The 57,547-nt window shown below is 49.3% G+C and carries 59 protein-coding genes, 1 tRNA gene and 2 other RNA genes (1 of these 62 cut by a window edge); 25 read left to right on the top strand and 37 right to left on the bottom strand.

Going from position 1 to position 57,547, the window contains the following annotated elements; all coding sequences use genetic code 11:
• Positions 1-421: the 3' portion of a zf-HC2 domain-containing protein gene (locus tag AB1756_03220; protein ID MEW5806346.1), read on the top strand. It extends 143 nt beyond the left edge of the window; the window shows 421 of its 564 coding nt (coding positions 144-564); its start codon lies off the left edge, out of view; its stop codon occupies positions 419-421.
• 63 nt (positions 422-484) lie between these two features.
• Positions 485-1,105, top strand: a complete 621-nt coding sequence (locus AB1756_03215) for a DUF5668 domain-containing protein (GenBank protein ID MEW5806345.1) — start codon at positions 485-487, stop codon at positions 1,103-1,105.
• Here the strand turns inward: AB1756_03215 and AB1756_03210 are convergent.
• Complete coding sequence (locus AB1756_03210; protein ID MEW5806344.1) at positions 1,083-1,388, bottom strand: DciA family protein; 306 nt, start codon at positions 1,386-1,388, stop codon at positions 1,083-1,085. The genes AB1756_03215 and AB1756_03210 overlap by 23 nt on opposite strands.
• Positions 1,389-1,768: 380 nt before the next feature.
• On the opposite strand from AB1756_03210, the gene AB1756_03205 reads away from it, so the two are divergent.
• Positions 1,769-1,987, top strand: coding sequence for a hypothetical protein (locus AB1756_03205; protein ID MEW5806343.1), 219 nt, complete (start codon positions 1,769-1,771; stop codon positions 1,985-1,987).
• Here AB1756_03205 and ruvX read toward each other — a convergent pair.
• The 3 genes from ruvX to AB1756_03190 form a co-directional block, all read right to left on the bottom strand.
• Positions 1,972-2,400, bottom strand: coding sequence for a Holliday junction resolvase RuvX (gene ruvX / locus AB1756_03200; GenBank protein MEW5806342.1), 429 nt, complete (start codon positions 2,398-2,400; stop codon positions 1,972-1,974). The two genes, AB1756_03205 and ruvX, sit on opposite strands and share 16 nt — an antisense overlap.
• A gap of 94 nt (positions 2,401-2,494) precedes the next feature.
• Positions 2,495-3,547, bottom strand: coding sequence for a multiheme c-type cytochrome (locus AB1756_03195; protein MEW5806341.1), 1,053 nt, complete (start codon positions 3,545-3,547; stop codon positions 2,495-2,497).
• A gap of 159 nt (positions 3,548-3,706) precedes the next feature.
• Positions 3,707-3,988, bottom strand: coding sequence for a hypothetical protein (locus AB1756_03190; GenBank protein MEW5806340.1), 282 nt, complete (start codon positions 3,986-3,988; stop codon positions 3,707-3,709).
• A gap of 103 nt (positions 3,989-4,091) precedes the next feature.
• Between AB1756_03190 and AB1756_03185 the strand changes: the two genes are divergently transcribed.
• Positions 4,092-4,712, top strand: coding sequence for a Maf family protein (locus tag AB1756_03185; GenBank protein ID MEW5806339.1), 621 nt, complete (start codon positions 4,092-4,094; stop codon positions 4,710-4,712).
• A gap of 43 nt (positions 4,713-4,755) precedes the next feature.
• On the opposite strand, the gene gcvPB is transcribed toward AB1756_03185, so the two are convergent.
• The 25 genes from gcvPB to rnpB form a co-directional block, all read right to left on the bottom strand.
• Positions 4,756-6,228, bottom strand: coding sequence for an aminomethyl-transferring glycine dehydrogenase subunit GcvPB (gene gcvPB / locus AB1756_03180; protein ID MEW5806338.1), 1,473 nt, complete (start codon positions 6,226-6,228; stop codon positions 4,756-4,758).
• Positions 6,229-6,316: 88 nt separating this feature from the next.
• Positions 6,317-7,663, bottom strand: a complete 1,347-nt coding sequence (gcvPA, locus tag AB1756_03175; protein ID MEW5806337.1) for an aminomethyl-transferring glycine dehydrogenase subunit GcvPA — start codon at positions 7,661-7,663, stop codon at positions 6,317-6,319.
• Entirely contained in the window at positions 7,660-8,055 is a 396-nt protein-coding gene (gene gcvH / locus AB1756_03170) for a glycine cleavage system protein GcvH (GenBank protein MEW5806336.1), read from the bottom strand. The genes gcvPA and gcvH overlap by 4 nt, the downstream gene beginning before the upstream one ends.
• Before the next feature lie 115 nt (positions 8,056-8,170).
• On the bottom strand, positions 8,171-9,259 hold the full coding sequence (gene gcvT, locus AB1756_03165) for a glycine cleavage system aminomethyltransferase GcvT (GenBank protein MEW5806335.1): 1,089 nt from the start codon (positions 9,257-9,259) through the stop codon (positions 8,171-8,173).
• A 110-nt stretch (positions 9,260-9,369) separates the two neighbouring features.
• On the bottom strand, positions 9,370-9,924 hold the full coding sequence (locus tag AB1756_03160; protein MEW5806334.1) for an HDIG domain-containing metalloprotein: 555 nt from the start codon (positions 9,922-9,924) through the stop codon (positions 9,370-9,372).
• A 46-nt stretch (positions 9,925-9,970) separates the two neighbouring features.
• A complete protein-coding gene (gene cobA / locus AB1756_03155; protein ID MEW5806333.1) occupies positions 9,971-11,518 on the bottom strand; it encodes a uroporphyrinogen-III C-methyltransferase in 1,548 nt (515 codons plus the stop codon).
• Between the two features lie 21 nt (positions 11,519-11,539).
• Entirely contained in the window at positions 11,540-12,472 is a 933-nt protein-coding gene (gene hemC, locus AB1756_03150; GenBank protein ID MEW5806332.1) for a hydroxymethylbilane synthase, read from the bottom strand.
• 12 nt (positions 12,473-12,484) lie between these two features.
• Entirely contained in the window at positions 12,485-13,795 is a 1,311-nt protein-coding gene (hemA, locus tag AB1756_03145; protein ID MEW5806331.1) for a glutamyl-tRNA reductase, read from the bottom strand.
• A 2-nt stretch (positions 13,796-13,797) separates the two neighbouring features.
• Positions 13,798-14,586, bottom strand: coding sequence for a cytochrome c biogenesis protein CcsA (ccsA, locus tag AB1756_03140; GenBank protein ID MEW5806330.1), 789 nt, complete (start codon positions 14,584-14,586; stop codon positions 13,798-13,800).
• Between the two features lie 186 nt (positions 14,587-14,772).
• Positions 14,773-15,216 carry a four helix bundle protein gene (locus AB1756_03135; protein MEW5806329.1) on the bottom strand — a complete coding sequence of 148 codons (444 nt, stop codon included), beginning with the start codon at positions 15,214-15,216 and terminating at the stop codon, positions 14,773-14,775.
• Positions 15,185-15,778, bottom strand: coding sequence for a hypothetical protein (locus tag AB1756_03130; protein MEW5806328.1), 594 nt, complete (start codon positions 15,776-15,778; stop codon positions 15,185-15,187). The genes AB1756_03135 and AB1756_03130 overlap by 32 nt, the downstream gene beginning before the upstream one ends.
• A gap of 70 nt (positions 15,779-15,848) precedes the next feature.
• Complete coding sequence (locus tag AB1756_03125; GenBank protein MEW5806327.1) at positions 15,849-16,160, bottom strand: helix-hairpin-helix domain-containing protein; 312 nt, start codon at positions 16,158-16,160, stop codon at positions 15,849-15,851.
• Between the two features lie 437 nt (positions 16,161-16,597).
• Positions 16,598-17,413 (bottom strand): selenium-dependent molybdenum cofactor biosynthesis protein YqeB, encoded by an 816-nt coding sequence (yqeB, locus tag AB1756_03120; GenBank protein ID MEW5806326.1) that lies wholly within the window; start codon positions 17,411-17,413, stop codon positions 16,598-16,600.
• 4 nt (positions 17,414-17,417) lie between these two features.
• Positions 17,418-18,263 (bottom strand): XdhC family protein, encoded by an 846-nt coding sequence (locus AB1756_03115; protein MEW5806325.1) that lies wholly within the window; start codon positions 18,261-18,263, stop codon positions 17,418-17,420.
• A gap of 42 nt (positions 18,264-18,305) precedes the next feature.
• The gene (locus AB1756_03110) at positions 18,306-19,085 is read right to left on the bottom strand and encodes a glycosyltransferase family 2 protein (protein MEW5806324.1); all 780 of its coding nucleotides are present in this window, start codon (positions 19,083-19,085) and stop codon (positions 18,306-18,308) included.
• Positions 19,078-20,262: a glycosyltransferase family 4 protein gene (locus AB1756_03105; GenBank protein MEW5806323.1), complete on the bottom strand. Its 1,185-nt coding sequence runs from the start codon at positions 20,260-20,262 to the stop codon at positions 19,078-19,080. Before AB1756_03105 ends, AB1756_03110 begins: the two co-directional genes overlap by 8 nt.
• A gap of 2 nt (positions 20,263-20,264) precedes the next feature.
• On the bottom strand, positions 20,265-21,332 hold the full coding sequence (gene ispG / locus AB1756_03100) for a flavodoxin-dependent (E)-4-hydroxy-3-methylbut-2-enyl-diphosphate synthase (protein ID MEW5806322.1): 1,068 nt from the start codon (positions 21,330-21,332) through the stop codon (positions 20,265-20,267).
• Positions 21,333-21,421: 89 nt separating this feature from the next.
• Positions 21,422-22,741 carry an RIP metalloprotease RseP gene (rseP, locus tag AB1756_03095; protein ID MEW5806321.1) on the bottom strand — a complete coding sequence of 440 codons (1,320 nt, stop codon included), beginning with the start codon at positions 22,739-22,741 and terminating at the stop codon, positions 21,422-21,424.
• A 102-nt stretch (positions 22,742-22,843) separates the two neighbouring features.
• Positions 22,844-24,061 (bottom strand): 1-deoxy-D-xylulose-5-phosphate reductoisomerase, encoded by a 1,218-nt coding sequence (locus tag AB1756_03090; protein ID MEW5806320.1) that lies wholly within the window; start codon positions 24,059-24,061, stop codon positions 22,844-22,846.
• Positions 24,062-24,077: 16 nt separating this feature from the next.
• Positions 24,078-24,875 carry a phosphatidate cytidylyltransferase gene (locus AB1756_03085; protein ID MEW5806319.1) on the bottom strand — a complete coding sequence of 266 codons (798 nt, stop codon included), beginning with the start codon at positions 24,873-24,875 and terminating at the stop codon, positions 24,078-24,080.
• A gap of 81 nt (positions 24,876-24,956) precedes the next feature.
• The gene (locus AB1756_03080) at positions 24,957-25,772 is read right to left on the bottom strand and encodes an isoprenyl transferase (GenBank protein MEW5806318.1); all 816 of its coding nucleotides are present in this window, start codon (positions 25,770-25,772) and stop codon (positions 24,957-24,959) included.
• Between the two features lie 192 nt (positions 25,773-25,964).
• Positions 25,965-26,957: a UDP-glucose 4-epimerase GalE gene (galE, locus tag AB1756_03075; GenBank protein ID MEW5806317.1), complete on the bottom strand. Its 993-nt coding sequence runs from the start codon at positions 26,955-26,957 to the stop codon at positions 25,965-25,967.
• Between the two features lie 105 nt (positions 26,958-27,062).
• Positions 27,063-27,800, bottom strand: a complete 738-nt coding sequence (gene truA, locus AB1756_03070) for a tRNA pseudouridine(38-40) synthase TruA (GenBank protein MEW5806316.1) — start codon at positions 27,798-27,800, stop codon at positions 27,063-27,065.
• Between the two features lie 87 nt (positions 27,801-27,887).
• Entirely contained in the window at positions 27,888-28,808 is a 921-nt protein-coding gene (locus tag AB1756_03065; protein ID MEW5806315.1) for an LD-carboxypeptidase, read from the bottom strand.
• 108 nt (positions 28,809-28,916) lie between these two features.
• An RNA gene (rnpB, locus tag AB1756_03060) (RNase P RNA component class A) lies at positions 28,917-29,317 on the bottom strand.
• 132 nt (positions 29,318-29,449) lie between these two features.
• Between rnpB and dnaB the strand changes: the two genes are divergently transcribed.
• The 4 genes from dnaB to AB1756_03040 all read left to right on the top strand — a co-directional run bounded on the left by dnaB (position 29,450) and on the right by AB1756_03040 (position 34,122).
• Positions 29,450-30,793 (top strand): replicative DNA helicase, encoded by a 1,344-nt coding sequence (gene dnaB / locus AB1756_03055; GenBank protein MEW5806314.1) that lies wholly within the window; start codon positions 29,450-29,452, stop codon positions 30,791-30,793.
• A gap of 31 nt (positions 30,794-30,824) precedes the next feature.
• Entirely contained in the window at positions 30,825-32,015 is a 1,191-nt protein-coding gene (gene alr, locus AB1756_03050; GenBank protein ID MEW5806313.1) for an alanine racemase, read from the top strand.
• Positions 32,016-32,095: 80 nt separating this feature from the next.
• On the top strand, positions 32,096-33,136 hold the full coding sequence (locus AB1756_03045) for a PIN domain-containing protein (protein ID MEW5806312.1): 1,041 nt from the start codon (positions 32,096-32,098) through the stop codon (positions 33,134-33,136).
• Complete coding sequence (locus AB1756_03040; GenBank protein ID MEW5806311.1) at positions 33,136-34,122, top strand: tetratricopeptide repeat protein; 987 nt, start codon at positions 33,136-33,138, stop codon at positions 34,120-34,122. Before AB1756_03045 ends, AB1756_03040 begins: the two co-directional genes overlap by 1 nt.
• Before the next feature lie 50 nt (positions 34,123-34,172).
• Here the strand turns inward: AB1756_03040 and AB1756_03035 are convergent, their stop codons facing one another.
• The 8 genes from AB1756_03035 to AB1756_03000 form a co-directional block, all read right to left on the bottom strand.
• Positions 34,173-35,324 (bottom strand): hypothetical protein, encoded by a 1,152-nt coding sequence (locus tag AB1756_03035; protein MEW5806310.1) that lies wholly within the window; start codon positions 35,322-35,324, stop codon positions 34,173-34,175.
• Between the two features lie 50 nt (positions 35,325-35,374).
• Positions 35,375-36,526 carry a glutamine-hydrolyzing carbamoyl-phosphate synthase small subunit gene (carA, locus tag AB1756_03030; protein MEW5806309.1) on the bottom strand — a complete coding sequence of 384 codons (1,152 nt, stop codon included), beginning with the start codon at positions 36,524-36,526 and terminating at the stop codon, positions 35,375-35,377.
• Between the two features lie 79 nt (positions 36,527-36,605).
• Positions 36,606-37,388, bottom strand: a complete 783-nt coding sequence (locus AB1756_03025; GenBank protein ID MEW5806308.1) for an MBL fold metallo-hydrolase — start codon at positions 37,386-37,388, stop codon at positions 36,606-36,608.
• Positions 37,389-37,648: 260 nt separating this feature from the next.
• Positions 37,649-39,004 (bottom strand): serine hydroxymethyltransferase, encoded by a 1,356-nt coding sequence (gene glyA, locus AB1756_03020; GenBank protein MEW5806307.1) that lies wholly within the window; start codon positions 39,002-39,004, stop codon positions 37,649-37,651.
• A gap of 9 nt (positions 39,005-39,013) precedes the next feature.
• Complete coding sequence (gene serC, locus AB1756_03015; GenBank protein ID MEW5806306.1) at positions 39,014-40,102, bottom strand: 3-phosphoserine/phosphohydroxythreonine transaminase; 1,089 nt, start codon at positions 40,100-40,102, stop codon at positions 39,014-39,016.
• Between the two features lie 82 nt (positions 40,103-40,184).
• Positions 40,185-41,063 carry a hydroxyacid dehydrogenase gene (locus AB1756_03010; protein MEW5806305.1) on the bottom strand — a complete coding sequence of 293 codons (879 nt, stop codon included), beginning with the start codon at positions 41,061-41,063 and terminating at the stop codon, positions 40,185-40,187.
• 35 nt (positions 41,064-41,098) lie between these two features.
• Positions 41,099-42,349, bottom strand: a complete 1,251-nt coding sequence (locus AB1756_03005; protein ID MEW5806304.1) for a DUF1015 family protein — start codon at positions 42,347-42,349, stop codon at positions 41,099-41,101.
• A gap of 133 nt (positions 42,350-42,482) precedes the next feature.
• Positions 42,483-42,779 (bottom strand): GYD domain-containing protein, encoded by a 297-nt coding sequence (locus AB1756_03000; GenBank protein ID MEW5806303.1) that lies wholly within the window; start codon positions 42,777-42,779, stop codon positions 42,483-42,485.
• Positions 42,780-43,092: 313 nt separating this feature from the next.
• Here AB1756_03000 and AB1756_02995 point away from each other — a divergent pair.
• From AB1756_02995 to AB1756_02915, 17 genes are all read left to right on the top strand, one after another.
• Positions 43,093-43,167 (top strand) — tRNA-Val (locus AB1756_02995).
• 57 nt (positions 43,168-43,224) lie between these two features.
• Positions 43,225-45,198 (top strand): threonine--tRNA ligase, encoded by a 1,974-nt coding sequence (thrS, locus tag AB1756_02990; protein MEW5806302.1) that lies wholly within the window; start codon positions 43,225-43,227, stop codon positions 45,196-45,198.
• A gap of 38 nt (positions 45,199-45,236) precedes the next feature.
• Entirely contained in the window at positions 45,237-45,752 is a 516-nt protein-coding gene (infC, locus tag AB1756_02985; GenBank protein ID MEW5806301.1) for a translation initiation factor IF-3, read from the top strand.
• 41 nt (positions 45,753-45,793) lie between these two features.
• The gene (gene rpmI / locus AB1756_02980; protein MEW5806300.1) at positions 45,794-45,991 is read left to right on the top strand and encodes a 50S ribosomal protein L35; all 198 of its coding nucleotides are present in this window, start codon (positions 45,794-45,796) and stop codon (positions 45,989-45,991) included.
• A 12-nt stretch (positions 45,992-46,003) separates the two neighbouring features.
• On the top strand, positions 46,004-46,363 hold the full coding sequence (gene rplT, locus AB1756_02975; protein MEW5806299.1) for a 50S ribosomal protein L20: 360 nt from the start codon (positions 46,004-46,006) through the stop codon (positions 46,361-46,363).
• A gap of 50 nt (positions 46,364-46,413) precedes the next feature.
• Positions 46,414-47,430, top strand: coding sequence for a phenylalanine--tRNA ligase subunit alpha (gene pheS / locus AB1756_02970; GenBank protein MEW5806298.1), 1,017 nt, complete (start codon positions 46,414-46,416; stop codon positions 47,428-47,430).
• Between the two features lie 65 nt (positions 47,431-47,495).
• Positions 47,496-49,565 carry a phenylalanine--tRNA ligase subunit beta gene (gene pheT, locus AB1756_02965; protein MEW5806297.1) on the top strand — a complete coding sequence of 690 codons (2,070 nt, stop codon included), beginning with the start codon at positions 47,496-47,498 and terminating at the stop codon, positions 49,563-49,565.
• An 83-nt stretch (positions 49,566-49,648) separates the two neighbouring features.
• Complete coding sequence (locus tag AB1756_02960) at positions 49,649-49,924, top strand: hypothetical protein (GenBank protein ID MEW5806296.1); 276 nt, start codon at positions 49,649-49,651, stop codon at positions 49,922-49,924.
• Positions 49,925-49,932: 8 nt separating this feature from the next.
• Positions 49,933-50,241 carry a cell division protein ZapA gene (locus AB1756_02955; GenBank protein ID MEW5806295.1) on the top strand — a complete coding sequence of 103 codons (309 nt, stop codon included), beginning with the start codon at positions 49,933-49,935 and terminating at the stop codon, positions 50,239-50,241.
• 71 nt (positions 50,242-50,312) lie between these two features.
• Positions 50,313-50,491: non-coding RNA, 6S RNA (gene ssrS / locus AB1756_02950), on the top strand.
• 66 nt (positions 50,492-50,557) lie between these two features.
• Complete coding sequence (gene rny / locus AB1756_02945; protein MEW5806294.1) at positions 50,558-52,126, top strand: ribonuclease Y; 1,569 nt, start codon at positions 50,558-50,560, stop codon at positions 52,124-52,126.
• 50 nt (positions 52,127-52,176) lie between these two features.
• Positions 52,177-53,004: a TIGR00282 family metallophosphoesterase gene (locus AB1756_02940; GenBank protein MEW5806293.1), complete on the top strand. Its 828-nt coding sequence runs from the start codon at positions 52,177-52,179 to the stop codon at positions 53,002-53,004.
• Entirely contained in the window at positions 52,991-54,394 is a 1,404-nt protein-coding gene (xseA, locus tag AB1756_02935; protein ID MEW5806292.1) for an exodeoxyribonuclease VII large subunit, read from the top strand. Before AB1756_02940 ends, xseA begins: the two co-directional genes overlap by 14 nt.
• On the top strand, positions 54,369-54,644 hold the full coding sequence (xseB, locus tag AB1756_02930; protein ID MEW5806291.1) for an exodeoxyribonuclease VII small subunit: 276 nt from the start codon (positions 54,369-54,371) through the stop codon (positions 54,642-54,644). The genes xseA and xseB overlap by 26 nt, the downstream gene beginning before the upstream one ends.
• A gap of 35 nt (positions 54,645-54,679) precedes the next feature.
• Positions 54,680-55,582 (top strand): polyprenyl synthetase family protein, encoded by a 903-nt coding sequence (locus tag AB1756_02925; protein ID MEW5806290.1) that lies wholly within the window; start codon positions 54,680-54,682, stop codon positions 55,580-55,582.
• A 1-nt stretch (position 55,583) separates the two neighbouring features.
• Entirely contained in the window at positions 55,584-56,411 is an 828-nt protein-coding gene (locus AB1756_02920) for a TlyA family RNA methyltransferase (protein MEW5806289.1), read from the top strand.
• Entirely contained in the window at positions 56,377-57,240 is an 864-nt protein-coding gene (locus tag AB1756_02915) for an NAD(+)/NADH kinase (protein MEW5806288.1), read from the top strand. The genes AB1756_02920 and AB1756_02915 overlap by 35 nt, the downstream gene beginning before the upstream one ends.
• Positions 57,241-57,547 lie beyond the last annotated feature (307 nt).

The raw sequence follows: 57,547 nt of genomic DNA, 5'->3' as shown, positions 1-57,547 counted from the left end.
GAGCTGCGGGCAGTTTCCCGTGATAGAGCCTCCGGAACTTCTAAAAGGGAAGATTCTTGAGAGGACCAGCCGTGCTCGATCGGGCTGGAATTTCCTGCAGACTTTCTTCCCTGCACGTGAACTTCAGCGCCTATCTCCCGTCTACTTTTTCGCAACAGCCATCATGATCTTCCTCATCGTCGGTGTTATTCTCAACGCCTACGGTATTGTCAAGAGGATCAACCGGTACACGCATCAGGCGTACAGCACCGGGGTCCGGATATACTATCATGCGGAGGAGTTGAAGGAAGATATCTCCAATCTCAAGGAAGATTTTCCGAACAGTATCGATAAGGGATTTGTCATGGGAGTCGATTGGATAAAGGATAAGATGGATACAGAGGAAAAAGAAGAAAAAAAGGGGAAAAAAGGAAAAGGCTGAGATCGATCGAAACGAGCCGCTGCACAATGTGTGAGAGAAGGCTCATCCATAGGAGGTTTTTTCATGAAATGTTTTTACCATTATGATAAGGATTCCACGGCAACATGCTACATCTGTTCGCATCCGCTCTGCGAAGCCTGTCTCATCGAATTCGACGAACGTTCCTACTGCAAGGAGTGCGTCAGGAAGACAATCGATCAGTTCCTGCAGAAAGGAGCAGGAGAACGGCAGCCAACCACAAAACCTCAGCAACCGGGAAAATCTCCTGCCATCGCGACTCTGCTCTCTCTGATTCCCGGACTTGGATTTATCTATCTGGGTCTTTACATGAAGGGGATGGCCATCTTCGCCGCATGGGTGGGGTTCCTCGTGCTCTTCGAAAACGGCAACGATATTGGACCGCTGATCGGAATAGCTTTCTGGGCTTTCCAGCTCGTCTATACGAATCAGGAAGCGAAGAGGCTCAACAGATCAATGATGGGCGAGCAGGGAAAAAGGGCGGAGAAAGAAGAGATCCAGGGATCTCTCGCGTGGGGAATAATCATCGTGATCATCGGCTTCCTGTTTCTGATCCACAACTTCGGATTCAACCTCTCATGGCTGGTTAAATTCTGGCCTTTGCTCGTCATAGGGATTGGTATCCAGATGATCTGGAGTTTTGTCAGCGTGGGGAGGCAAGGATGAACCTGATCTGCTTGAATTTTTCTTCGCCCAAAGCCTCATTCAACCTGGATGTGAGCTCCTTCTCCATCCCTTTGAGAGCCTTCCTCCACCTCTCATCCTCTACCTTGATGACAAGGAGATCCTTTTCAATGCTCCAGATGGATGTCCTGGAATAGATGATGGCGCCACATGAATTCCTCCATGCCTTTGACAGGAGGAGATTCTCTGCTGCAGATCGATCGTGAATGAGCTTCTCGATCGATCGCGAGATTTCTGACATCTTTTTGAAGTCCCTATCTTCCATGGCCACATTTTAAGAAGCAGCTTGATTCAGGTCAAGAATAAAAAAATGCCGGCTTGTTGATTATTTTGATAGTGGCAAGGGCAAGGAAGGGAGGGTTTTTAAGGGAGGAATTTTGGGGAGCCGGCAATTATCTTCATAATCAAAAGCCTGGGGAAGCTTTCCGCCTATGCGATATTGCCAGAAACATGCCACAGATTCTCTGCCGGCCAATAAGTCTATCTCCTTGAAAATCAATCAGAAAGAAAACCTGATCGCATCTATCTTTTCAAAGATATTTCCATCCTGTAATGAGATAACCATTTCTGTAATTATCCATTTGAATAGCATGGAGCTTGTACGATAATTATAAAAATAACTGACATTCGCTTACGAGGTGAAGGATGGCGAAATGCAAATTCAGGAGCAGCTACGGCGGCAGCGAAAGATGCTGGTTTGAAGAGTACCTGAACGGCTTCTGCGAATTTCACAACAGGTGCTTCATGAATGAAGAGATAGATGAGAACGGAGTCATTAAGGATCGGGTCACAGACCAGAATCGGCGCAGAGAGATCAATTTCCATGGAGCCGAGATCCCCAACAGGATCTACTTGAGTGACTGATTCTTCAGACTGTCCAGATAGTTCTGAAGGATGATAACGGAAGCCACTTTATCGACGATCATCTTCCTCTTCTTCCTCCCGAGGTCGGCCTGCAGGAGAACTCTTTCCGCCTGAACGGTCGATAAACGCTCATCCCAGAGAACGACCTCCATCCCGGTTTCTTCGCTAATCTGCGCTCCAATTATCTCAACTTCCTTTGCGCTCTTACCGACACCCCCGTTCAGATCCACCGGATAGCCAAGCAGGATCTTCTCAACAGAGTTCTCCTTGCTGATTGTCTTGATCTTCTCAAGCCATTGAAGGTTTCTATCTCTCCTTACTGTAGGAAGTCCCTGAGCAATGGACTTCATCTCATCGCTGATCGCCATTCCGATATTTTTACTGCCCATGTCCAGGCACAGGATCCTGCTCATTCAAAAACCTTTCAATCGTGATGGTCAAGACATTTATGAGAGGATTGCTCCAGGGGATCTTCCCGCGCATTGGCCGAGAAAATGCCGGTGCGGATCAATGCTTTATTCTGGGCATATATTCGTAATAATTAAAGTTAGGGCTCCACTCTTTGCTATGACATGAAACACATGTCGAGATGACCACTCTTCCATATCCGGTCCTTACCTGCTCGGGATGAAGAGATCCCGCCCCATGGCATGCCTCGCACTGCACGTTAAGGAGCTTAGCGCTTTCTGTTTCATTCTTGAAGCCGTTGATCCTGGCAAAGCCTGTCACGTGACAGCGCTGGCACTCCTGATCCGTTCCCTTCCCTTTCTCCGCGATATCCACAAATGCTCTGGCGTGCTTTGAATTTTCCCAGACTTCGAATTGCGGGCCATGGCATGGCTTGCATCCTTCCGACGTGACAAAATTTGGAACGGGTGCCTGGGTCGATGTCTGATCGGCTTTTGGCCTTTGCTGCTTGTTGATCTCAGCAACCTTCTTCAGGGCTTCATTGACAATCTCGAGGAGTTTGGGATCATCCGGATACTTTTTGTTGAGATAATGTATATGCTTCATGACTTCGGCGATTTTCTCATCTCCGTTCATGTACAACCTTAGCTCGGCCATTCTCTTCCCCTGGTTCCCCGCGTAAATGATCTCTGTCGTCCCTTCAGTCTCCTTTCCCGTTGTGAGGATTCCCCCGTAGCCGGCAAGGATCAGGTTGATCCCTGGTACCTCTCTCGCCAGAAGATGCGCCTCGTCTTTGCTCATTGCAGCCAGTACGATCGTGATATCCGCTTTTCTCACCATCTCAGGGATATACTTTTTCGCGGCATCGATGGGACTGATGGTCGAGATGTTCTTCCCTTCCGGGCCGGACTTCTGGAATGTCGGATTGAATTTTGTTAGCCCGATAATTCCGATCTTATACGATTTTCCCGAAGGAGATTTGACGGACTTGATGACGTAAGGAATGGTGATGGATCTTTCCGTTCCCTGGATAACCATATTTGCCGTGACCAGAGGAAATTTAATCTTCTCCATCCTCTTCTTGAACTCATCGTATCCAAGAAAGAGTTCCCTCTCCCCCACATTCACGGCGGAATATTCAAGAATATTCATTCCATTTAGCAGAGCTTCTGTCTTCACGTCTCCTGCAGGAGTAGGATTATCGGAATAATTTCCTGTATCGAGCCAGAGTATCGGCGTCTTCGGGTATAACTTCCTGTACTCTGTAACGTATCCAGCCCTCCGGGCCAGACCCCCAGCGGGATTGCTGTGTCAACCACACTCTTCAATGTATCCAATCGCCTCACCGGTGAAAAAGATAGTGATGTCCGCCTCCCTGCCGGCTGGCACCAGTGGCTCTTCCCCCGCTGGCTTTGCTACTTCATCTTTCGTCTGAATATGGATTGCCTTCCCCTCGCGCAGAGGATTCCTCGGAGGCGGTATCTCCTGTGCATTGCTCAGAATGAAAGATGAAAGAAAGAAAGAAGCAGCGATGACCAGTGATAATATCAGGCCACAATATATAAAAGCTTTGTTTCTCATCTTTTCTACCATCTAACAAAACCCTTAATTTTTATAAATTATACTTTGATCATCGAATGCACGCAACATCAAGAACCCCTTTTAAAAATGGAGAAATAATTGTATCCTTCTCACGATGATGCAGGGAAAGAAGAGGAACGCTGCACGCCGGATTATCCTGGCGTCTTCGTCACGGAGAAGATCGAAGATTCTCAAAGAACTGGGCATCCGCTTCTCGATCAGGAAGAGCCGCATATGTGAGATCCCAAGGAGGGGGGAGACAGCCGCTTCTTTTGTTATACGGGCAGCCAGAGAGAAGGCGCTGAAGGTGGGCTTACTTGAGCCTCTTGCAGATACGATCATCGTCGGATGCGATACCGTGATTTTACTCGACAGGCGGATCCTCGGGAAGCCAGCAGACAGTGAGGACGCAGCAAGAATGCTGGCCATGCTTAGCGGGAAATGGCATCAAGTCCTCTCCGGCCTCTGCCTCTACGATACGGAGACGCAACGGATCATCACCGGTATGAGCCGGTCAAAGGTCAAATTTAAAGAGATGAGTGATGAAGATATCTCGTGGTACGTAGCGACAGGGGAACCGATGGACAAAGCAGGCAGTTACGGCATCCAGGAGCTCGGGATGCTCTTCATCGAAAAAGTGAGTGGAAGCTATACGAACATCGTTGGCCTTCCGGTCGAGCTCCTCATGGAGCTATTGAAAAAGATGGGAATCAACCCTTTATCACTCGTCATGTGAGTCTTTCGCGAAAGTTCAGGTTGCTTTTTTCCGAAAATGCTGGTCACTTCTCAGTTGTCCATCTGAGTCTTGGATTCCTGGCGGCGCGGACCTCGTCAAGCCGTCTGACGGGAGTTGAGTATGGCGCGTTCTTCAGAAGCTCCGGATCCCTTTGAGCCTCCTCCGAGATGGACCTCATCGCATTGATGAAGCCATCCAGCTCTTCTTTACTCTCGCTTTCGGTTGGTTCGATCATAATGGCGCCCTTCACGATGAGGGGGAAGTAGATTGTGGGCGGATGAAATCCATAATCGAGAAGCCTCTTGGCTATGTCTAGAGTTCTGACTCCGCTTCCCTCGAGATGCTTATCGGAGAAGATGATCTCGTGGAGGGTTGGTGTCTTATACGGAAGATGATATAGATCCTCAAGCCCCTTCCTGACATAGTTGGCGTTCAGCACTGCTGCACGAGCGATCTCCTTCAGCCCTTCCGCTCCGAGCGACAGAATATAGCTGTAAGCCCTTATGAGGATTGAGAAATTGCCATAAAAGGTGTGTACCTTTCCGATCGAATCCGACCTGTCGCAGTCAAACGAATACTTGCCTGCTTTGAAATTCACAACAGGGATTGGCAGCATCGGCTCGAGTTCCTCCTTCACTCCAACGGGTCCCGATCCTGGTCCGCCTCCTCCGTGGGGAGTTGAGAATGTCTTATGAAGGTTGAGATGCAGGACATCTACACCCGAGTCGCCGGGCCTGCTCAACCCTACGAGTGCATTCAGGTTTGCACCATCGCAGTAGAGCAAAGCTCCTTCCTTATGGAGGATCTCAGCCACTTTCTCGATGTTCCTTTCAAAGATTCCAAGAGTGTTGGGATTCGTCAGCATTAGAGCGGCGACATCCTTGCTGACCTTCTGCTCCAGAGACTTGAGATCGATGCATCCATCATCATTCGATTTAACCTCCTCGACTCTGTATCCGCAGATGTGAGCGCTGGATGGATTTGTCCCGTGAGCCGAATCCGGGATGAGGACCACCTTTCTCGGATCCTTCCTCTTCGTCAGATAGGCCCGTATCATCATCATCCCCGTAAGCTCCCCATGTGCCCCCGCAGCTGGTTGAAGAGTGAATCTATACATTCCCGTTATTTCGGAGAGTAACCTCTCGAGCTCATAGATTACCTTCAGGCATCCCTGAACGGTTTTTTCTGGCTGATAAGGATGGACTGTGACGAATCCATCCAGTCTTGCCAGCTTTTCGTTAACCTTAGGATTGTACTTCATCGTGCAGGAACCGAGAGGGTAGAACCCGGTGTCCACACCATAGTTCCACTGCGAAAGCCTTGTATAATGCCTTACGATCTCCGCTTCGCTAAGTTCGGGAAAATCCTTGATATCTTCCCTCAGATATTCCTTTTCGACGTCGGGTTCGATCCACTTCACGTCTACCTTGAGCGGAGAATAGCCGATCTTCCCCTCCCTGCTGATCTCGAATAACAGCTTCTCTCTTTCCCTTAGTTTTTTGCTCCTGTCTTCCATCCAATATGATCCTATCATCGCGCATTATTCGCTGAACTTTTACGCGACTTTCACATTATCAGTCCTTTCCTCATAGACCATTATTGTTTTATATGATCCTCTCGAGGATTTCTCTAAAGCGCTCGATCTCAATCTTCGAATTCATCTCCGTGAAACATAATAGAAGGCAGTTCTCCATTTCAGGGAAGAAAGGCTTCATAGGAAGTCCGGCTATGAATCCATGTTCCAGCATCCGATCGGAGATCACACCCGCTTCGACAGGAAGTTCAAGAACGAATTCGTTAAAAACCGGCGCGGAAAACGGGATATAGCAGCCCGGCACTTCAGAGAGCATCTGCTTCGCCAAAGCTGTCTTGAGCATGTTGAGACGCGCGATCTCCATGAGCCCCTTCCTGCCAAGGAGGGCCATATGGATGGCTGCAGATAGGGCGCATAACCCTTCGTTCGTGCAGATGTTCGAAGTAGCCTTTTCCCGTCTGATGTGCTGTTCCCTCGTCGACAGGGTGAGGACGAAGCCTCTCTTTCCATCGGCATCCACCGTTTCTCCGACCAGTCTCCCCGGCATCTGCCTCACGAATTTCTCTTTAGCCGCCATGAAACCAAGGTAGGGACCCCCGAACGACATTGGGTTGCCGAACGACTGAGCTTCTCCTACGGCTATATCGGCACCAAGCTCACCCGGGCTCCTCAGAATCCCAAAGGAAAAAGCTTCCGGCGTTGAAACTATAAGGAGGATCTCCTTGTCGGACGCTATCTTCGCAACCCTGTCGATCTTCTCTATGCATCCAAAGAAGTTGGGATTCTGTATGGCAATGGCAAAGGTTTCTCTGTCAATATTCTTTTCCAGCTCGTCCAAGTCTATCCTTCCATCCATGCCGTGTGATACGGTCTGGAGATCCAGATCGAGATTATTGATGTACGTCCTCACGACACGAAGATATTCCGGATGGATGAGACTAGACACGAGGATCTTCTTTCGGTTAGCGACCCTCGAAGCCATCAGTATCCCCTCGGCAAGGGCCGTCCCTCCATCATAGAGTGAGGCGTTGGCGACATCCATGCCGGTCAGCATGCAGGCCATCGTCTGGTACTCGAAGATGGCCTGGAGAGTTCCCTGGCTCACCTCGGGCTGATAGGGCGTGTAGGAGGTATAGAATTCAGATCGGGAGATCAGGTGATCAACGGCGGCGGGAATGTAATGATTGTAGGAACCGGCGCCAAGAAACGATACAAGCTGCTTGACCGTCTTATTTTCAGAGGCAAGAAACTCCATGTATTGCACAAGCTCCAGCTCGGAAAGCGGCTCTGGAAGCTGCAGCTTCCCCTTGACCAGTAGTCTCTCCGGAATGGACTTAAAGAGATCATCAATGGAGCCGGTGCCGATCCTCCTGAGCATCTCACCACGATCCTGCTCATTGCACGGAAGGTATCTCATTTCTTCGCTTCCTCTTCAACAAACTTCTCATAGCTTGTAAGATCCATGAGAGATGAAATCTCACCGGGATCAGCGAGACTGATCTTTGCGATCCAACCTTCACCGTAAGGGTCCCTATTCAGAAGATCAGGCGCGCTCTGAAGTGCTTCGTTCACCAATAGAACCTCACCTGTGACAGGAGAATAAATATCGGCTACAGCCTTAACCGATTCGATGGAGCCTATCTCTTTTCCCTTCTCGACCATCCTTCCGACTTCGGGGAGTTCTACATATACTATATCCCCGAGCTGTTTCTGGGCATAATCGGTGATCCCCACGATCCCCATTCCACCCTTCACAGATACCCACTCATGCTCTTCTGTAAACCTATAACTCTCATGCTTCATCGCCATTTCCCCTTTTAATGTCTTCCCTTTCCCTTCTTCATGATCTTTTTCGCTCTTCTTTCTTATGACTCTTTACTTTTTCTTATTTTCTTGCTTTCTCTTGCTCCTTATTCTCTCATCTTTATTTCTTCCGCTTGTAGAAAGGGGTCGGGACGACTATGGCTTTCGTTCGTTTCCCTCTGATGTCGATCTCAAACTCCATTCCCACAGCAGTCATCTCCAGGGGAAGATATATGAGGCCAATGCTTTTCTGCAGATAAGGGGCGAATGTCCCACTCGTAACCATTCCGACTTTCCTATCGCCGGCATATGCTTGGTAGCCATGCCTCGCAATTCCCTTTCCAGTAACCTCAAAACCAACAAGCTTCCTCTTGATCCCCTCGTTCATCTGCTTTTGAAGAGCCTCACGACCGATGAAATTCCCCTTCTCCATCTTCAGAATAAACATGAGGTCTGCTTCCAGGACCGTAGTAGTGTCATCGATGTCGTTCCCGTAAAGGGCCATCTTCGCCTCGAGCCTGAGCGTATCACGCGCTGCAAGTCCTGCCGCCTTCAGCCCTTTCGGTGTTCCCGCCTCATAGAGCATATTCCAGATGTCAGGAGCCGATTCCGGTGAGGAGTATATCTCAAAGCCGTCTTCTCCGGTGTACCCTGTCCTAGAGATGATGGCATCCCACTTTCCAACCTTCCCCATCGCAAACCTATAATAGCCGATGCTGGTGAGGTCTGCGTTTACAAAGGAAGAAAGGATCTCCTGTGCGAGAGGACCCTGAATGGCGATTTGCGAGTATTCAGTGCTCCGGTTTACGGCTTCGACGCTACCGTTTAGATGATTCCTGATCCACTCGTAGTCCTTGTTAGTGTTGGCGGCGTTCACGCAGAGCATAAATTCATCATCGGAGATCCTGTAAACAAGGATGTCGTCGACGAATGTCCCCTGAGGATAGACTAAGGCCGAGTATTGAACCTTCCCGACCGTGAGCTTGGAAGCATCGTTGCAGGTGATCTTCTGAACGAAGGCGAGGGCATCTCTTCCCCTGATCTGAATCTCCCCCATGTGGCTCACGTCGAAGAGCCCTGCTTTTCCCCGCACGGCGTTGTGCTCTTCGATGACACCGGAATACTGCACAGGCATTTCCCATCCCACGAACTCGATCATCCTCGCGCCAAGCTTTTTGTGGATCTCGTTTAAGGGGGTCTTCCTGATCATGGTCTCAAAAAGAATAAAAGTTGAGTGAAGCTATTATTGATTTAATGAATGCATAAACTAACACAGGGATTTAAGACATGTCAAGATTTTGCAGGATAGGAAGAAAGCTATTAGAGGCCGAGGATGTCGGAGATTCCGCGCATTGCGTCGACGCTGAGCTCGATGAAACGCTCCAGCGGTTGACCGATCCGTTCGCACTCCAGGATCGATTCGCGGCTGACATTCTTGGCGAAGGCTTTTTCCTTCATTCTCTTCCGGACGGAGTTAGGATTGAGGCTGCCAAGCCTCCTATCTGGGAGAACTAGCGTTGTTGCCACGATGAGGCCCGTAATTGACTCGGAGGCCGTCAACGCGATCCCCATCTTTGTTTCTCTCGTCCTCCCGATCGCTTCTGCGTTGTGCTCCTGGATGGCAACGATTATATCTTCAGGAATTTCCTTTTTGAGAAGGATCTCCGATGTGACCAGCGTGTGGTTGGGCGCATTATCCTTGGTTTCCTCAAAATCAAGGTCATGAAGCAGACCGCAGAGTCCCCATTTTTCCTTGTCCTCTCCGAGGACTTCGGCAAGTTTGACCATGATGGCCTCTGTTGCCAGGCTGTGCTTGATGAGAACGTCGCTCCTGATCTTCTCTTTCAGCAGACTCAACGCTTCCTCTCTAATCATTGCAATCCCTCCTTCATTACCCTCTTCTTCTGTAAGTCGCTTAAACTCATCTTCCCTTCTCCCTGGGTTGTTTCTGGAAGTATCTTACAATAGAATCTGTCAGGGATGGGATCGTGTATTTTTTCGCCATCGTGTCGATCTTCATCCCAAGCGAGCGGATCGTCTCCGAAGTTATTGGCCCTATGGAGGCAATGCTGACATGCTTCATATGTTTTTTGATGAAATCTTTGCCGACAATGCGCGTGAAGTTGGACACGGTCGATGAACTCGTAAATGTGACCATGTCAATCTCATTCTTCTCAAACTTTCTCTTCAAACAGTCAAATCCCTCCTGCGGGACGACATTCTTGTAAACGACCACGATATCAACTCTTGCGCCGCACTCTTCGAGCTTTTCTTTTAGAAGCCCTCTGGCGACCTCGGCTCTCGGGATGAGGATTTTCTTCCCTTGCGGGCTGAACCTCCCGATGCTCTCGAGGATTCCCTCGGCTCTGTACTCCGAAGGAACGGCATCAGCCATGATGCCTCTCCCGCGGAGCGCTTCCGCGGTTGCAGGTCCAATGGCAATAACCTTCGCATTCCCCAGAAACCTCGAATCCTTCCCCTTCTCCTGCATCCTGTTGAAGAAGAACTCCACTCCATTGATGCTTGTGAAGATGATGATATCGTAGGATAGGAGATCATCGATTGCTCTATCGACTTCCATCCATGAAGAGGGAGGCACGATATCAATGGTCGGAAATTCGATTACATTGGCTCCCATCTTCCTCAGGTACTTCGAGAACTCGCTTGCCTGCATTCCCGATCTAGTCACTACGATTGTCTTTCCGAATAGAGGTTTATTCTCGAACCATTTCAGTCGGTTTCTCAGTTTTACAACGCTACCTACGACGAGAATGACGGGTGCCTTCAACCCTTTTCTCCTTGCCTCTGCAGCGATTCTGGCAAGCGTCGAAACGGCTGTCTTCTGGAAAGGCTTAGTCCCCCACATGATCATGGCGGCAGGTGTCCTCGGGCTTCTTCCAGCATTTATCATCTGCTTTATATTCTCTTCAAGCTTCTTGAACCCCATGAAGATGACAAGCGTATCCGCTCCCATCGCCAACTTGTCCCAGTCCATTGTGCTCTCTGCTTTCTCCTCATCCTCATGCCCCGTGATGAAGGAAACCGACGAAGCGTACTGCCGATGGGTAAGGGGTATTCCCGCATAGGTTGCGGCAGCAATCCCGGATGTCACGCCTGGTATCACTTCAAAATCTACCCGGTCCCTTTTCAACTCCTCTGCTTCCTCTCCTCCCCTGCCGAAGATGAAGGGGTCACCTCCTTTCAGCCTAACTACGACCTTCCCCTCTTTGGCCTTTCCGACAATCAGCTTGCCGATCTCTTTCTGAGGAAGCGTGTGGCTGCCACCCTTTTTCCCAACATAGAGCAGCTCGGCATCTGGCTTTGCGTGTTTCAGAAGCTCCGCCGGTGCAAGAAAATCATATATGATGCAATCGGCGGTGGATATCTCCTCCATTGCTTTCACCGTGATAAGATCAGGGTCTCCCGGCCCCGCTCCTGCCAGAAAAACCTTTCCTTTCTTTCTACTCATTCTAAAACCTTCCAACCAATTTCAGATTCTTTTCCCGAGTATCTCCTCTGCGCCCCTCGCGATGAGTAATTCTGCAAGCTTCTTCCCAAGATTTGCAGCATCTGCTTCCTCTTCGACTTCTCCTTCGATATGATCTTTCAACATCCTGGACCCGTCAGGCGATGTGATCACACTTTTGAGAGTCATTCTTCCGGAATGGACCTTTGCAAAGGCAGCGATGGGGGCAATGCATCCGCCTCCAAGCCTCTTCAAGAAGTTTCTCTCCGCAATGACGGAGAGGAACGTCTCGTGATGATTAATGGCAGAAACGACGTCGACTGACTCGCTGTCATTATCCCTGACCTCAACGCCTATGGCTCCCTGACCCACTGCCGGCAGGAAACCGTTATCCAGGAGGAGCGAGTACCTTACATCTTTAATTTTGAGCCTCTCCATGCCTGCATAGCTGAGAATGATGGCATCATAGTCGCCGCTTTTCAATTTCCTGAGCCTCGTGTCCACATTTCCGCGCAGCAACCTGCACTCTATGTCCGGTCGCCTCGCCATTATCTGAGCTTTCCTTCTCACGCTCCCCGTCCCTATCACGGAACCCGCGGGGAGATCATCCAGATTTGATCCATTCCTCGTAATGAGAGCGTCGGACACGCTTCCCCGTTCAAGAACTGCAGCCAGTCTCAACCCGTCGATCTCTTCGGTGGGCAGATCTTTCATGCTGTGAACTGCAAGATCCACCTCTTCTGATAAGAGGGCTTCCTGTATCTCCTTGACAAAGGCACCTGTGCTTCCTATCCGATCAAGCGGTGCTTCGCGATAGACATCTCCTCTTGTTTTGATGACCTTCACCTCCATCTTGATCTCTTTAAACTTCTCTGCGAGCCTTTCCATGACAAGATTAGCCTGATAGAGAGCCAGGGGGCTTCCGCGTGTACCTATCCTGTAAGTTCTCTCCCTCATAATAGTAAAAAGTTATTTTCCATGTCGTGCTTCACCGTTCTGCCTGCTCTTATCGCCTTCCTCATTAGCAAGTCCGAAGATCTTCTCGTACCGATCGATCAGGTCCACGGCATTCTCGCTATTCGCTGATATCTTGAGATTGCTGAGCGGCGCATGCAGGATCTTATTGATGATGGAGAAGACAAGATGCTCTAGCCTTTGTATCTGCTCCGGCGATGATGCTCCGAGCTTCCCTGAGAACCTCTCAAGTTCTTCCCTCCCTATCTTGTATAATTTGTTCTTGAGCTGAGCAATGGTCGGCGTAACAGCAAGGACGGAAAGCCATTTCTCAAAGGCCTTCGTTTCCTCGGCAAGGATCTTCTCCGCGATTTCAGCTTGGTTTTTCCTCTCCTCGATGTTCCCATTGACGACCTCTTGAAGGTTGTCGATGTCGTATAGGTAGATGTTGTCGACCTCGTTCACCCCGGGGTCAACGTCTCGCGGAACGGCGATGTCGATGATAAAGAGCGGCCTTCCCCTCCGAAGTTTAATGATCCTGTAAGCGTCTTCTTTCTTGATGATGTAATGTGGTGCCGCCGTGGAGCTGATCACGATATCTACTTTCTCCATGTATGTTAGGAATTCATCATAGTTGATGGCGATTCCATTGAACATCTCTGCTAGCTCCACCGCTCTCTGGAATGTTCTGTTTGAGACAAAGACCGCTGTGATGCCGTTTCTTACCAGATGCGTTGCCGCAAGCTCGCTCATCTCGCCGGCGCCGAGGATCATAATGGACTTCCCTGTGAGATCGCCAAAGATCTTCTTTGCAAGCTCGACGGCCGCGTAACCGACCGAGACGGCACTTTTTGCTATCCCCGTCTCGCTCCTCACTCTCTTTGCTATGGAGAAAGCTTTCTGAAACAACTTGTCCAGGATGATCCCGGTAGCGTTCAATTCCTTTGCCAGGCTGTAAGCTGATTTTACCTGCCCAAGGATCTGCGGTTCTCCAACGATCATGGAATCAAGGCTCGAGGTGACCTTAAAGATGTGGTTGATCGCCTCTTTTCCAACGTAACGGTAGCTGTACTTCTTGAAATCCTCCGGGGAGAGGCCATGATAGTCGCAGAGGAATTTCTGGATGGAGTAGATTCCCCGATCATGGTCAGAGTTCGCGATGACCTCAACCCTGTTGCAGGTGGACAGGATGATGCACTCCTCCACCCCATCCATTGCCTTTAGGGCTGTTATGGATTCTCTAATCTGACTTTCGGTGAAGGCCAGCCTTTCTCTTACAGCAAGCGGGGCGCTCTTATGATTTTCGCCAACTACGACAATCGCCATTCTTATGGATTGACTCCAAACATGATGATAAGGCCTGCCATGAAACCAAGGATGGTGAGATAAGCCGATCTCTTTCCTCTCCATCCTTTCACCAATCTGGCGTAAAGCGCAACGGCCACGATGATCCAGGCCACGAGCGAGAAAGTTTCCTTGGTCTGCCAGACCCAGAAGGCGTTCCTTACATTAGCGCTCCACACAGCTCCTGAAATGATCGCCAAAGTCAAAAGCGCGAATCCCCAGAGAAGCGATTGAAAGCCGATTCTGTCGCAGGACTCGATCGAAGGCATGAATTTAAAAAGATGGCTCCGTTTCCTCTTCTTGAGGATATGATCCTGAAGGAGGTAGAAGAGGCTTCCCGCAAATGCGAGGAACAGTGCCGCCACTCCCAGAGTCGCAACGGTCACATGGAAAAGGAACCAGATAGGTTGCTGGGCGGAAGGGATAGGGATGACATCCTTCACCAGCATGTTGCATGTGAAGAGGAGAACCAGGCTCATGGGGATAAGAACGGTACCAAGGACATCGATCTTATATCGGATGTAACTGATCAGATAAACTAAGATGATAGCCCATGAGAGGAAACAGAGAAATTCATGCAAGTTGGAAAGCGGGAATCTCCCCATGGAAACACCTCTCTGATGGATGGCGGCAAAATGGAAGGCAAAGCCAAATGCTGCTAAGATGGGTGTCAGTATTTTCAGCCATTTTTTGGTTGAGAAAGCACCTGTGAAGGATGTCACAGCCGCCAGAAAATAGAATCCGATATAAAATCTCAGGAAAATAATATCCAAATCTATTCCTTTTAAAGAATCTGAATTATAGCATTGCAGTCCCAAAAATCACATAAACCATGCCCTGCTGAGAAGATGATCGTTGCTTGCAGGAGAAGGGGAGGCGGGTTTTATAAGATAGGGTTTGAGAAGAGATTGATGGTAGGCTTGAAAAGAAGGTTGATTGGTAGAGGCCTTTAGCGATGGTTATGAAAGAATTGCCCCATCCTCCCCTTTTTTTATTATTTTATCCTCCGATCTTTCCATGATCCCTTCGATTATGTTCGAAGCCGCCTCATGCTTCTGGATGAGACTGCTGTACTGTTTCTGCTCGATGAGATTGAGCCGTCTCGCGAGATAGATGTAATAGCGGAGGTATATCATCAGGGTATGCAAACGCTTCAATGTGAGAAAATCATCACAATCCTTTTTCCTTCCGGCCCATTCAGATGCCGAAGCTCCACAGAGGACAGCAGTCTCTCTGAGCTGCCTGGAGAGGCAGTCCCTCTCCTCATGCGGGAGAGACTTCGCTGCTTCGAAAACTTTCAAAGTTAATTCATCGACGAGCTTCCAGGTCTTGATCCTGCTAGTATTGCCATCACCCCTTTTCAGGTTGCAATCACATTCGCCACCTATTCTCTTCGTAAACATATTCCCATACCCTTATCCTGACCGTGGGGCCGAATAGAACGACAGCCATCATCCTATCCTTCTCATCGCTGATATAGACTGTTCCACTGCTGGAGTCGCCCGTCGGCGAAAAAGAAGCGATGTCAGACTTCCCCAGCTTGATCGGATCGTCCGGATTCTCGATGAAACCGGTTTCGGGAGGTATCTTTCTGATAGGCTTCCCCTTCAGGATGCTGAAATCGACATTCCCATATCTGCTCTTGATCTGATAGGGGCCATTGATAAGAATATCTTTGCCGGAGTTGATATCGGCCGTCCGTATACCATTGTTGTTCCCATCCTCATAAATTCTATAGAGGTATAGATCCTGTTCCTTCTTGAATTGAACGCCAATGCTTTTCCCTTTCGAGACTGCATGCCACCGGGCTTCCCGGAATACGGCAGCGATTTCCCTAATTGCCCCTCTCACCTTCGCTTTGCCGACCATGCCAGCAACGTGCGGAACGGATACTGATGCGATCATCCCACCGATCGCCAGCACACAGACGATCTCTGTCAGGCTGTTTCCGTTCTCCCTTTTCATATTCTCCTCAAGGAAAGCCACGATGAGGGGGCAGTATAGCCCCCCTCTCTCACTGAGTTTGTGCCTGGATTTATTCCTTTGATTCTTTTCCGACAGTTATGAGGTCCTTCAGCTTCTGAAAGTTCTTTTCCCCGATCCCCTTGACTTTCATGAGATCCTCGACGCGCTTGAATGGCCCGTTCTCAGAGCGGAAATCTACGATTCGTTTAGCAAGGGCCTGACCGATTCCGGGAAGCTTGATGAGCTCTTCGACCGATGCGGTATTTATGTTGATGAGATCTTTCCCTTTCTTCTCGGGAGTGTCAGCCGCCAGTAGAAAAGACGAAACGATCATGACGACCGATATTAGATAGATCGCTCTTCTTAATAAGATGTTCTTCATTCTAATCCTCCATCGTATTCTGCCTTTCAGAATTTTGGGCGGCTCACGCCGCCCTTGCTCTTAAATTAAAGGAAGCCGGAAATTTAAAAACTCCTTCATCGCTGCTCATTCTTAGAATCTATCAGATGGGCTTCACCTCCTTTCCTCATTCAGGAAGAGGGCGGGGGGTAAAATACCCTCTTCCCCGATTGTCAGGAAGGTTTGACTGCTGGCATTCCATCACGCTTCCTGCAATCCGTCGATGAAGCCAACCTTTGCTGCAACTTCGATACCACAGGCTGGAATTATGAATGGATGTTTTTCAAGCTTGCGCGAAACGGGGAATTTCAGAGGAAATTATGAGAAATTTCTTTTCAAGCACTATCCAAAAAGCATGTAGACAAAAGAAGGACGCGGATGTTTGTCGCATTAGGCTTCAGATGGGATTAGAGGATGTATTAATATGTATCAGATCTCGGCAATCCGATGATAGACAGTAAGGCTTCGAGGACGCCACCACCGATGCTTCTCGCCTTGTCGGAGATGGTGAAGCAGTAATCATAGACCCCTCGCGGATCGACGTCTCCTATCTTCATCCCAGCTTTCACTACAATTCCATTCCGGAGCAATCCCCTGATGATCCCGGAAGCCTTTGCCACAAGGGGAGTTCCAGAACATCTTCCGACCTCGTCTCCTTCCACGACATAATCTCCAATGCTGAAGGTTGATTCAAAGGGACCGTCGGCCGATGCTCTCAGGACCCTCTGATGGGTCATCCCTTCAACGACTGCTGGCGTTTTATCATCCGGAAGAGCAGAACCCTTATAGTAGACTTTTCCGAGATAGTGTCCGCGTTTCGTCTCGACGACAGCGTGACAATCAACTCCGGCCGTGAATCCTGGCCCCAGAGCGATGACAACAGAAGCATCACTTATGGACGTTCCGGTATTCATCTTCGCCATGATTGCATCCACCAGGGCGACAGGGCAAAATTCTTTTGTAATCCTGGCTTCTGGATCGACGATCACGGCAATCTTTCCATCTTTAATCACGTTGTATGCTTCTTGTGCGCTGGAGATCCTTATGGCCTTGGCTCCTTCCACAGTTGCCTTCCCATCGTAGATAGCTTCGGAAAAAGAGACCTTCCTTCTTATTGCGAGAGGATGTTCTATCTCTGTCATGATTATACCAAAACCTGCCAGGAAGAGCCGGTGCGCCACGCCAGAAGCAAGATCCCCGGCTCCGCGGATGACCACGATCTTTTTATTGCGCATATTTTCAGTCTTTCAATCTCTTTGCTGCTTTCCTTTTGACGCTGATGATCTCGGCCAGAATGCTGACAGCGATCTCCTCTGGAGTCTCGGAACCGATATCGAGCCCCACCGGACATCTGACTCTCTTCAGGAGTTTTGCATCGATCCCATCTTCCGCTGCGGCCTTTTTAAAGAGCTCCTCTCTCTTCCTCTGCGATCCTATCATCCCGATATAGGCAGGATCTTTCCGGATTGCCGTCAGGAGTGCCCTTCTATCCGACTCATGGGACATGGTCGCTATGACAACATACGAGCTGCCGTCGATCTCCGGCAAGCCAGTCGAGAAGGAGCCGTCCGTGAGAACAAAATGGATGGCGGATGATCGATAATCAGGCTGCAGCGCCCCCATCAAAGATGATCTCTTCACGAAGCGCGATTTCTCAAAGGATTCTTTTACCTCTTTCCTGTGATCCACCACGAAGATCTCAAAGCCCATATTCTGCGCCGCCTGTACCAGGGATGACCCGACGTGTCCTGCACCGAAGATGATCAGCTTATCCGGCGGATTCAAAGCTTCGATGAGAACTTCTGCTTCACCGCCACAGGTCATGCCGAGGCCCCCCTCTCCTTCGCGGAAGCTATATCTCTTCACGATTGCGTTCCCTTCCCTCATGAGCTGCTGCGCATCTCTTACGACGACCGCTTCGAAAGAACCTCCTCCGATGCTGAAGAAGGACTCTCCCTCCATCGTGATGATCATCTTCGCTCCTGTCTTTCGAGGCGTGGATCCTCTCGATGAAATTATGCTTGCGATGGCGATCCTTCTTCCAGATTTCAACAGCTCAGCGACCTTCGAATAGAACTCAATCATCTTCGTTATGCCCCCTGTTCTTTATTTCCCCTGATTGCACCCTCACTTTCTCTGAATTTCCCGCACTTTGATCTCCTCGATAAACTTCAGATAGGAGGTCATCGTGCCGATGATGAACCCCTCCAATCCATCGAGAAAACCAAGCTTCAGGATGTAGCTCTTTATGAAACGACCTGGAGCGCAGAACAAAAGGTTCAGAAAAGAAAACCCCTTGCCGGAATCGACCCTTTCCCTTGCCAACCAGGTTGAGTAGCTTTCAATCCTTTTCAGGTAGTCGCCGATATTCCTGTAAGTGAAGTGGATTAGACCGCCCTGCAGATACCCCACTTTACCATCAACGACAACTTTTTCATGGATGTTCTTCCCGTCCCATCTCCCTCGTGATTTCCTCCAGACCCTGATCTTGTAATCGGGATACCATCCTGAGTGTATGATTAGCTTCTTACCATAATAGTTCATCCTCGGGACATAGTACCCATCGCATCCCTCCTTCGAACCGCTCTCAGCCAGGATCCGAATTATCTCTTCTCTAAGTTCTACAGTAACTCTTTCGTCTGCATCGAGCGAGATGATCCAATCATTTTGCGCCTTTTCCACGGCGATGTTCTTCTGGTCGCGGAAGCCCGCAAATGGATGGACGAAGAATCTTGCTCCCGCCTGATTGCATATCTCCTCGGTCCTGTCAGTCGATCCGGAATCGACGACGATGATCTCATCTGCCCACTTCAGCGATTCCAGGCACTCGCCGATGTTCTCCTCTTCGTTAAAAGTGATTATACAAGCAGAGATTTTTTCTTTCGTCGAGGCAGAGAATTTAACCATTATTTTCTCCCTGGCTCATCATCGCGATTTCTTCATAATATATCTTCTCATAGGCATCAACCATTTTCCTGTAAGAGAAATCCCTGTTTGCTTTTTTCTTTGCTTCCTCTCCCATCGAGGTTCTCAGCTTCTCATCCCCTGCCAGTTGCATCAACCTTTCCGCGAGCGCAAGAACATTTCCGCCAGGGGTGAGAAACCCCGTGACTCCATCTTCCACAACTTCTGCAAGGCCCCCAGTTTTGAAAGCTACAACTGGGATTCCTGCAGCCATGGCCTCAATTGCAGCAATTCCCAGGCCTTCAACAAGGGAAGGGACTGCCATGATATCGACGGAAGCCAGAAAATCCTTGATGTTCTTCTGCTCTCCGAGGAAGAAGACCTTCTGCTTGAGACCTCTCATCTCTGCCCGCTTCTTCAATGCAGGAAGCTCATTCCCCTCACCAACAAATGCAGCCTTCACTCGGACATCTCTTTCGGAGAGCACAGATATCGCATCCATGAGATATTCCTGTCCTTTGATCCCGTTGAAGGCGCCGACGTGTCCTATCAGAATGTCCTCTTCTCTCAGACCGAGCATCTCCCTGAAGAGCCAACCTGAGCCTGTAGAAAAATTCTCAGTGATGATGCCGCTATGGACCACGGATATCTTTTTCTGGAAACCAGATTCCTGGAGCGATTTCTTCACGCTTTCCGAAATGCTGACCATTCTGAAACGAAACCGGTTCAGGAGGAGCGTCGAGAAGGATCCGAGCCGACGATTGATCCTTCGCGTTACGACAAGCGGATAGCCTGAATATTTTGAGAGAAGAAGGGCAAAAAGGATCCCGCGCCAGGAATGAAGGTGGATGATTACATCTCTTCCTCTTGAAGTTTTGCTCCCCTTTGAGAGCTCACCCCTGCTTAAGTCCATTATTTCTTTCAGAACTTTTAGCGCGCATGGGAAGTCCCTGATGTCTGCCTGATTGGCCTGAGTCACTGACTCGATCCTGAAGAGCGCAGGGTGGATCTTCGAAAGCGGGAATGACCTAACCCATAGTTCCCCATTCTCCGATGTCAGCAAAATGTTCCTGCGCCCTCTAGATAATAGCTCCTGCATAAGAAGAAGAACCTGGTTCTGCCCTCCTCCCCACCCTTTCTCGGTATCGACGTGAACTACGGTGATTTCGCGATCAGGCATCTTTAACGATCTTTCAGAAAGTCTTCGACCTCTCTGAGAAACTCTTCGACGATGTCGCGCTCTTTGACCTTTCTTATGATGGTTCCCTTCCTGAATATAAGAGCCTCTTCTTTGCCACCCGCGATTCCCAGATCGGCTTCCATGGCTTCGCCAGGACCATTGACGGCACATCCCATTATCGCTATTCTGACCGGTTTTCTGATCCGGCTCAGGCTCTTCTCGATCTCCGCCGCTACGCCGGTCATATCAATTTCGCACCGTCCACAGACAGGACAGGAGACGATAAAAGCACCATCCTGCCTGATCCCCATTGAGCGGAGGATTTCCAGGCCGATCTCCACTTCTTTCTCTGGATTCCCGGTGATGGAAACCCGAAGCGTATCGCCGATCCCTTCAGAAAGGAGAATCCCGAGTCCTATGGATGACTTTATCGCCCCTCTGAAAGAGGATCCAGATTCGGTGATTCCAATGTGAAGAGGATATTCGACTTTTTCGGAAAGGAGACGATATGAAGCTACGGTTCGCTGGATGTCCGAAGCCTTAAGGGATATGACTATCGATCCGAAATCGAGTGACTCCAGGATCGCGATGTGCCTCATGGCAGATTCGACCATCGCCTCTGCATTCACCTCACCATACTTCTTCAGGATATCTTTCTCGAGAGACCCAGAGTTGACCCCTATTCTTATCGGGATATCCCTCTCCTTTGCCATCCGGACGACTTTTTCAACCCTTCCTCGCTCGCCGATATTTCCAGGATTGATCCTGAGCTTATCGACTCCTCCTTCCATGGCGATAAGGGCAAGACGATAATCGAAATGAATGTCTGCAACAAGCGGGATGGAAATCTTCTTCTTGATTTCACGCAGGGCTTCTGCCGCCTCTCCGTCAGGTACGGCGCACCGGATGATCTCGCATCCTGCATCCTCGAGTCTCCTGATCTGCTTGATAGTCGCGGGGATGTTTCTGGTGTCCGTCTTGGTCATCGACTGAACCGTGATGGGAGCGCAGCCCCCGATAAAAAGATTTCCCACCATTACCTTCTTCGTCTTTTTTCTCACAGGATTCATTTCCCGCTCCCGCGATTCCTCCAGAACTTTCTAACTCACTCTACCGTTCTTCGAAGCTTTCTTTTATGAAATTACATTCGATGAGAATCTTATGAAAAGAAGCTTTTGATGATGTCGAAATATATGATGATGCCGGTCAGGACTATGAGAAAGATCAGTCCTAGCTGCATGATTATCTCCTTCACCCGGGCGTTGAAGTCCTTCCTGATTGCGGCTTCGGTAATCAGGATGAGGATGTATCCACCATCCAGAACAGGAATTGGAAAGAGATTGACGATGCCGAGCTGCAGGCTCACCAGCGCGATGAAATAGAGAAAATATATGAACCCTTCCCGGTAGCTTTCCCTCGAAAGGGAGGCGATCTCGATGGGTCCCGAAAAGACTCTTGGCGATAGGCCGCCCCGGATAAGATTCTTGAGCGTTACAAAGATCAGTGTCATGTTGGAGTAGGCAAATCTCAGGCTCTCTGCGACGGCTCCCGGGAAATCTTTCTTGATTAACTTGGTAGCCATCTCAAATCGCACGCCGATGATCCCCCTTCCCCCCTCGTTTCTCGGCGTGACCACTTTCTCTATATTGGTGTTGCCCCGCTTGATCAGAAGCGTGAGAGGGATTCCTGCGCTTTGCGAGAACCGTGAGACCAGTTCCTTGCTGTCATCCACGAGTTCTCCGTTGATCCCGACTATCCGATCGCCAACTTTCAGACCTGCCTTATCTGCGGGCGAGCCTTTGATCACCTCGCCGACGTGATAGGCGATCCTGAAGTAAAGCCCCGTGTATCCTTCCCTGTATTTCGAATCAGGATTGGCAATGATGGAAAGCTCTTTTTCCATCAGCTCTCCACCTCTCTCGACCATGATGCGGGCAATCGTATCCGGTCTCAGGAAGATGATCCTTGTAAAATCCTCGAGCGATCCGAGCTTCTTGCCGTCGATTTCGAGAATCCTATCCCCGGATATTATCCCTGCCTTTTCTCCCGGCGATCCTTCTTTGACAACCTCAACTACTGGTGTGCCCTCGGGGAGTGCGGGCGCCTGGATGCCATGCATGAAGATGAAGGTCGCAAGGACGATGGATAGCACGATGTTAAAGAGGGCACCCATGACGATGACCAGGAACCGCTGGTATCTCGGCCTCGAGAGGAACTCGTTATAATCTAACCGGTCGTGCTCATCTGGATTTTCGCCAGCAAGCTTAACGTATCCCCCAAGCGGGATTAACGAGATCCTGTAATCAGTCCCGCTCTTCCTGCTTCTGTATCCGACGAGTCTATTGCCGAAGCCCAATGAGAAAACCTTCACTTTGATCCGGAAGAGCCTTGCCATGATGAAATGACCGAACTCATGGATGAAGACGAGTATCCCCAGAACGAAGATGAATGTTAAAAATGATTCAACGATGGTACGCAATCAAGCCTCCCTATCCTGCACCTTCAAGTTTAGCTGCATTTATCAACCACACATCTTAAAAGCCATGCAAGATGATCGCATCTGCGCCTATATCTTGAAATCTCAATTAAGTTCCCTGATGAAGCGCAATGTTTCACTCCTTGCCTGACGATCTGCTTCAAGCACTGCTTCCAGAGTGATATCGTGGACGACCTGTGCATGCTTCATCACCCTCTCGATGATTTCCGGTATCTTTGTGAAGGATATCTCTCCGTCGAGGAAGTGCTGTACCGCAATTTCATCGGATGCATTAAGGATGGCTGGCATGGTTCCACCCACTGCTATGGCATCATAGGCAAGCCGCAGGCAGGGAAACCGCTCCGGGTCGGGATGAAAAAACTCCAGTGGCCCCATTGCTGTCAGGTCGAGCGACATAAGATCCGCTTCGATCCTCTCTGGATAAGTTAGCGCATACTGGATTGGTCCCCTCATGTCGGTGATACCCATCTGGCATTTTAATGAACCATCATTGAACTCTACCATGGAATGGACGATGCTCTGCGGGTGGAGGAAGACATCTATCCTTTCCTGGAGAATCCCGAAGAGCCAGCGCGCTTCGATGATTTCCAGCCCCTTGTTCATCATGGTAGCGGAATCGATTGTGATCTTTCGCCCCATATCCCATGTTGGGTGCTTGAGAGCTTCCTCGGGAGTTACCTTTTCAAGCTCTTCCTTTCCGAGATTCCTGAAGGGGCCCCCGGATGCGGTCAGGATCAATCTTTTCACATCCTCTATTCTCTCTCCACGTAGACACTGATGGAGCGCCGAATGTTCGCTGTCGATGGGAAGCACCTGAACATTTTGTTTCTTTGCCTCCCTCATGATGAGCTCGCCACCAACGACCAGAGCCTCTTTATTGGCAATGGCCACAGCCTTACCACTTTCAAGGGCTCGCAGTGTCGGGATAAGGCCAATAGCACCGACTGCAGCCGATATCACAAAATCGGCTTCGCTGTGAGTTGCAACTTGAACCATCCCCTCCTCCCGGCTCACGATCTCTATCTCGTCTCTCACAATGGTGTCTTTGTCTTTTTCCGTTCCAATCTTTCCGCCAGCGGCACGCGCCATATCCTTGATCGCTTTCCTGACCTTCTCTGCGCCGGCTTCCGTTGAGACAGAAACGAGGAGAGGATTGAATTCTCTGATCTGCTCCAGGACGAGAGCAACGTTGTTGCCACAAGAGAGGGCTACGACCCTGAAGCGGTTTCTATTTTCGCGGATTACTTCAAGGGTTTTTCTCCCTATGTATCCGGTTGAACCTATGATCGAGATATTTTTCATGATGCAAAATCTTATCTCATTTGATGAAAAGCTGGTAGTAATAATAAAGGGCGGGACCAGTGAATAGGAGGCTGTCGAAACGGTCGAGAAAACCGCCATGACCCGGAAGTATCACGGAACTATCCTTGATGTTGGCTGCCCTTTTGAATGCGGACTCCGCAAGGTCACCGAAGATCCCGAGAACCCCAAGAACAAGCCCGAGAATTAGAGCATCGTGCAAATCGATTCTTCTGTAGAACCAGAGCATCGCGACGAGAGCAGCAACGATGCTGAACAGGATTCCTCCGATTGCTCCCTCGATCGTCTTGTTCGGGCTGATCCTTGGAGACATCTTATGGCACCCCAGCGTCTTCCCCACGTAGTAAGCAGCAGAATCTCCTATCCAGACGACAAAAAAAAGAAAAACGAGCAGGTCCTTTCCATCCTCACCGGGGATAGCCCTCAGGCCAACCTGATAGCCGAGAGTGTAGCCAATGAAGAAAATCGGAAAGAAGGTCGCCATCACCGAATTAATGATGCCCGGGAAATCATCTATCCTGATCATGGAGATAAGCAGAACGAGCGTGATTGATATGACAATTGGATATCCCACAAGAAATTTCGGTTCGAGGAAGGAGTAGGCGATCCCGAGCGATAGGATCACCCCCAGGACTTTATGGCACCGGTATCCCAGTTGCTCGAGAATCCTGTACAATTCAAGGCTCGCAAACGAGGCTGCAATGCCGCATATCACGAAAAAATAAACAGCGTTACCAAATTTTATGATGACCAGAAGAATGGGAAGAAGAATCATGGCGGTCAGGATTCTCTTCATCCAGTCAACTCCAGTACCTATCACTTTTACCAGAATACCTGTATAAGCACAATCGTTTTCCTATCGCCATCGATTTGATAACTATTTTTTTGTTAGGACCCCGGTGTCTTTTTCTTCCCGGTGATTCTCCTCGATGCCTCCATAGCGGCGTTCCCTCTTCTGATAGTCGGCGATTGCCTGGAAGAGCTCCTTTCGGCGGAAGTCCGGCCATAGAGTCTCAGTGACCCAGATCTCAGAGTAGGCGATCTGCCACAGCAGGAAGTTACTGACCCTCAGCTCCCCACTCGTTCTGATGAGAAGATCAGGATCCGTCAAGCCTGCAGTGTAAAGGTAACATGCAAAGGATCGCTCATCGAGCAGACGCTCATCGATCCTCCCTGCCTTTCCATCCTTCACTATCTTCTTCACGGCATCAACGATCTCTGCCCTTCCACTGTATCCTAGGGCGATGTTGAAGAGGAGCCCGCTATTCTTCTCTGTATCTTTTTCTACTTCCTGAAGGATATCTTCAATCTCTTCCCCGAGGAGATGAAGTCTTCCCATTGCTTTGAACCTGATATTATTCTTGATCAGCGTCTCTTTTTCTTTATGGACATACTCTTTGAGGAGAGACATGAGGGTGTCGATCTCCGCTCTGGGTCTTTTGAAATTTTCGATGGAAAAGGCATAAAGGGTGATAATCTCGAGGCCGAGCTTGGCTGCCGCTTCAATGGTATCGCGCACGGATTCGATCCCGGCCCTGTGGCCGCTGACGCGAGGGAGATTTCTCATCCTCGCCCACCTCCCGTTCCCATCCATGATGATGGCAACGTGCCGAGGGAGATGTGCGAAGTCTATCGTGCGGAGGATATTTTCTTCCTCACTCCCCTTCTCCGCAAGCTCTTCAAGATCAATCATGTTTGTACCTTGCTGCGGATTATATCAACCATATCCTCCATTTTCAATAAATTGCCCGTCTGGAATCTTTTGAGGAATAGATAAGATCAACTTTATATATGAGCTATGCGAAGAGCTGTTGAAATCGATAATTGAGAAACATTAGAGAGGAAAATGCACACACCTTTTTCGGCTATTCGAATCAGATAAAAGTCATTTCTTCTTGTAACCTTCGGGGTGGGCTCTGTGCCATTTCCAGGCTGTTTCTATAATGTCGGCGAGAGATGGAAATCTGGCTTTCCATCTGAGTTCCTCTACGATCTTCGCGGAGCTGGCCAAGAGAACGGCAGGGTCTCCTTGCCTTCTCTTACCGATTTTGACCGGAACATCTCTGCCGGTTACCCGTTTGACCATTTCAATTACTTCAAGAACTGAGAAGCCTTCACCATTCCCGAGATTGAATATCCTGCCTGCGCCTCTATTTCTTTCCAGAAATACCATGGCTAGGATGTGCGCTTCCGCTAGGTCCATGACGTGGATGTAATCTCTGATGCAAGTCCCATCGTAGGTAGGATAATCATCCCCGAAGACTTCTACACTCTCGATCCTCCCAAGGATTGCCAGAAGGAGTCTCGGTATGAGATGTGTTTCATCAGCATGGTTCTCTCCAATCGTTCCATCAGGGTCTGCCCCTGCCGCATTGAAGTATCGTAGCGAAACATATCCGATACTATAACTCCTGCGATACCATTCAAGGGCTCTCTCGAAGGAGAGCTTTGTCTCACCATAAGGGTTCGTCGGATCCTGGGGATGGTTCTCCTTTATCGGGATCTCTTTCGGCTCCCCATAAACGGCAGCGCTGGATGAAAAGACTATCCCTTTTACCTTTTCCTCCCTTAGAAAATCGAGCATGCGGAGCGATTTAATGAGGTTGTTCTCATAGTACTTTGAGGGATTGACGATGGATTCACCGACGAGCGAATTTGCTGCCATGTGGATGATGAAGGGGGGATCGTCATCGGCAATGGCTTTCCCGAGGACTTCAGGGTCGCTGAAGTCACCTATGATTAACCGGCACTCTCCGATGGAGTCTCTATGTCCCTCGCTCAGATCATCGATGACGATGGGCGCCTCGCCCATCTCGACCAGCCTCTTGACAATGTGGCTTCCTATGTAACCTGCCCCTCCCGTCACAATTACCGACATTTCTCTTCCCTCTTATCAATAGATTTTCTAAGAAAAGATGCTTTGTGCATCTGACATCAATACATCCAGCATACATTTAAAAGATTCTAATCCTGCATAAGAACTTCAATAGTACACTCTGGCGAGAAAGAGTCCTTTGGCCGGAGCCGCAAAGCCGGCTTTCCTTCGATCTCTTGCCATCAGGATCTCCTCTATTTCTCGCTCGCTATGTTTCCTCTTCCCTATCTCGATCAGTGTGCCAACGATGTTTCGAACCATGTGTTGCAGGAAGCCGTTGGCGATGATCCGGTATTTGATCATCGCACCCGTAACCTCAATCCCAGAATGATAGACTGTTCTGACCTTGTCTTCAATATTAGAATGAGAGGAGCAGAAAGAGGTAAAGTCGTGTTCGCCGAGAAAGATTGCTGCCGCTATGCTCATCCTTTCCTGATCCAGTTTGTAAGGGATATGCTTTGCCAGAGGGGCCAGGAATGGAGGGATAACCTCTCCGTTCCAGATCTGGTAGTAATATTCCTTTTTCTTGGCATCCTTCCTTGCATTGAAACCCATCTCTGCCTCCCCCATATCTATGACGGCTATCTCTTCGGGCAGAAGCGAGTTGATCCCTTTGAATATCTTATGGATGGGAAGCTGGTTTAACGTCTTGAAGTTCGCGACCTGGGCGAGGGCATGAACCCCCGCATCGGTCCGTCCAGCGCCGATAATCCTTACCTTCTCATTCAGGATCAGAGATAGCTTTTCCTCGATGATCTCCTGGATGGAGAATGCATTTTCCTGGATCTGCCAGCCATGATACTTAGTCCCGACATACTGCAGGATCATCCGAATATTTCTTAGCATCACTTCATCCGACATCGGAATTTAAATCCAATCTTAGAAATCATCGCACTGTCATTGACTGGCAACAGATGTTTAATTTAGGATGAATTATCTTACGCTCTCTCGGCATGATGTCTTAAATTCCACGGAGTATCTTTCAGTATCTATCGTCATTTTGATTCCGAGAGGAATAGTCACTTTCTTCAAGCAATGACCTGCCGGGAAGTTATAGAGGACCGGTATCCCTCTATTCCCGAAATACTCCTCGAGAATCTCTTTGATGCTCCTCTTCCCTGGAGAGAGTCTGGATTCAACGCAGCCAACGAGTCTTCCTACAATCACTCCTCTCAATTTTTCCAGCTTCCTTGCCATGGAGAGATGAGACAGCAACCGGTCGATCCTGTAAGCCTCCTCTCCCATCTCCTCCCAGAATAGAATCTTTCCGGAAAAATCGGGTTCAAAGGGTGTTCCGAGCAGGTTCGCAATCAGCGTGAGACAACCACCCTCTGCGACTGCTTCGGAACGACCTTCAACCAAAACCTGACGCTTTCCTATTTTTATCCTAAAGCTCTTTCCCAAGAGTAGTGCCCACAGAGATTTTTCGTCGTAGCATTTCAGATTCCTCAGCTCCACTGCGACTGGACCATAAAAGACAGGAATATCTACAATCTTTCGTACGGTAAGGAATAAGGATGTGAGATCGCTGTAGCCGAGCAGGATCTTAGGATCTTTCCTTAGCGCATCAAAATTTATTCTATTCAGGATCCTGGAAGTTCCGAATCCTCCCCTTGCGAAGACGATGGCTCTGACCTCGCGATCCTCGATCATCGCATTCAGATCGCAGGCTCTCTCTTCATCGCTTCCTGCAAAGTAACCAGACTTCCTGAAGATGGACTTCCCGAAAATGACATTAAAACCTTTTCTCTTCAGATAGGCCGCTCCTCTCAGCACGTGTTGTCTTTTCACGGCAAACCCCGGCGCCACGATCCCGATCTTCTCCCCGCCTTTCAAGAATCTTATACGCATCATATTAAATACCTTCTTATACTATAAGCCAATGATACTTTCCGGACAATAATAATTAGATTTTATCAATTGATAGTAAATCTTCATCTTGGAAGAACATGGTAGGAAGAAAGCTGGAGAGGGAAGTAAGCCGAATTCTGTCACTGCTAGGCAGTTGGCGATCATTCATCTGGGAGGAAGATTCCTCATCCCCTCAAGCGATCTACCCGGAAGCCTTGAGAGCGGGCCACTCATGAGCTCCCCTATTTGATCTTGCTCCGTGCGGGGTTTGCCTGGCTGCCTATGTTGCCATCGGCACCGGTGGGCTCTTACCCCACCTTTTCACCCTTACCCCGAAGCCTATGAGGCATTGCCGATGGAAAATTTCCACGGCAAGAAAGCCCGAGGCGGTATCTTTTCTGTGGCACTTTCCTTCCCGTTTCCAGGACTGGGTGTTACCCAGCGCACTGCCCTTTGGAGTTCGGACTTTCCTCTCCACCGTTGCCGGTGAAGCGATCGCCTATCCCCCCTCCAGCTAATTGCAAATATACTAGCGCAATGACATAAAAGCAACAATTATGTAAAGCGATGCACTGAGCCTATGAATTGTGTTATTATTATTTAAAACTTTTTAGCCTCCTCAGCGGAGTCTTGGACAAAGGAAGATGGCTCAAGAGAAAAGTTTTCCCAATAGCCCAGATGCCGAACGATCTGTCCTCGGCGCTATAATGCTCGATAACAGGGCGATCAACGTAGCGCAGGAGATCCTTCAGAGCCCTGACTTTTTCCTCGAAAGCCACAGAAAGATTTTTCGAGTTATGGAAGATCTCTCTGAAAGAAGGGTGGCCATCGATATCCTTACGGTCAAGGAAGCGCTGGAATATTCTGGAGAGCTTGAAGCCGTTGGGGGAGCAGCCTATGTCTCCTCGCTGGTCGATGGCGTACCCAAATCGACGAATGTGGAGCATTATGCCAAGATTGTCAAGGAAAAATCAATCCTGAGGAATCTCATCGAGTCTGCCACCGAAATAATTAACAGCTGCTATGAATCCGATTCTCCTCCCGAGGAGCTGCTGGACCTGGCCGAAGCTTCCATATTCAGGATTGCCAGCGAACGACTAAGGACGAACTTCATCCCGATAAGGGACATAGCAAAGGAGAGCCTGACGATCCTGGAGCAGATCGCAGAACACAAGGAGCTCTTGCGCGGAATCCCTTCCGGTTTCGAAAAGTTTGACGAGCTGACGCTCGGTCTTCAGAATGGTGATCTTATCATTATCGCCGCGCGTCCTTCCATGGGCAAAACAACCTTCTGTCTGAACATCGCCCAGCATATCGGAACGAAGACCAATCACAGGGTTGGGATCTTTTCCCTCGAGATGTCCAGAGAGCAACTATTCCTGAGAATGCTCTGTTCCGAAGCCAGGATCGACTCGCATCGCCTGAGGACAGGAGTTCTGAGCAAACCCGAAACGACCAAGCTGAACATGGCATTCAACACCGTCAGCGAGGCTAACATCTTTGTCGATGACACTCCCGGGATCGGGATCATCGAGATGAGAGCCAAGGCCAGAAGGCTGAAGGCGAGGTTTGGCCTTGATCTCCTGATCGTGGACTATCTCCAGCTCATGCGCGGGCGGGGGAAATACGAGAGCCGGTATCAGGAGATTACCGACATCTCCCGCTCTCTGAAGGAGCTTGCCAAAGAGCTTAGGATCCCCATTATCGCTGTGTCGCAGCTTAGCAGGGCGCCGGAGCAACGCGGCAAGGACCGCAGGCCACAGCTCTCCGACCTTCGCGAATCAGGCGCCATAGAGCAGGATGCGGATCTCGTCGCCTTCATTTACAGGGACGAAGTTTACAACCTGGATGACCCTGAGAACAAGGGAAAAGCGGAAATCATCATCGCAAAACAGAGAAATGGTCCCACCGGTACCGTCAATCTTGTTTTCATCAAAGAGTACACGAAGTTCGAGAATCTTGAAACGGTCAGATACGGAGTCTCATAGAAATGCTGTCATGCAAAGATACCATCGAGGAATGCAGAAGAAGATTCATGTTATAGAAATAGAAAAATTCCGACCGACATGGGCTGAGATCGATTTAGATTCCCTTATATTCAACGTCAAGTTAATCCAAAGGAAGGTTGGAAGATCCAGGATATTTCCCGTAATCAAGGCATCGGCCTATGGCCATGGAACAGTCGAAGTATGCTCAGCCCTGGAGAAGTTCAACTTTGATTATCTCTGCGTGGCACTTCTTGAAGAGGCCATCGAGCTCAGAAAAGCCGGATTCCGTCTCCCTCTCCTGATACTCGGCCCTCTGGAGAAATATCAACTGGAAGATGCCATACGATTCAGACTTACTCCCTCAGCTTACAGAATGGACATCCTGGAAGAGATTGAGAAGGTAGCCTCCAAATCGAAGAGAAGGATTTCCTTCCATGTAAAGATAGATACCGGCATGGGACGGTTGGGATTTCTGCCCCGGGAAGCCGAATCCATAGCCGCCATGATCAAGAGATTTCGATTTGCTCGCCTGGAAGGAGTCTTTTCAAACTTCTCTTCTGCCGATGAACCATCGAAGTCTGCTACGAAAGATCAGCTTAAGGTTTTCCTGGATTTTCTATCTGTCATCAGGAGGAACGGCATCTATATCAGGATCAGTCATCTCGCCAACAGCGCCGGCATTCTGAACTTCCCTGAATCATATTTAGATGCTGTGCGGCCGGGCCTGCTCATTTACGGGATAAACCCGACATCCTCTCCTGAGAAATTAAACGTGAAGCCGGTCATGAGTCTCCGGAGCAGGATCGTGTCCCTGAAAGATTACGAGAAGAATTCTCCTATAGGCTACAGTGCCCGATTCTTCACTAAGAGAAAGAGCCGGATTGCAGTTCTTCCCATCGGATACGATGACGGCCTTGTCAGAGCCCTCTCACCGGGCGGCGAAGTGATCATCCATGGACGAAAGGCTCCTATAGTAGGATCCGTGAGCATGGATCTCATCACGGTCGATGTCACCGGGATCAATCGAGTCGGGCTCGGCGATGTCGCTACCATCATAGGCTCCGATTCCACAGAAACGATTACCGTCACCGAGCTCGCCAGAAAGGTCGGAACGATTCCATACGAAATCTTCTGCGGCCTTGGCAGAAGGATTCCAAGAATCTACATCCAGAATCACAAGCCAATCTCAATCAGCTCTTTCATGTTACTGCGGCAGGCATGAAGCTGTGCTATTCTATTAAAGATTTTCCCTGATGGCTCAAAGCCATCTTAAAAGGAAAACCCTCAAAGGAGGTTACGGTATTGGAGAAACATATACTCAAGATCATCGTTATCATCGTATCCCTCATTCTCCCTTTCTATTTCGATCCTTTTTCCAGCCTTGGTTTCGTTCCGGCAAGCGTCTTCATTTTAAATCTAGTCCTTGGCTTTCTCATCGCAGTAGCCATTCTTGCACTTCAGTGGAAATTTAAAAACATTGAGCTCAGAGTGACAATCGGAGCAGCCGTGGGGGTCGTGGTCGGCGCATGGCTTGCCCTCATCGTCAACAGGCTCTTTCCCGCCGATCTGAAGATGCTCGGAGTTTCGCTCCTCATCATCCGTCCAACCATCTATCTCTTCTTCCTTTACACCGGGATAACACTCGGGGCAAGGACGGGAGAGCGATTCGCCATGGAGAAGCTCGTTTCACTATTTAAGGAAGGGGAATTGCGGAAGATGTACAAGATCTTGGATACTTCCATCATCATCGACGGGAGGATTGCGGACCTCTGCGAGACCGGGTTTATCGATGGGATTCTTATCATACCCCAGTTCGTTTTGAAGGAGCTTCAGTATATCGCTGATTCCAGCGACTCCATCAAGCGCAACAGGGGAAGAAAGGGGCTGGATGTCCTTCAGAGGCTGAAGAAGAGTTCACTCATCAAGCTCATCATCAGCGAGGTCGATTTCCCAGAGATCCACGAGGTGGACATCAAGCTCATCGAACTCGCTAGGCAGATGAATGCCAAGATTATCACCAATGACTTCAACCTCAACAAAGTAGCTCAGCTCAGGGGTATCGATGTCCTCAACATCAACGAGCTAGCAAACGCTCTGAAACCCGTCGTTCTTCCTGGTGAGATCATGAAAGTCTTCATCCTGAAGGAGGGGAAAGAGATGAACCAGGGTGTGGGCTATCTTGATGATGGGACCATGGTTGTTGTGGACAATGCCAGAAGACAGATCGGTAAGACGATCGATATCACAGTGACGAGCGTCTTGCAGACGACGGCGGGGAAGATGTTCTTCGGCAGATACGGAAACGACACGGAAAAAATGCGCAAGGATAGAGAAGAATCCTGATGCTTGGATCGAGAATAGCCATCCTTTCGCTGATAATGGCCCTATTTCCGGCATTCCTCGGAGCCGCAACCTGGCATGCCGAGAAACCATCCTTCTTCGTCAACCACTTCGAAAACAGGAGCAGCGAACGTGGCTATTACTGGATCGGAGAGGCTATCGCTGACCTTATATCGCTGGTTATCGAAACAAACGGGGAAGATGTCATAGCGCGAAAAGACAGACTGGATGTCTATAACACCTTCGGCTTTTCACCGATTTCCTCTCCTACGCTTGCCACGCAGATCAGGATGGCGGAGCACCTGCAGGCGACGCATCTAATTTACGGGTCTTTTGATTCCGTGGAGGGTTCTCTGACCGTTCAGATCACCATTCTCGATATTCAGAAGGCATCCCTGTTGAAAAAGTTTAGCGTGTCGGCGACAGTCAGAGAGATTCTCTCCCTGAAGAAAGAGATCTGCAAGAATCTATTCCTCAATGGACAATCCATGGACTGCAGCACCCTTTTCCGGGGAAGCGAGGAAGATGCAGTCCCTCTTCCTGCATACGAGGCTTTCATAAAAGCCACGATCGAAGATTCCTTCGCACGAAAGGAAGAGCTCTACGGAAAAGCAATTGCGCTTTTTCCGGATTTCTCACGAGCCGCCTACGAACTTGGACTACTCTATTTCAACAACTCTCAGTTCAAAGAAGCGGAAAAAATTCTCTGGAAGCTTCAAGAGCGAAAATTCCCGACAGCAGCGGATGCCTGCTTGATCCTCGGCGAGATATTTCTGGATAGAGGAAGAAACTCGGATGCCACCGAAGTCTTGAAGAAGGCGGTTTCTTACGGTGGAACGGGAAAGGCTCATTTCCTCCTCGCCAAGGCCTATTACATGTCGGGTGATCTTGAAAACGCCAGAAGAGAGCTGGAGATCTCGATCAAACTGGACCCAACCGACATCGACGCCCGCTCCTTAAAAAAAACCCTCGATCAGAAGAAGGAATAAGCCAGAAAAGACGATTGCTTCTCTCAGCGACATTCTCTGGTTTATTTTCCTCAGATTGGGAAGGAGTCTTCATGACGGTCCAGCATTTTGATCTGCCTGATCCACTGATTCTTCAGGATGATGAGAATCCTGAATGTGAGATCGGCAATCTTCCGGTTGGGGCTCTTCCAATCCTTCTCAAGACGAATGAAGTGTCCCCACTTGCTTCCGGAATTGAAATACTCGATTTCGATGATCCACCGGCCATCCTTCTGCTGCTTGCTCATCACCCAGTCCATGTTGTTCATCAGAAACGGATAGCGGTTGACCAGGCCAAGCTTTGCCAGCATCTCCATGATATGGAGGAAATAATCAAGCGACTTTCTCTTGAGATAGAAATCAATTCCTTTCAACTCGAGTCCCCACCCTTTGGCAAAATAGCCTTTCGCGGTCTTGACCAGACCGATGGCCGGTCCCAGGCTCTGGTAGGTGTCGCTGATGGCATAATCGAATATCTTCTTGAGATTGATTTTGGCGAACTCTCCGTCGAGGAGCCATGGGTTGCCGGCGAAGAGGGACAGAGTGTAATAGTCGGGGATGAACGGGAAGCCGTGGCGGAAAGCCTCTCTTCTAATAATGGGATATGCAGCACCTGTCTTCTCGATCGGGTCCTTGGCGATTGGATCGGAGACAAAGGCGGAAACATTTTCAAGGATTTCGAGAATTCCTTCCTTGATCTTTGGATCATCGTTGAACCCCAACCTGGAGAGCAAGCCGAGCGCCAGGATCTTGAAGAAGTACCGGTAATAATGAAGACGTGGTTCATCCGCCCGGATCTGCTTCTTATACTCGTAAAAGTTGATCTCCTTGATCTTCGTCTTCAGGAATTGCCTGAGAACCTTCACCGCCTTTTTGATCTCCGCGAAATCCCGGTCCCATCCTAGCTCGCAGAGCATAGTCAGGCAGCATTCCATCGATTTCTCCCATTCCTGCTTGCTACTTGAGTGGATCTTGTTCCCGAAAGTTCCATCCTTTTTCTGCATCCTTGCGATCTTTGTAGCGGCCTGGTAGGAAACCACCTCTTCCCTCGCCTTCTGTACGTCTGGGTCAACGGCAGGCTTATCAAGAAGCTCTCTCAAGACCCTGTATTTGATCGACGGAGCTGCAAAATCCAGCAACCACTCTGTCGGGTCACCTCTAAGAGATGATTTCCAATCTCCCATTTTTTCTCCTCACAGGATAATAGATTGATATACAAAAACCGCGTTACGGATCAGAGCGTTCTTATTTCGGAAGCCTTACTTTTATGAAAGGCGTTCAGAATCGCAGAGAAATACTCAAAGAGGTAGAGCGAATCGTGGGGGCCTGGAGATGACTCAGGATGATACTGAACGGAGAAGATTGGAAGCTCCCGGTGCCTCATCCCTTCGACAGTCTCGTCGTTCAGATTAATGTGAGTGATCTCAATCCACGTTGGAAGAGAAGTTGCGTCAACGGCATACCCGTGATTCTGCGCCGTGATCTCCACCCTCCCAGTCAATAGATTCATGACAGGCTGATTCCCGCCCCTGTGGCCGAACTTTAACTTGAATGTCTTGCCGCCAAAGGCGAGCCCGAGTATCTGATGGCCCAAGCATATGCCGAAGATCGGGAGTTTCCCGATCAGCTTTCCGATTTGAACTATGGCGTAATCGACCACTGCAGGATCCCCTGGACCGTTGGACAGGAAGAGACCATCGGGCTGCAATGCGATGACCTCCTCTGCATTCGTCCAGGCCGGGACGACCGTCACTCTCATCCCCGAATCGTGGAGACATCTCTTAATATTCAGCTTGATGCCGAAATCGTAAGCTACGATATGGTAAGCCCTCTCATCGGATGGTCTCTTTATCCCTGATGCCCACTCTTCTTCCCTGCCCCCGCTCCACGAGAATGGTGTGCTGCACGAAACCTTCCTGACGAGATCCTCGTCCTTCAGAGACGCAGCGTTCTTCGCTTTCCGGATAAGACTGTCAATATTTTTGTCAAGAGTGGAAATAATCCCCTTCATTACCCCTTTGGAGCGGATATGCTTCGTGATTGCTCTGGTATCAACTTCTGAGATGCCAACGATCCCGTTCTCTTTCAGATACTGATTCAGGTCTTTCCCCGAGCGCCAGTTACTGTGGATCTCACTCATCTCCCTGATGACGAAACCTTCCACTTTCGGAGAGGCAGATTCTCTATCCGTATCGTTTATCCCGCAATTCCCAATCTCAGGATAGGTCATTACCAGGATTTGTCCCTTGTAGGAAGGATCGGTCAGGATCTCCTGATACCCCCACATCGATGTATTGAAGACCACTTCGCCCGTTCTTTCTCCGATAGCGCCGAAGGATCTCCCCATGAAGTATCTTCCATCTTCAAGGGCCAGGATCGCTTGCATTCAATTTTTCCTTATATTTATCTAAAAACCTTATTCAAAACAACCCAGCAATCCGGATCTTTCAGAACAGGGCGACAGACTATGCATCAACTATCGCCGGTCTCACTTTGACCTTTCCTTCTTCTTCCTCAAGGTGTGCGAAAGGAGTATCAGCATCATGAGCGAATGTCATCAACCATTTTTCACCAATCGCTTTCGGTATGATCTTCTTCTTCGTCTCGAGTGTCTTTAGAGGAAACAGGTCATAGCTCATGATGTAAGGAAGGTTGATATGCGCCTTGAGTGGAAAAAGGTCCGCCGAAAAAAAGAGCTTCTTACCGCTACCTTCGATCAGGGTGCACTGCATTCCCTCGGTATGCCCATCCGCAATAAATACAGATAGTCCAGGATATATCTCGCAGTCTCCGTCGATCCTTTTAACCTGTTTTGCCTTGAGCAGCGGCTCAAAATTGTGTCTGATGTAGCTTGCCCTTGTCTTCTCGTTTGGATTAAAAGCCGCATCCAGTTCTTTCTTCTGAATGAAGTGGATTGCCTTCGGGAAAGTGGGGATAAATTCTCCATTTTTCCTTCCTGCTATCCTTACTGCTCCGCCACAATGGTCGAAGTGGAGATGGCTCAGAATCACGACATGGATATCTTCAGGATCAACACCAAGCTCGGCAAGCTTAATGTCAATGCTCTGCCCCTCGACTGCATAGATATCCCTGAACTTACTGTCTTTTCTGGCTCCCAGACCTGCTTCCACAAGGGCCTTTATCCTCCCGTCGGTGATGAAGAGACAGTTGGAAGTCATCTTGATTCTATTTTTCTCATCGGGGGGATTGGTTCTTTCCCAGAGAGTGCGGGGAACGATTCCGAACATTGACCCGCCATCAAGTCTGAAGTCCTCGCATCTTATGTGGTAAACCTGAAAATTCCCTATGGAAAAGAAATTCTTATTAATGATATTGAGTGCCTCCTGGTGTGCAACATAAAATCATCGCGAAATTTTACATTAATATGGCTCCTTCTTCAACAGGAAAGTGATTGAAGAAAATCAAGAAAGTTCCGCGAAAGTGAATTAGGTTTTGTGACTATTGGAGAGCTAAAGTTTTACTTTAAGTAATTGCTTCAAGTAATCTATTAACTTAATTCAGGGTAAAGCGGGAACTGACCTGCCATATCGCGTACCTGGTTCCGGATGTCAGCAACAAGGCTTTCATTTTCAGGATTTTTCAACACCTGGGAGATCCAGGAAGCGATGATTTTCATTTCTTTTGATCCCATTCCTCTTGTCGTGAGGGCGGGTGTGCCCAGACGGATCCCACTTGTCACCGTCGGCGATCTTGTATCGCCGGGAACGGCGTTCTTGTTGACGGTGATCCCCACCTGCTCCAGAGCTTCCTCAGCCTGCTTTCCATTGATCCCTTCTGAACCAAAATTGATGAGGATGCAGTGGTTCTCTGTCCCATCACCCACCAGTTTCCAGCCGTCCTCAATGAGTGCCTGCGCAAGAGCCCTAGCGTTCTCCACAATCTTCGCCGCATAGACTTTAAACCCCGGTTCAAGATTGTATTTAAATCCGAGGGCTTTTGCCGCTATGAGATGTATACCGGGACCACCCTGAATCCCGGGCATGACCGCTGAATCAAGCAGCTCCGAAATCTTCCTGATGCGTCCGCCTATGGAAGCCTTGGCGCCATGTTTGTTCAATGTTCCTTCATCCTTGACCATGATCATTCCGCCGCGCGTCCCCCTGAGAGTCTTATGAGTGGTCGTTGTGACGACGTCACACCACTCAAAGGGGTTAAAATCACCCCCGAACTGTGGCAATTCTGCAGCGATCAGACCGGCTGGATGGGCTATGTCTGCAACTACATAAGGGATTCCATGCCTGTCAGCAATTTCACGGACTCTTCTGAAGTTAATGTTCTTTACGACGGCGCTCCCGCCGCACATTACTAGCTTGGGCTTGGAACCCGCGCTCCTTGCAAGCTCTTCCATCTGCACATAGTCGGGGTGACCATCAATGGTGACGCCATACTGGATGGAGTTCCAGATGATCCCGGATGATGAGACTTTGGCACCATGGGTCAGATGTCCGCCTGCCTTAAGGTCCATACCAAGGAAAGTCTCACCAGGCTTCATCAGGGCAAGATAGACTGCCTGGTTCGCCTGGCTCCCACTCCACGGCTGGACGTTGACCCAGCCTACCTTGAAAAGCTTGCATGCTCTCTCGAAGGCGATTCGCTCAATCTCGTTGACAGGACCGCATCCACCATAGTAGCGCCCCGATTGGCTCCAGTCTATCTCGCCCTTCTGCCTGGCGAAAGGCGTCCCTTCAGCATACTTTGCGACCGCCATGTTTCCTGCAACTCGGATTACCTCCAGCGGAGGATAGTTCTCGCTGGCGATTAATTCCAGCCCTTCTCTCTGTCTCTGAAGCTCATTCCAAAGAGCGCTGGCAAGTTCAGCATCGACTTGCGATAGGTTCTTCATTTTTCTAATTCAGTTGTTCTTCTTGAACTCTTCCATGAAGGCAGCAAGCTTCTGGATCCCTTCCAGAGGCATGGCATTGTACATGGAAACCCTGATCCCGCCGACGGAACGATGTCCTTTCAATCCATGGAACCCGGCTTTAGATGCCTCATCGATGAATTTCTTCTCGAGATCCTCATTAGGCAGCCTGAGCGTCACGTTCATGATGGAACGGCTATCCTTGTGCGCGGCGCTCCTGTAATAGTCAGGATACTCATCGAGGATACCGTAAATAATGCGTCCCTTCTCGTTGTTGATCTCCTCGATCTTCTTCAATCCTCCCTGAGCCTTCAACCATTCCAGAACGAGCTTCACCATGTAGATGGCAAAGACCGGCGGCGTATTGTAGAGAGAATCCTTCGAGACGTGGGTCTTATAGTTGAGCATGGTAGGTAAATTTTCCGGACATTTTGCCACGAGGTCATCATGGATGATGACTACAGTTACTCCTGCAGGACCGAGGTTCTTCTGCGCTCCGGCATAAATAACGCCAAATTTGCTGACATCTACCTTCCGGCTGAGTATATCGGATGACATGTCCGCAATTAGCGGCACATTGCCTACATCAGGGTATCTCTGCCACTGCGTTCCCGAAATGGTCTCGTTTGAAGTGATGTGCACATAGCAGGCATTCGGATCGAGCTTCAGTTCATCCTGTCTGGGCATCCGCCGGAAGCCATCCGCCTCCGTCGTGGCAGCAATGTTTGTCTTCCCAATGAGTTTGGCCTCTTTATGCGCTTTCTGCGCCCATTCTCCCGTTATTACATAATCCGCGTTCTTGCCCTGTGGGAGGAAATTCATCGGAATCATGGCGAATTGGAGAGATGCCCCTCCACCGAGGAAAATGATTTTATAGTTCGGCGGGATCCCCATGATCTCGGCGAGCAGTTTCTTGGTATCCATCATGACGGCCTCGAACTGCTTGGACCTGTGGCTGATCTCTGTGACTGACATCCCGAGCGATGAGTAGTCGATAAACTCATCCCTTACCTTTTCCAGCACTGGCAGCGGCAGAGTTGCCGGCCCCGGATTAAAATTGAAGATTCGATTGCCCATCATTCACTCCTTTCTCAAGAATGAGATCATTCTTACAATGACCGGGTAAAGTTCATGGCAAGCAAAACCTCTTTCGAAATAACGCTCACTGCTTTCTGATATATTCGCCGATCTGCCGATCAACGATCTCGCCTATCCTCAGGAGATTCTCCTTGGTTGAGGCTCCCAGATGGGGCATGAGGACCACGCTGGGAGCGTTGATCAAGGGGGAGTTCTGCGGCGGATCGCTGTACCAGACGTCGTTCCCGTATCCACCGATCTTGCCACTCTTCAGGGCGTCCGCCACATCTTCCTCAACGACACATTTCCCTCTTGCAGTGTTGATTATTATGACGCCGTTCTTCATCTTCGCGATGGTTTCCCTATTGATCATCTTCTCCGTTTCGGGAGTAATCGGCGTGTGGAGCGAGATGTAATCACTCTCCGCTAGAAGGTCATCAAGCTTATTCTTCATCTCGGCATACTCTGACGACTTCACGTAGGGATCATAGGCAATGACTCTCATGCCGAATGCCTTAGCCCTCTTTGCCACTTCTGTGGCGATCCTTCCCATCCCGATCAGACCGAGCGTTTTTCCGAAGAGCTCGGTGCGCTTGAGTTCCTTCTTAAGCCACTGTCCCTTCTTCATGGAGCCATCTCCTTCTACAATCTTGCTGGGAATAGCGATCATCAAAGCGATGGCAAGTTCCGCCACGGCGATGCTGGATGCCTCTGCTGTATTCTGAACGATAATCCCCTTGGTTTTTGAGTATTGAACGTCGATGTTATCAAGCCCCACTCCGCCGCGGATAATCATCTTTAGATTCTTTCCCTGATCTATGAACTCCTTCGTGCATTTCGTCTTGCTTCTCACAAGAGCGATATCTGCATCGGGAAGCTGGCTCATGTCTTCCGTTACCTCTCCGTATTTAGACAGTCTCTTCGGGAGGGATGGATCAAAAGCATCGCAGATAAGAATCTTCATTTCAGACCTCCATGATATAAAAAAGATTCAGTGAATCAGTTCAGAAGATGCATGACGAGTCCACTCTTTAGCTTCGGTTCAAACCATGTTGATTTCGGGGGCATGATCCTCCCCGCATTGGCGATCCGCATCAGATCATCCACGGTCGCCGGAAAAAGAGCGAAGGCAACCCGGAGCCTTTTGCTATCGACTCTCTTCTTCAATTCCCCCAGCCCTCTTATGCCACCGATAAAATCTATCCTTTTATCTTTTCGAGGGTCTTCAATCCCCAGTATTGGACCAAGCAGGTTCTTCTGAAGGATCTGAACATCCAAGCGCTCAATGGGGTCATCATCGACTATGATCTCCTTTCTTGCGGTTAATCTGTACCACTTTCCTTCGAGATACATGCCAAACGTGTGCTGTCTTTCAGGATTATGCGGATCGTTACTGGGTGCAGCCTCCACCTCAAATCCGCGCTCCCCGATCTTCTGTAGGAATGTTTCAGCAGACATCTCGTTGAGGGTGGCAACCGCCCTGTTGTATGGCAGGATCTTGACCTGATTATCCGGGAAGAGGACACCGGTGAAGTAGTTGTACTCTTCGCGGCCAGTATGGTCTGGATGCTTCTCTTTCCTGATATCCCTGACCCGGCAGCTCGATGCGCTCCTGTGATGGCCATCGGCTATGTAGATTGCATCAAGACGGCCAAATGCTTCTGCCAGATTCCGAATTGTGGCTGAGTCATCGACTATCCAGACCGTGTGGCGAACCGTCTGTTCGTCGACGAAATCGTAAACCGGCTGTCTCTTCACACAGGATTCTATAATCCAATCGATTTCAGCCTTCGCCCTGTAAGTGAGGAAGACAAGACCGGTGTTCGCACCGACACAGTCGATATGTTTCGTCCGGTCCAGCTCCTTGTCCGGCCTTGTGAGCTCATGCTTCTTGATGATGTTATTCAGATAGTCGTCCACTGAGACACAGGCCAGAAGCCCGACCTGCCTGTGATCACCCATGATCTGCTGATAGATGTAAAAGGAATCTTTTCCATCCCGGACGAGTACTCCGTCTTTTATGAACTTCTGGAAATTTTCGCGGGCCTTCTCATAGACACGATCGTCATAAAGGTCAATATCAGGCTTGAGGTCAATCTCTGATTTGGCGACATGGAGGAAGCTCAGCGGGTTATTCTGAGCCATTATCCTTGCCTCTTCCGAGGAGAGGACATCGTACGGTGGACAGGCAACTTTCGCAACGAGATCGTTCCTGGGGCGCAATCCGCGAAACGGTTTCACGATAGCCATGCATCGGCTCCTTTCGAAGGAAACTTTTCCACTTTCTTCAGAATCTATGCTGTTATTAGGTCCAAAACCTTACCGGAATGATTGAGCGATACGATATCAGATTGAGCCAGAAAGTTCAACACCGAAAGGGGGACTAAAGGCTTCTGAGTATCTTAAGGAACTGGTTATAGGGGATAGCCGTCCAGCTCTCCGCTTTGGTGGCACCCAGAGACATGGAGATGAGAGAGACCTTCGAGGCGACTTCCTCATTCGGAGCCTCATATATGCTGATGAAATCGTATGGCCCAAGGATAGAGTAATGACAGATCCACTTTACATCCGGGCACTTCTCTTTGACGGCAATCTTCCACTTCTTCCCGTTCTCCTCGATCGTCCCGATGTCTTTTATTGCTTCGGGGTTTAATTTTGTCATGAGAATGTAGGTCGACATATCTTTCTCCTTTCCTACTAGCTCAAGGAAATAAACAATCTCTTCCTTATAATTATCCATTTTACAATAAACAAAATCAGGAAAAAGGTCAACGGAAATCATTCCACTCCAAAATGGTAGGGCTATACCCGAAGAGAATCTTTCAAACTTCTTCGATCACCATCTGCTTGTCCTCATTTAAACATAAAAAAGAAGAAAAATAGTATGATTTTAAAAACTGCAAATATTGTTGACAGCAACTACCGCTTCTGTTATATTTCAGAAGAAATTTTTTATGTATAACTTTGTTTTTAAAAGAGTTATCTGTTATTGAAGGCGCGTAGCTCAGGGGGAGAGCGCTACCTTGACACGGTAGAGGTCGGCGGTTCGAAACCGCCCGCGCCTACCATATTTATTATGGACTTTGCAACGTACAAATCAGAAGAACAAAATTGCGGAATTGGGAGTGAAAGAGATCAGTTTAAAAAATTCAGCCGTTCAAAAGGGGGAGATGATCCGTGTCACCTTCCCGGACGGAACAGTTAAGAACTACCCCCGCGGAGTAAAGCTTTCCGACATCATTACACAATCTGGTTCGAAAAAATATGAGAATGCCATCGCCGCCAGAGTCAACGAAAGTCTGAAGGATCTTTCCGCATCGCTCGAAGAAGACTCCCGCCTTGACTTCATACTTCCACCTTCCGATGAAGCACTGGAAATATACAGGCACACAACCTCCCACATCCTTGCTAATGCTGTAAAGTCTCTCTTCCCTAATGTCAAAATCGGGATCGGCCCCGCCATTGCTGACGGTTTCTACTACGATTTCGACAAGTCTGAGCCGTTCACTCCAGAGGACCTGGTGAAGATCGAAGAGAAGATGAGAGAGATCATCAGGCAAGACCTTCCAATGGTGAGAAAGGTCGCTCCGAAGCATGATGTACTGAATATCTTCCGATCCATGAACGAAGACCTCAAGTTGGAACTCATCGAGGAAAAAGGGGGGGAGTGCTGCTCATACTATGAACAGGGAGATTTTGTTGATTTCTGCCTCGGACCTCACCTTCCATCGACAGGAAAGGTGAAGGCGTTCAAGCTTCTGAGCGTCGCCGGCGCCTATTGGAAGGGGGACGAGAAGAACAAGATGCTTCAGAGGATTTACGGAACAGCTTTCTTCAGCGAAGAAGAGTTGAAGAGTTACCTTAACCTCCTGGAAGAGGCAAGGAGACGCGATCACAGGAAACTTGGCAAGGAGCTGGGAATCTTTAGCATCCACGAAGAGGCAGGAGCGGGACTAATCTACTGGCATCCGAAGGGAGCAATCATCCGCAGGATCATCGAAGAGTTCTGGAAGGACGAGCATATCAAGAGAGGATACCAGCTCGTTTCGACCCCCCACATCGCCAACAGCAGAATTTGGAGAGAATCCGGCCACTACGATTACTACCTCGAGAACATGTACCGTTTCAATATAGATGATGACGAGCATGTCATAAAGCCGATGAACTGCCCCGGGCATATCCTCATCTATAAATCGGGGAAGCACAGCTACCGGGAACTTCCGGTAAGATTCGCCGAGCTCGGGACCGTTTACAGGTACGAGCGCTCCGGCGTGCTTCACGGAATGATGAGAGTCCGCGGCTTCACCCAGGACGATGCTCACATCTTCTGCACAAATGAACAGCTAGAATCGGAGATCGAAGGGGTCATCGATCTCGCGAAGCACATGCTCTCTTCCTTCGGTTATTCTGAGTATCAGATCGACCTGAGTACATCTGATCCAAGCAATCCTCAGAAATATGCTGGGATGCGCGCCGAATGGCATGATGCTGAAAAGATACTCGAAAAGGTCCTGAAGAGGAAAAGGATTGAATACTCCGTGATGAAAGGAGAAGCAGCCTTCTACGGGCCCAAGATCGACATAAAGATGCTCGATGCCTTGAAAAGAGCCTGGCAGGGGCCGACCATACAGCTTGACTTCAACCTCCCCTCGCGCCTGGGTGTATACTACACCGCTGCCGATTCGAAGGAATATCCCGTCCTTATGGTCCACAGAACGGTCCTCGGCTCCATAGAGAGGTTCGTCGGAGGACTGCTCGAACACTATGCAGGAGCTTTCCCTGCATGGCTTGCTCCAATCCAGATTAGAATCCTCACCATCACAGATAGGACTAGATCTTACGCCATGAAGCTCAAAGAGACGCTGGCATCGAATGGCTTCAGAGTGGAAGCAGATCTTAGAAATGAGAAGATAGGTCTGAAGATACGCGAGGCGCAGCTCGAAAAGATTCCCTTTATGGCAGTAGTCGGCGATAGAGAAGAAAAGGATGGGAACATATCGCTCAGGATCAGAGGCAAAGGCGATAAAGGCATGTACAGCCTCGATGCCTTCATTCAATATGCGAAAAGAATCGTAGACGAAAAAGATTTAAAACAATAACGTAACAACCTTAATTCAAGAGAGGTGCTGCCATAGCTATAGAGAAGAAAGAAAGAGTAAATGAACAGATCAGGGCCAGGGAGGTGAGGGTCATCGACGAAAATGGAGCTCAGGTAGGCATTATGCCCGTTTCCAAGGCACTTGCCATCGCCGAGGAGAGAGGGCTGGACCTAGTTGAAGTCTCCCCGTTGTCGAAGCCCCCTGTCTGTAAGATCATGAATCATGGGAAATTCCTCTATGAGAAAAAGAAGAAGGAACACGAGGCCAAGAGGAAGCAGAGGCACATCCACGTGAAAGAGATCAAGTTCAGGCCCAAGACGGATGAGCATGACTTCCAATTCAAGAAGAAGCACATCCAAAGATTCCTGAGTGACGGCGACAAAGTTAAGATCAGCATCCTGTTCCGTGGTAGAGAGATCATCCATCCCGAGATCGGAAAGGCCATCCTGGATCGATTGATCTCGGAGCTCCAGGAAGAGGGGATCGTGGAGATGAGCCCGAGGTTGGAAGGACCCTTCATGATGATGATCATGGCTCCCAGACCCAAAGCGTGATATTTTAAATTACAAAAATCAAGCGATAGGAGATTGACCCTATGCCAAAATTAAAGACACACCGAGGTGCTGCCAAGAGATTCAAACTCACATCATCAGGAAAGATCAAGAGGAGCAAGGCATTCAAGAGCCATATCCTCACGAAGAAAACAACGAAAAGGAAGAGACATCTCGACCGGGACACATACATCAGCAAAGCGGACCAGGAGAGAATGATGAAGATGCTACCTTATCGATAAGGAGGATTCGTCGTGCCAAGAGTAAAACGAGGAAGCAAGAGAAGACACAAAAGGAAAAAGATCCTGAAACTTGCGAAGGGATACTATCTTGCCAAGAGCAAGCTTTACACCATAGCCAAAGAGCAGGTCGAAAAGTCCCTGGGTTATGCGTACCGAGATAGAAGAGCCAAGAAGAGGGATTTCAGAAGACTCTGGATCGTCAGGATCAATGCTGCCGCACGGTTGAATGACATTCCTTACAGCAAGTTCATGCGCGGTCTCAAGAAAGCCGGTATTGTCATCGATAGAAAGATCTTGGCCGAACTTGCCGTGACCGATCGCGATGCATTCTCGAGGCTTGCAGAAGAGGCGCGAAAAGCGATTGTCGCATAGGCAATAAGCACTTCCGTGCAACGTTAAAGTCATAGCAGGATCTCAGTCCCATGAAGGAAGAACTCCAGAAGATCAAAGAGCTTTTTCTTGAAGAGGTCAAGAAGATCTCCAGCGAAAAAGGACTCTTTGATATCAAGGTCAAGTATCTCGGAAGGAAGAGCGGGCTCCTGACGGAGAAAATCAAGGAGTTCGGAAAACTCTCTCCTGCTGAAAAGCCCGAGGTTGGCCGGCTCCTCAATGAGATAAAATCCTTGATAACCCTGGGAATTGAAGAAAAGAAAAAAGGGCTATTAGAAATCTCCAGAGAGAGGAAGCAGAAAAAGGGTGTCGATCTAACACTACCCGGATACTTCCCTGCAGCGGGGCATTATCATCCCATTTCTCAGGTCAGCAAACTGATTGCCGAGACATTCATCGAGATGGGGTACAGCGTCGAGGAAGGTCCCGACATAGAAGACGACTTCCACAACTTCAAGGCCCTGAACATACCGAAAGATCATCCCGCGAGGGACATGCAGGACACCTTCTATATCAACCAGCAACTTCTGTTAAGAACACATACTTCCCCTGTCCAGATCAGAACGATGCAGAAGTACAAGCCTCCGCTTAAATTCATCGCTCCCGGAAAATGTTACAGGAGGGATTTCGACATCACTCATACACCCATGTTCCACCAGGTTGAGGGGCTATGTGTCGATCGCGCCATATCGATGGCTGACCTGAAGGGAACCACTGATTATTTTTGCAGAAGAATCTTCGGCGAAGAGGTGAGATTGAGATTCCGCCCGAGTTACTTCCCCTTCGTTGAACCGGGAGCAGAAGTGGACATCAGTTGCACCGTCTGCGGTGGAGCGGGGTGCAGGAGCTGCAAGATGAGCGGCTGGCTTGAGATCATGGGAGCGGGGATTGTCCACCCTGCCGTCTTCGAAGCGGTCGGTTATGACAGCAGGAAATACACCGGGTTCGCCTTCGGCATGGGGATTGAACGGATCACAATGCTGAAATTCGGCATCGAAGACATCCGCCTATTCTTCGAAAACGATATCCGCTTCCTGGCTCAGTTTTAGTCGCGCAGACATATCGGTTGAGTTGCTGTATGTCAACGATGATAAGTGTTGAGTATTAGAGTGCAATGAAATTTCCTGTTGGATGGATCAAAGAATTCGTTAACGTGAAACTTTCCGACTCTGAGCTTGCTTCGCTCCTCACTTCTATCGGCTTCACCGTGGATTCCATCGAGAAGATTGAAGGAGAAAATGTCTTCGAGATCGACATCACGACGAACAGGCCCGACTGCATGAACATCATAGGATTGGCAAGAGAGATCGCCGCTGCAACGAACAGGAAGCTGAAGCTCAGAAAAGAGCGGTACAGAGAGGTCAAACCGGCCTCCCGCTCCATTTTCAAGGTTGAGATCTTGAACCCGTCCCTCTGCTGGAGGTACAGTGGCCGCGTGATAAAAAACGTGAAGATTTCCCCCTCCCCGTTCAGTATTGCGAAGAGGATAATCCAGTCTGGACTGCGACCCATTAATTGCATCGTTGATGCATCAAACTATGTCCTCCTCGAACTCGGACACCCCATCCACATCTTTGACCTCTCCAGGCTTAAGGGAAACAGGATCGTCGTCAGGAATGCAAGGAACGGGGAAAAGATCGTCACCATCGATGCGGCGGAGCGAGAGCTCACGGAAGATATGCTGGTCATTGCGGATGAGAGTGATCCCGTCGCCATCGCCGGGATCATGGGAGGACTTCACTCTGAGGTCACTGACAGCACGCGGAACATCTTCATCGAGAGCGCTTATTTCGATCCGAGATCGGTAAGGCTCACCTCCAAGAAGCTGGGGCTCTCCACGGATGCATCTTATCGCTTCGAGAGAGGCGCTGATTTCCATGCAACGCTTAAAGCCATCGACAGAGTGACTTCCCTTATCATGGACTGTTCGGGCGGAGACGTACAATTGGGCTACATCGATGTCATCAAAAAGAGATCGTTGAAGAAGCAGATCACCGTAAGAATGGAGAGCGTGGAGAAGATACTCGGCGTTCAGGTGAAGGATGAAGCAGCAGTCAGGATCCTTCGATCCCTCGAGATGAAAACGGCCAGAAAGAGCAAGCGAACCTTCAAAGTCATTCCGCCATCTTTCCGCATCGACACTATGCGCGAGATCGACCTCATCGAGGATATCGCTCGATTCGTAGGATACGATTCTTTACCCCGCACAATCCCTTACTCCACGGAACAGAATATCAAGAGCAAATCGGATGTCCGCGAGGAGCTCCTCAAAGAGATGCTCATCCCGGCTGGTTACTCGGAGGCGATCAACTATTCCATGATATCGGATGAGGAAGACGCCCTCTATTCGTTTTACGACGAAGCGAAGCCCTTGAAGATCGACAACCCTCTGTCAGAAAATGTGGCAACACTGAGAAGGTCCCTTCTACCAGGATTATTCAGGAACATATCTTCCAACATCTCGAGAGGATCAAAAGACATCAAGCTCTTTGAGGCAGGAAAGATCTACTATTTTTCCCGGAGCAAACAGCCGGAGGAAAAAAAGCATGTTGCTCTAATGGCGACCGGCTCCTCCACCCAGGACCACTGGAGTCACGAGAAGAGAGAGACGGAGTTCTGGGATATCAAAGGTGCGGCCGAAGCGATCCTCAAACGGCTTAATTGCAACTTCTTGTTTAAAGAAGTTAACGCCAAACATGTAGAAGGGAAACTGTATGACAGAAGTTTTTCATTCGAGTTCATATCCGAGGATGGAAAAAGGCTGGCCCTGGGAGGAAGAATAGACCCAGTCCTTGCCCAGAAATACAAGATATTTCAGCCGATCTGGGCTGTCGAGCTATCTCTCAACGAGATACCTGACCCTTCCCTGAAAGTCAACCGATTTCGGGCAATTTCACAGCTTCCGATCATCAAGAGAGACCTATCCATCATCGTGGACGAGAGTGTGAGATATTCAGAAATTGAAAAGCTGCTTGCAGAAAAATGGTGCGATTCTTCTATTGAAATCGGATTAAAAAACAGGTATTTTGGTAAATCTATTCCAGAGGGAAGAGTCAGCTTGACATTCGGCATTACCATCCATCAAAAGGATAGGACGCTGACCAGCGATGAGATCAATAAAATCACCGAGAAGATTCTTGACATTCTTTCCAGAGGGATCGACGCCGAACTGAGGAAGGAATAGAGGCAGGGAGATGATATGGATAAGAAAGAAATCGATGTCAAGAAATAGGAAGGTAAGAAACAGAAGGAGGGATGATATTGACAATGGAAGGCAAGAGCTTTAAACTTCTTGAAGATAAGATAGTGAAAATGATATCCTTAATGGGTGAATTAAGAAAGGAAAGAGATAGCTTGCAGGAAAAGATAAAGGAAAAGGAAAGGCAGATCGAGGCTCTGAAGGGAGAAATAGAAAATCTGAGCGCCACAGAAGACAAAAGCCTTTCTTCTCAAGATGTTAGAAAGCTTCTCGAAATCACCCAGGAAGAGAGAATGATGCTGAGAGACAGCATCAGGGGAGCTTTAAGACTTATAAAAGAATAGAGGGGAAGATGGTGGAAGATTCCAAGGTGCATCAGGTTGAGATATTCGGTCAGAGTTATAATGTGAGAGGCGAAGGAGATACCGATTACATAACAGAAGTTGCCGCTTACGTCGATAAGGTCATGCGTGATGTCTCTAACAGCACCGGGATCGCCGATACTTTCAAGGTTGCCATTCTGGCAGCCTTAAACATTGCCGATGATTACCTGGCTTTGAAGAACAAAGCCTCATCTGAAAAAGGAGAGGATACGGAAAAAGCCATCTCTTCATTGGTTGATAGGATTGACAGGTGTCTGGCTGAAGAGAAAGGAAGGTAATTCATACGGACAAAAAGGAGGATTTTGTCCCTTTTGATCATAGCATTGGACAGATTGAATTATGACAACTTAACCCCCTGCGAAGTGCGTGATGGGCTGATAAAAATGAGCCAACAGATATTAAGAGGGAGTTCGAGTCATTTTCACGGTGCGCACGCCCCTTCTGGGGGAAGCCTGAAGTGGAAGCAGAACACCCACCTGTACAAACAGGTTCAGATAGCTCAACCCACACGGCTTTCGCGGGGGATTTAAAACCTCTCTTTTCAACGTCCGCTCTTCCTTACTCTTCTCCAAATAAATTACAAAAATGAGGTGATTGAATTTGCAGGGGCTGAACTTACAGATTGTCATCATTATTATTGGCGTTGCACTTCTCGTCATCGAAGCCCTCGTGATTTTTATCCTCATCAGAAAGAAGATAGATAGGGCGAAGAAGACGGCGGCTTCAATCATCGAAGATGCAAAACGGGAAGCCGAGACGAAGATCAAGGAGATGACCGTCGAGGCTCAGGAGAAGCTCTTCGCCGCGGAAGCCAAGGTCGAGGAAGAGAACAAGGAGCGAAGAAAAGAACTCATAGCACTTGAGCGAAAGCTCGAACAGAGAGAGAAGAACCTCGACCGGAAAGCAAGTCTTCTGGGAAGCAAGCAGCAGGAACTCGAACGAAGAGAGCGGGAAATCAAGAGCGGAGAACAGAGGATCACAGAGAAAGAGACTTCCCTCCAAGCCGCCATCGTCACGCAGAAGAGAAAGCTCGAGAGCATCTCGGGGATGACGGCGGAGATAGCAAAGAAAGAACTGATGAAGGAGATGGAAGAAGAGACGCGAAGAGAAGCCGCGGGGATGATCAAGACGATAGAAGAAGAGGCCAGAGCAAAGGCGGAAGAGGAAGCCCTCAAGATAGTCACGAGTTCCATCCAGAGGTTCTCAAGCAAGAACTTCATCGAGACGACCGTGACCACCATCCAGCTTCCAAACGATGAGATGAAGGGAAGGATCATAGGCCGCGAGGGAAGGAACATCCGCTCAATTGAAATGGCCACAGGTATCGACCTAATCATCGATGACACGCCGAGGACCATTATGCTTTCAGGCTTCGACCCGTTGCGTCGCGAGATCGCGCGGATTGCCATCATGAGGCTCGTGGAAGATGGAAGGATTCATCCGGCCAGAATCGAAGAGATCATCGAGAAGGTCAAAGAAGAGATTGAAAACGAGATACAGAACGCCGGCGAGGCAGTCGCTTACGAGCTTCAGATTACCGACCTTCACCCCCGTCTCGCGAAGCTTGTCGGAAAGCTGAAATTCCGGACTTATCTCGGACATAATCTCGTTCAGCATTCCATCGAAGTAGCCCAGCTTGCGGCACACATGGCAACGGAACTCGGGGCTAAAGCCGAAGTGGCCAAAAGGGCCGGGCTCCTCCATGAGATCGGGCATGTTGCCGAAACCAACACGGTTGGCTCATCTTTCCTTTTGAGCGCCGAGACCGCTGCCATGTTCGGGGAATCCGACGAGGTAGTCCATGCCATCCAGTCGCTTCACCGGGACATGGAAGCTAAAACTGTCGAGGCGATCCTCCTGCATATGGCAGATAAGATCTCCGATTCCCGGCCGGGCGCGAGAAAAGATAATCTTGAGATTTCCATCTCGAGACTTAGAAAACTGGAAGAGATCGCCGCCTCAATGAAGGGAGTGAAGGCCGCTTATGCCATCCGGGCAGGGAAGGAAGTCCGGGTCATCGTCGATAGCACCGAATTGAGCGACGATGATGCCATCTGGCTCTCAAAGGATATTGCCAACAGGATCAAGACAGACCTGGATTATCCGGGACAGATCAGGGTCAGCGTCATTCGTGAAACCAGAGCGGTCGATTTCGCTGTGTAGTTGATGCTTATGCAAATGGTAAGCATTGGTTGCGGGAATCAAGGTAAGAAATGAATATCCTTTTAATTGCAGACATAGTTGGAAAGAGCGGAAGGCGGATTGTCCGTCAGAAGCTTCCGAAGCTTATTGACCGCCATGCGATCGATTTCATTATAGCAAATGTGGAGAATGCCGCAGGAGGTTTCGGGATTACACCCAAGATCGCGGATGAACTATTCTCCTTCAATATCGATTGTCTGACTAGCGGGAATCATATCTTCGACAGGAAGGAGATCATCCCTTATCTTGCCCGTCAGGAAAAACTCCTGCGCCCTATCAATTACCCCGAGCCTGCTCCTGGCTCCGGCGTTTACATAGGAGTATCCAGGAATGGCATGAGGGTCGCTGTTCTTAACATCATGGGGAGAGTCTTCATAGATTCCTACGACTGCCCCTTCCGCACTGCAGATCATGCTCTCGAACAGATCGGCAAGAGGGCAGATGTCAGGATCATCGACTTCCATGCCGAAGCCACCTCGGAGAAGATCGCCTTTGGATGGTACATGGACGGGAGGGTGGCTGCCGTCATCGGAACACACACACACGTCCAGACGGCTGATGAGCGGATCCTTCCTGGCGGCACGGCTTTCATTTCCGATGCCGGAATGACAGGCCCATTCGACTCCGTAATTGGAATAGAGAAGGAACTTGCCATTGAGAGGCTGCTGACGCAGCGGCCAGTGAAGTTTGAAACCGCGACGAGGAACGTTAAACTTCAGGCGGTTCTAGTAGGCCTGGACGAGAATACGGGTCTTTCAATTGACATTCAGAGATTGACTGTTGAAGACGATGGCGGAGAGCCGGCGATCGAAGCTGGAATGGCCGATGAGAAAGAATAACTTATCGGAAGAAGAATCCCTCCAAACGAAGAGCAAAGGTTCCAGAGAAAACCCTTTCACCATCTCGGAAATAAATCGGACAATCCGCTACGAGCTTGAAAGCAATTATCCCGGCATCTGGCTCGTCGGCGAGATATCGAACCTCAAACCGCACACATCTGGCCACCACTATTTTTCATTGAAGGACAGCGAAGGGCAGATACAGGCAGTCATGTTCTACCAGCAAAACCGGAGATTGAAGTTTACTCCGGAAGATGGACTAGAAGTCCTTGTCTTTGGAAAGCTCTCTCTCTACGTACCGAGAGGAACCTTCCAGATCATCGTCGAGGAGATGGAGCCGAAGGGGATCGGCTCGCTTCAGTATGCATACGAGCAGCTCAAGAAGAAGCTAGAGGCAGAAGGGCTCTTCGACGAATCAAGAAAAAGACCGATCCCTGCCCTGCCCCGCCGGATAGGGATTGTCACTTCGCCCACAGGAGCTGCCATCAGGGACATGATGAGGATCCTGGCTGGCATCAGCATCGAGATAATAGTCTATCCCTCGAGGGTCCAGGGAGAAGAAGCGGCTCCGGAGATAGTCGAGGGGATCAAGATACTGAACAGGATGACGGATCTTGATCTCATCATCGTGGGAAGAGGGGGAGGCTCAATGGAAGACCTCTGGCCCTTCAATGAAGAAGCAGTGGTCAGGGCGATTGTTCAATCGAAAATCCCCGTTATCTCCGCCGTTGGGCACGAAACCGATTTCACCATCTCCGATTTCGTTGCCGACCGTAGGGCGCCCACTCCGTCTGCTGCAGCTGCAATGATCGTCCAGAAAAGCCAGGAGCTTGAAGCCCGGCTTGCCACGTCTATCAAGGAGCTAATCCGGGAAGGTAAACTAGTTATTCAGGAACAGGGACAGAAGCTCGTCAGGCTCGAGCGAAGCAAAGGGTTCCTCGGCATAGAGGCGTTCATCCAGGAGAAAATGCAACGCATCGACGATCTTGAAAGGAGGGTTCTCTTCACCGTGGCCGGACATTTAGACCGGGTGGAAGGGCGACTGAAGCATCTCAGAGAGAGGCTCTCCCCGGCAAAGATCGCGTTAAATCTTGCTAGCGCTTTGAAATCGGCCTCTTCGGCTTCCAAGGGCTTGGAGAGGGTCATGGTAAACCTGATGAGAGCTGCCGAGGAGCACTTCTCAAGATTGTCGGGGCTCTTAAATTCCCTCTCCCCGCTTGCCGTTCTAGAGAGAGGATACTCCATTTGCAGGACACCCGACCGAACAAAAATTATTCGCTTGTCTTCCGAGGTATCCATTGGAGATAATGTAGATATCAAACTCTACCAGGGAAGCCTACTCTGCAATGTTAAAGGAAAAGAAGATGAAGAAGAAAAAAGTGAAACCTGAACATGGAGCCGCGATAAGCAAGATGACTTTTGAAGAAGCACTGGCAAGGCTTGAGGAAATTGTCAACGGGCTTGAATCCGGCGAGATATCCCTTGAAGAATCTCTTAAGCTTTTTGAGGAAGGGATTGTCCTGTCGAGACACTGCAACGAAAAGCTGAAAGAGGCAAGGCAGAAGGTCGAGATCCTCGTGAAATCGTCGACAGGAGAGATCATCCCACAACCCTTCGAGCCATCCGATGAAAGCGAATGATTTAATGGAACTCTTCACGATAGGAACATGAGCAGATGGCAACGACGACGGCAAACATTTCTGCTTACCTCAATGAAAAAGTGGAACTGATCAACTCCGAACTGGACCAGTATCTCCAGAAGGAATCTCATGCTCCGGATTCCATAATCGAGATCATGAGGTATTCAGTTTTTTCCGGTGGAAAGAGGATCAGACCGATTCTCTCCATTGCGTCCTGCGAAGCGCTCGGAGGGAAGCTGGAATATATCCTCCCTTCTGCCTGTGCCATTGAGCTCATACACACTTACTCCCTCATTCATGATGATCTCCCATCCATGGACAACGATGATCTCCGAAGAGGAAAGCCAACCGCCCATAGAGCCTTCAGTGAAGCAATGGCAATACTGGCCGGAGATGCGCTGCTGACGCTTGCCTTTGAAATTATGTCAAGATACCCGGATGGGGAAGCTTTTAACAGAAACAAGATCGAGATCATAAGGACAATCGCTTCTGCCTGTGGCATCGGCGGATTGATTGGAGGCCAAGTCATGGACATTCAATCCGAAGGCAGGGATATTGAGCCGAATGAATGCGAGCGTCTCCATCAGATGAAGACGGGGGCTCTCATAGGCGCCTCCCTCACCTGCGGCGCAATCATGTCCGGAACCGATGAGGAAAGGAAGAGGCTCATTTCGGATTTTGGAAAGAAAGTGGGTCTGGCTTTCCAGATAACCGATGACCTCCTGGATGCAGAAGGAAAAAAGGAAGTAGTGGGGAAGCAGACCAGAAAGGATATCCTGAAGAAAAAGGCGACGTATCCTTCACTTTATGGAATAGATGGAGCTCATCAGATCGCTCAGCGATTGATCGAGGAAGGGAAAGAGCTCCTCAAGCCTCTCGGAGAGAGGAGTTCCATTCTTTCTTCACTTGCCGATTTCATCATCAAGAGGAGGAGCTGAGATGCCCAAGAAGGAAGCGAAGGAACGACTCGACACCTACATAGTCAAAAAGGGGCTGGCAAAAAGTCGAGAACAGGCAAAGGCTTTCATCCTCGGAGGCATTGTTTACGTTAACGGGATGAAAGTGGATAAGGCCTCTTTGCAGGTATGCGAAAAGGACTTTATCGAAATCCGGATGGAGAGGGAACCGTTCGTCAGCCGGGGTGGCATCAAGCTGGATGCAGCCCTCAACACCTTCGAGATCGACGTGAAGGATAAGGTGGCGCTGGATGTAGGGGCTTCGACTGGCGGTTTCACGGATTGCCTCCTGAAGAGAGGAGCACAGAAGGTCTATGCCCTTGACGTCGGTTACGGGCTACTCGACTGGAAATTGAGGAGGGATCCAAGGGTCATCCCGATCGAGAGATTCAACGTCCGCTACCTGAAACCTGAGGACCTTCCAGAAAAGGCGGATATCATAACGGTTGATGTCTCCTTCATTTCACTGATGAAGGTCATCCCCCCACTGAGGAAGGTCCTCAACAAAGGGATCATGATCCTTCTCGTCAAGCCGCAATTCGAGGTTGGCAGGGGCAAAGTTGGCCCCGGAGGTATAATCCGGGACGAGGATGACCAGAAAAAGATCCTGAAAGAGATCGCGATGTTCTGCAAGAGGAATCAGCTATCCATTCTGGGGATTGCCGAATCCGCCATTACGGGAGCTGAGGGAAACAGGGAATTCCTCCTTTACCTATCCAACCATGAAAAGGGAATGAGCAACGTCGAGATCCTGAAACGAATCGAGTGTCTCTTCCATGAAAAAGGTAAGAAAGATCGGGGTCGTCGTTAAGACTAAAAAACGCGAGAGCAGAGAGGTTATCCTGCAGTTGCTGGATTATGCCAGGAAGAACGGGCTGATCGTGATCCCGGAGGCGGCGACTGCCAGGATGATAGGAGCCAGGCGCGGCATGGCCCGGGAAAAACTTGCAGAGAAGGTGGACCTTATCGTCGTCATAGGAGGAGATGGAACTCTCCTGAGCGTCGCCAGGAGCGCCGGGAAAAAGGGGACTCCCATCCTCGGCGTGAACCTGGGCGGGCTCGGGTTCCTCACGGAGTTCTCGACAGATGAGCTATTCAAGTATCTGGACAGGGCTGTTGTCGGCAGCATCGCTCTCGACAAGAGAATGATGCTCAAGGTTGACATCCTGAGAAAGAAAAGAAAGATCGGTAGCTACTCCATCCTGAACGACATCGTGATCAACAAGGCTGCTCTGGCAAGGATCATCGACCTAAGCATCGAGATAGACGGCTACTACGTCACTACGTACAAAGCGGACGGCCTGATCGTCTCAACTCCCACTGGCTCCACAGCCTATTCTCTTTCCGCAGGGGGACCCATAATCTTCCCGAGCATGAATGCTTTCGTGATTACTCCGATCTGCCCCCACACTCTCACCAACAGGCCGCTCGTCGTCTCTGACGAGGTTGAGATCAAGATCACATTGCTCACGAGCGACGAGGATGTTTACGTCACTCTGGACGGGCAGGTGGGATTTCCAATGAAAGCATCTGACATCATCAAGGTTGTCAGGAGCAGGAACATCATAAACCTTGTGAGGCCCTGCGAACGCAACTACTTCGATCTTCTCCGCCGCAAACTAAAATGGGGTGAGCGCTAAGCGGCGACTCCATGATCACAGTCGAATGCCGTCTTGATTCTCTTGTCTCTAGTATCCTGACGCTGAAATTCCTTTAATAAGTCAGGCACTCTAAAGTAAAGCAAATGGAATCCATAGCCTTTACGAAATATTCAAAGAACTTTAGAATCATTACACTAGAATAATGATATAAGCCGATGGTTTTTCCCCTTCCGATGGACCGGGCCAGCCCTTGAGATAAGCCACCCCCATGTCAGATGAAGAAATACCAGAGAGTTTTTCCCGGCATAGCATGAAAGGATATGCTTGATGCTTCTGATATTAGACC

Source organism: Acidobacteriota bacterium (assembly GCA_040752675.1).
Classification (GTDB): domain Bacteria; phylum Acidobacteriota; class Polarisedimenticolia; order JBFMGF01; family JBFMGF01; genus JBFMGF01.
The sequence above is the reverse complement of the archived record's forward strand: the minus strand, read 5'-3'. Positions and strand labels throughout refer to the sequence as shown.

Bases quoted from the DNA above. Each gene is read 5' to 3' on its own strand.
- AB1756_03215 (MEW5806345.1), top strand. From the start codon at position 485: ATGAAATGTTTTTACCATTATGATAAGGATTCCACGGCAACATGCTAC.
- AB1756_03210 (MEW5806344.1), bottom strand. From the start codon at position 1,388: ATGGAAGATAGGGACTTCAAAAAGATGTCAGAAATCTCGCGATCGATC.
- AB1756_03205 (MEW5806343.1), top strand. From the start codon at position 1,769: ATGGCGAAATGCAAATTCAGGAGCAGCTACGGCGGCAGCGAAAGATGC.
- ruvX (MEW5806342.1), bottom strand. From the start codon at position 2,400: ATGAGCAGGATCCTGTGCCTGGACATGGGCAGTAAAAATATCGGAATG.
- AB1756_03195 (MEW5806341.1), bottom strand. From the start codon at position 3,547: ATGAATATTCTTGAATATTCCGCCGTGAATGTGGGGGAGAGGGAACTC.
- AB1756_03190 (MEW5806340.1), bottom strand. From the start codon at position 3,988: ATGGTAGAAAAGATGAGAAACAAAGCTTTTATATATTGTGGCCTGATA.
- AB1756_03185 (MEW5806339.1), top strand. From the start codon at position 4,092: ATGATGCAGGGAAAGAAGAGGAACGCTGCACGCCGGATTATCCTGGCG.
- gcvPB (MEW5806338.1), bottom strand. From the start codon at position 6,228: ATGGAAGACAGGAGCAAAAAACTAAGGGAAAGAGAGAAGCTGTTATTC.
- gcvPA (MEW5806337.1), bottom strand. From the start codon at position 7,663: ATGAGATACCTTCCGTGCAATGAGCAGGATCGTGGTGAGATGCTCAGG.
- gcvH (MEW5806336.1), bottom strand. From the start codon at position 8,055: ATGGCGATGAAGCATGAGAGTTATAGGTTTACAGAAGAGCATGAGTGG.
- gcvT (MEW5806335.1), bottom strand. From the start codon at position 9,259: ATGATCAGGAAGACCCCCTTAAACGAGATCCACAAAAAGCTTGGCGCG.
- AB1756_03160 (MEW5806334.1), bottom strand. From the start codon at position 9,924: ATGATTAGAGAGGAAGCGTTGAGTCTGCTGAAAGAGAAGATCAGGAGC.
- cobA (MEW5806333.1), bottom strand. From the start codon at position 11,518: ATGAGTAGAAAGAAAGGAAAGGTTTTTCTGGCAGGAGCGGGGCCGGGA.
- hemC (MEW5806332.1), bottom strand. From the start codon at position 12,472: ATGAGGGAGAGAACTTACAGGATAGGTACACGCGGAAGCCCCCTGGCT.
- hemA (MEW5806331.1), bottom strand. From the start codon at position 13,795: ATGGCGATTGTCGTAGTTGGCGAAAATCATAAGAGCGCCCCGCTTGCT.
- AB1756_03135 (MEW5806329.1), bottom strand. From the start codon at position 15,216: ATGTTTACGAAGAGAATAGGTGGCGAATGTGATTGCAACCTGAAAAGG.
- AB1756_03130 (MEW5806328.1), bottom strand. From the start codon at position 15,778: ATGAAAAGGGAGAACGGAAACAGCCTGACAGAGATCGTCTGTGTGCTG.
- AB1756_03125 (MEW5806327.1), bottom strand. From the start codon at position 16,160: ATGAAGAACATCTTATTAAGAAGAGCGATCTATCTAATATCGGTCGTC.
- yqeB (MEW5806326.1), bottom strand. From the start codon at position 17,413: ATGCGCAATAAAAAGATCGTGGTCATCCGCGGAGCCGGGGATCTTGCT.
- AB1756_03115 (MEW5806325.1), bottom strand. From the start codon at position 18,263: ATGATTGAGTTCTATTCGAAGGTCGCTGAGCTGTTGAAATCTGGAAGA.
- AB1756_03110 (MEW5806324.1), bottom strand. From the start codon at position 19,085: ATGGTTAAATTCTCTGCCTCGACGAAAGAAAAAATCTCTGCTTGTATA.
- AB1756_03105 (MEW5806323.1), bottom strand. From the start codon at position 20,262: ATGCCTGATCGCGAAATCACCGTAGTTCACGTCGATACCGAGAAAGGG.
- ispG (MEW5806322.1), bottom strand. From the start codon at position 21,332: ATGAATCCTGTGAGAAAAAAGACGAAGAAGGTAATGGTGGGAAATCTT.
- AB1756_03090 (MEW5806320.1), bottom strand. From the start codon at position 24,061: ATGAAAAATATCTCGATCATAGGTTCAACCGGATACATAGGGAGAAAA.
- AB1756_03085 (MEW5806319.1), bottom strand. From the start codon at position 24,875: ATGAAGAGAATCCTGACCGCCATGATTCTTCTTCCCATTCTTCTGGTC.
- AB1756_03080 (MEW5806318.1), bottom strand. From the start codon at position 25,772: ATGATTGATCTTGAAGAGCTTGCGGAGAAGGGGAGTGAGGAAGAAAAT.
- galE (MEW5806317.1), bottom strand. From the start codon at position 26,957: ATGTCGGTAATTGTGACGGGAGGGGCAGGTTACATAGGAAGCCACATT.
- truA (MEW5806316.1), bottom strand. From the start codon at position 27,800: ATGCTAAGAAATATTCGGATGATCCTGCAGTATGTCGGGACTAAGTAT.
- AB1756_03065 (MEW5806315.1), bottom strand. From the start codon at position 28,808: ATGATGCGTATAAGATTCTTGAAAGGCGGGGAGAAGATCGGGATCGTG.
- dnaB (MEW5806314.1), top strand. From the start codon at position 29,450: ATGGCTCAAGAGAAAAGTTTTCCCAATAGCCCAGATGCCGAACGATCT.
- alr (MEW5806313.1), top strand. From the start codon at position 30,825: ATGCAGAAGAAGATTCATGTTATAGAAATAGAAAAATTCCGACCGACA.
- AB1756_03040 (MEW5806311.1), top strand. From the start codon at position 33,136: ATGCTTGGATCGAGAATAGCCATCCTTTCGCTGATAATGGCCCTATTT.
- AB1756_03035 (MEW5806310.1), bottom strand. From the start codon at position 35,324: ATGGGAGATTGGAAATCATCTCTTAGAGGTGACCCGACAGAGTGGTTG.
- carA (MEW5806309.1), bottom strand. From the start codon at position 36,526: ATGCAAGCGATCCTGGCCCTTGAAGATGGAAGATACTTCATGGGGAGA.
- AB1756_03025 (MEW5806308.1), bottom strand. From the start codon at position 37,388: ATGTTCGGAATCGTTCCCCGCACTCTCTGGGAAAGAACCAATCCCCCC.
- glyA (MEW5806307.1), bottom strand. From the start codon at position 39,004: ATGAAGAACCTATCGCAAGTCGATGCTGAACTTGCCAGCGCTCTTTGG.
- serC (MEW5806306.1), bottom strand. From the start codon at position 40,102: ATGATGGGCAATCGAATCTTCAATTTTAATCCGGGGCCGGCAACTCTG.
- AB1756_03010 (MEW5806305.1), bottom strand. From the start codon at position 41,063: ATGAAGATTCTTATCTGCGATGCTTTTGATCCATCCCTCCCGAAGAGA.
- AB1756_03005 (MEW5806304.1), bottom strand. From the start codon at position 42,349: ATGGCTATCGTGAAACCGTTTCGCGGATTGCGCCCCAGGAACGATCTC.
- AB1756_03000 (MEW5806303.1), bottom strand. From the start codon at position 42,779: ATGTCGACCTACATTCTCATGACAAAATTAAACCCCGAAGCAATAAAA.
- rpmI (MEW5806300.1), top strand. From the start codon at position 45,794: ATGCCAAAATTAAAGACACACCGAGGTGCTGCCAAGAGATTCAAACTC.
- pheS (MEW5806298.1), top strand. From the start codon at position 46,414: ATGAAGGAAGAACTCCAGAAGATCAAAGAGCTTTTTCTTGAAGAGGTC.
- pheT (MEW5806297.1), top strand. From the start codon at position 47,496: ATGAAATTTCCTGTTGGATGGATCAAAGAATTCGTTAACGTGAAACTT.
- AB1756_02960 (MEW5806296.1), top strand. From the start codon at position 49,649: ATGGAAGGCAAGAGCTTTAAACTTCTTGAAGATAAGATAGTGAAAATG.
- AB1756_02955 (MEW5806295.1), top strand. From the start codon at position 49,933: ATGGTGGAAGATTCCAAGGTGCATCAGGTTGAGATATTCGGTCAGAGT.
- AB1756_02940 (MEW5806293.1), top strand. From the start codon at position 52,177: ATGAATATCCTTTTAATTGCAGACATAGTTGGAAAGAGCGGAAGGCGG.
- xseA (MEW5806292.1), top strand. From the start codon at position 52,991: ATGAGAAAGAATAACTTATCGGAAGAAGAATCCCTCCAAACGAAGAGC.
- xseB (MEW5806291.1), top strand. From the start codon at position 54,369: ATGAAGAAGAAAAAAGTGAAACCTGAACATGGAGCCGCGATAAGCAAG.
- AB1756_02925 (MEW5806290.1), top strand. From the start codon at position 54,680: ATGGCAACGACGACGGCAAACATTTCTGCTTACCTCAATGAAAAAGTG.
- AB1756_02920 (MEW5806289.1), top strand. From the start codon at position 55,584: ATGCCCAAGAAGGAAGCGAAGGAACGACTCGACACCTACATAGTCAAA.
- AB1756_02915 (MEW5806288.1), top strand. From the start codon at position 56,377: ATGAAAAAGGTAAGAAAGATCGGGGTCGTCGTTAAGACTAAAAAACGC.